This is a genomic window from Flavobacterium sp. GW821-FHT12A05, from assembly GCF_058807735.1.
Window position 1 is genome coordinate 286,931 of sequence record NZ_JBXAQY010000007.1, and the last position, 53,887, is coordinate 340,817.

Sequence of the window (53,887 nt, forward strand, 5' to 3'; positions counted from 1 at the left end):
TCACAATAAAAAAGTCTAAAATAAAATTTTAGACTTTTTTATACTTTCACGCACTGTGACTGAATACTGAGACTGCCACTGAAAACTGAAAACTGAACACTACTTCACCATAATCCCTTCAACAAATAAAATTGGCACTTCTTCAGTATCATTTTCATTAATAAGGTTAGATTTGAAAATAAACTTTTTGTCGTATAAAGTATTTCCAATAAAGAAAGTTACCATGAATTCGTTATTAAGTGCTAAAAGGCTCTTCTCGACCATTTCTATCTTCACTACAGAAACCGCAGGAACCTCAACAAAAGCGTGGCGCAAAACTGAAGTTTTTTTCATTTCGCCGTCAATTGTTCCAAATGCTTTTGAAACCACCATTACGCTGTCTAGGTTAAAATCGCTGTCGTTTACCAAGTAAGCGTACCATACTTTTTCCATAAAATCGTCGCTCCATTCCTGCACTGCTGCAAGAAATACGTTTTCTACTTCTGGAATTGTTATATCTTTTTTCATTTTTATTTAGTGAATAGTAAAAAGTAAATAGTGATTAGAAAGAAAACTCTTTACTAATCACTATTTACTATATAACTTTTTTTAAATATTTGCTTTGAACTGCTCTAAGAAACGAACATCATTCTCATAGAACATACGGATATCACCAATTTGGTATAAAAGCATGGCAATACGCTCTACTCCCATTCCAAAAGCAAAACCATTGTATTCGTCTGGATTGATATCGCAGTTTTTCAAAACGTTTGGATCTACCATTCCGCATCCTCCAATTTCTAACCAGCCTGTTCCTTTTGTGATACGATAATCCGTTTCGGTTTTTAAACCCCAATAGATATCAATTTCGGCACTTGGTTCTGTAAACGGAAAGTATGACGGGCGTAAACGAATCTTAGATTTCCCGAACATTTCTTTAGTGAAATAAAGCAAAGTCTGCTTCAAATCGGCAAAAGAAACATCTTTATCAATGTACAATCCTTCAACTTGGTGGAAAATACAGTGAGAACGAGATGAAATCGCTTCGTTACGGAAAACACGTCCCGGAGAAATAGTACGAATTGGCGGTTTGTGATTTTCCATATAACGCACCTGAACAGATGATGTATGCGTACGCAATAACACATCCGGGTTTGTCTGGATGAAAAATGTATCCTGCATATCACGTGCCGGATGATATTCAGGTAAGTTTAATGCCGTAAAGTTATGCCAGTCGTCTTCGATTTCCGGTCCTTCAGAAACGTTGAATCCGATGTTAGCAAAAATATCTATAATTTGATTTTTAACGATTGAAATTGGATGACGAGAACCAATAATTACTGGTTCTGCAGCACGTGTTAAATCGCCAAAAACTCCTTTTTTCTCTTCTTTGCTTTCAAGCTCTTCCTGAATAACTCTTACTTTCTCTTCAGCAACCGCTTTTAAAGTATTTATAACTTGTCCGAAATCCTTTTTTTGGTCGTTCGGAATATTTTTAAACTCAGTAAAAAGCTCTTTTAATAACCCTTTACTACCTAAATATTTAATGCGGAATTGTTCTAAAGATTCTTTGTTTTTATCATTAAAGGCTTTGGCTTCCTCTATGTGTTGTTTTATCTTGTCTATCATTTTCCTTCAATAATTGAATTACAAATTTAGTGTTTTTAGTTTAAAGTGTGCAGTCACAGCAGCAGTTTTAAGAATTTTGCAACTGTATTTACAGAATCGCAGGAATTTTTCAATTACTTAATAAGCGCAATTTTACGTTCAATTTCTCTGACTTTTGTAAGCCAATGATCTATGCCTTCCTGATTTTTAACAATTTCTTTTCTCTGTTTTGATACTATACTGCCCAGTTTTGCCCAGTTTTTATTCCAATCTTTATCTCTTTCGATATTGTTTGTTGGTTCAATTCTGGTTCGCCAAAAATCAAGATTTTTAAAATACCCTTCTTTCAGCTTCTCAAAATATTCAATTAATTTTTCTTTTGAATTTGGAATATAACCCGGCCCACTGCAACCGCAGGAATGAAATGTAATTCCAACAGAATACAGGCTTTCAATATGTTCCCATTTTTTGATATCGTCTTTCTTTGGCGATTCAAAATCGAGTCCCATATTGGCCATTAATTCGCCGCATTCCGGACATTTGGCTTCATAAGTTGATTCTTCTCCTTTTTTAATATCCCCTTTTAGTCTTCTCTTAAATGTCTTCCGACAATTAAAACAAGCATAATGAGGCTTATAGGATGTCATGGCGTATCTACACATTTTTTTAGTTTTCAGTTTTCAGTCGCAGTTCTCGGTCGCAGTATTCAGTCACAGATTTCAGTAACATCACTGTAAACTGCGACTGAAAACTGAAAACTAAAAAAACTACTCAATAAGTTTTCTTTCTAAAAAGTAATTCACAATTGCTTCTTTCATTAAAACCGACTGTTCTCCCGCTTTTAAAGGAGGTAATTGTTCTTTTACTTTGTAATGTGGCCAGCCTTCATCATCAAAAAATTCAAACTCATAAAATCCGTATGGTTCAAGCAATCTGCAAATTGCAATATGCATCAGGTTTAGTTTTTCGTCTTTTTTGAATTCGCGGTGCACTTTTCCGAGTTCCTGAACTCCAATTAGGTAAATTATAGCATCTAAATCTAAATCTTCGCCTTGCGAAAATTGATTTGACAGTATATCGACAAGCGCTTCCCAACGCTCTTTTAGTTGTGTATCTCTAGACATTTTTTATAATTATAAATTATGAATTGTGAATTATAAATTCAAAAAACGTAAAATTTAGCTTGCAAAGATACGGACTTCAAACCCAAAGACCTTAAAAAACGAAAACTTCCGTTTTTATAGTGCGTAAAATGGCACGCTGATGACGCGGATTTAACTGATTAACATGGATTTCATTATTTTAATCTTTTATGATAAATCACGAAAACTTTAAGCTATAAATCAAATAATTTTAATCTGCGTTAATCCGTTAAATCCCTATAATCTGTGGGCTATGAACCTAAAAAAAATCTATATTTGCCCCTTTATTTAAAATACAGAAACATGAGTTTTTTTGACATTATCGTTGCCGCACTTTTAATTTTTAGTTTATATAAAGGAATTAAAAATGGCCTTTTTGTAGAAGTTGCTTCTTTTATCTCTTTGTTATTGGGAATTTATCTTGCCATAAAATTTTCTTCGATAATGAAAGAAATGATTAGCAAACATGTTTCCTGGAATCCAAATACTATACAAATTACTGCTTTTATACTGACTTTTATTTTAGTCGTAATTGGGGTTTATTTCTTAGCTAAAATCCTTACCGGAATTGCCGATTTTGCTTTCTTAGGATGGGCAAATAAATTAGGCGGAGGTTTTTTTAGAGTTCTAAAAACAATTCTCATTCTAAGTATTTTTATCGCTTTGTTCGAGAAAATCAACTTCAATAATACTTTTGCCAAAAAAGAAACTTTAGACAAATCGATTTTTTATAATCCGGTGAAAAAAGTCGCTGCCTTTGTTTATCCGTCAATCGAGAAATGGTACGAGGAATTTAAAGAAACACAATCTCATAAATCTGAAGAAAAAGAGGAAACGGCAAAAGAATAAGTTCCAGAGGGACGAAATATTTATAGAAATTTATCGTGTCAATGCATAAGAGCCTCAGCGAGGCGAAATATTTCATTTTGCACAGATTCTTATGTCGCTCCGCTGGAGCTTTATATTGTAACTGTCATTCTTTTCTATAGATATTTCGCTTCTACGAAGCTTGTCCTTACAAACAAACCCGACAGGTTTTGAAAACCTGTCGGGTTTATTACATTATTGTCAGGCTGAGCGAAGTCGAAGCCTTTCACATCAAATAAGCCCTCGACTACGCTTATGACATTTGTTTTCAAAACAACTTTTAGAATTTCACCTCTAATTTTTCTCCTTTTTTTAGAACAATATCTTGTTTTTTATCGCCGAAAATCAAAGTTGTTTTTCCTCCATTCTTAGAAGAAATAATTACTTTTTGAGGCTTTTTATTATTCCACATCATTTCAATTTCAAACCCGCCGCTTGCACAAATACCGCTTACAGAACCTTCTTCCCATGCATCTGGTAAAGCAGGCAGTAATCTGATTTCTTTCTCGTCTGACTGTACCAGCATTTCGGCAACAGCTGCAGCTCCTCCAAAATTACCATCAATTTGAAATGGCGGATGTGCATCGAATAAATTCGGGTATGTTCCTCCTCCTCTTCTTGGTTTATCGGTTTTCTTTCCGTCCGGATCAACATAACGAAGTAATTCACGGAACATTTTATAAGCACGATTTCCATCCCAAAGTCTTGCCCAAAGATTAATTCTCCATCCTTTTGACCAGCCTGTGGTTTCATCGCCTTTTATTTCTAGTGTTTTCTTTGCCGCTTCGGCTAAATCCGGTGTTTTTAAAGGCGTAATTTGATCGCCTGGAAAAAGTCCGAATAACTGTGATTGATGACGGTGTTTAGGTTCTTCATCTTCCCAGTCAAAATACCATTCCTGCAGATTTCCTTTTTTCCCGATTTGATACGGATGTAATTTGGACAGCGCAGTTTCTAATTTTGCTCTGAAGCTGGCATCAATATTTAAAACTTCTGAAGCTTTTATTGTTTTATCAAAACATTCCCTAATCATCGCTAAATCGGCAGTTCCTCCATACATCGTTGCGCCAATAAATCCGTCTGGCGTTATGTACTTATTTTCGGGAGAAGTTGAAGGCGACGTAATTAAATTTCCGTTTTTATCGGTTACCAGCCATCCTAAAAAGAATTGCGAAGCGCCTTTCATTATCGGATATCCTTCTGTTTTTAAATAGTTTTTATCTTGGGTGAAAATATAATGTTCCCAAATATGCGTGCTCAGCCAAGCGCCGGATAATGGCCAGCAAGCCCAGCTTGGATCATCGTTTCCAAAATTTCCAACCGGATTGGTCATGGCCCAAATATCTGAATTGTGTGCCGAAGCCCAGCCTTCATTCACGCCATAAAAAGTTTTAGCCGTTACTTTTCCTGTTACCGAAAGGTTTTTAATAAAACTTAAAAGCGGTAAATGCATTTCTGAAAGATTGGTGTTTTCTGCCAGCCAGTAATTTTCCTCCAAATTAATATTCATGGTATAATTACTGCTCCAAGGCGGATTTAAATACGGGTTCCAAATTCCTTGCAAATTGGCCGGAACACCCAAAGTTCTCGAAGAACTTATAAGCAGATAACGTCCGTAATTGAAATAAAGAATTTCAAGGTTTTTATCTTCTTTACCTTCTGAATATCGCAGTAAACGTTCATCAGTTGGCAAATCTGGCGCTGTAGTTTTACCTAAATCTAAATTAACCCGATTGAAGAATTTTTGATAATCGGCAATATGAGATTCTTTTAGTTTATCAAATGGTTTTGCAAAAGCTTTATTTAGATTTTGTGCCGCAATTGCTACATCGTCTACACCTTCTGTTGCAGGATTTTTATCAAAACCGTTAAAACTTGTAGCGGCAGACACATAAATAACCGCTTCGGTTGCGTCTCTTAAACTTAAGATTTCTCTCGAACTTGTAATTTTTCCGTCCGTTTTTTTAATTTGAACTAAAGTAGTAAATCTTGTTCCTCTTTCTTTTATGTCAAGGTATTTTGGCAAAACCGTATATCCGGGATTTTCATGAATTGGCGCAGAACCTGTCATGATTAAGATATTATTTCGCACTTCGATATTAGATTTTAAAAGACTTTTTAAGTTAATATCAAAGTTTAAAGCGCCTTTATCATCTGCTGTCAATTTGATAATCATGATTTGATCCGGAGCCGAAACAAAATATTCGCGGGTATATTTTATTCCGGCTATTTCGTAACTTACTTTTGATATGGCGTTCGAAATATCCAGTTCCCGATGGTAATTGACGGCTTTTCCTTTTTGAGTATTGTTAATTTCTAATGTTCCCAACGGCGCATAAGATTCGGAATTTTTGCCTTCTACTTTTTTATTTAATTCTTCGGCCAGTTTGTAGTTTTCATTTTTTAAAGCTTCGCGAATGGCTGGAATATTTTTGTACGCTTCGGGATTCATATTGGCATTTACAGGTTCTCCGGACCAAAGCGTAATATCATTCAAATAAATTTTATCTGAATTTGCTCCTCCAAAAACGGTTGCGCCCATTTTTCCGTTTCCTAAAACTAAACTTTCCTCAAAAAAATCTGCGGGTTGTTTGTACCACAAAACATGTTTCGATTGTGCCGAAATGTTTATATAATAAAATGTGAGAAGTAAAATGAGAAATGTTTTTTTCATGATGTACCGATGAATTGTTCCGATGAAACATTTTTTAGTTCGTTTTAATGTTTTTCAAATGTAATTAAAGAAAAAACTTTTCACTAATCACTAACGACTAATTACTAAGGACTAATTACTATTTACTAACCTTATATTTTTCATTTGCCGTAATCATTTCCCAATTATCAGTTCTGAAAGGCGATGCAGGAAATTTTTCTTTATTAAAAAGATTGATTTCTGAATCGTCATCGGCCCAGCCGTAATGAACCGCAGCGGGATTTTGAACCTGATCGCTCGAAACTATTATTTTGTTGTCTTTAATTATCGCTTTCGCGGAATGAAAAACTTTGTCCACGCCTGCTATTTCGAAACCTTTTACTTCATCGTTATTCGGCGTTGATAATCCGCTGCCGATGCTGTCGAAAGTCAAAATGATTTCGTTTCCTTTTATTTCCTGCGATTTGTAAACTGGGCCGCTGTAAACCTGTTTTTTACCATAAATATTATTGAGTGCAATTGCTGCCAAACGCAATCCAACGTCTTGTTTATTTGTTGGGTGAATGTCTTTTGCATTCCCAATATCTGTGGTAACGGCCATTCCGGTATTAGGCACTTTTAAGGTTTCAGATTGTGCTTCACGAAGTTCTGCCCAACGGCTGCCCACTTTACTGTTGCCATTTTGCTCATTGAAAGTGGATAATTGAACGAAGTAAAAAGGAAAATCTCCCTGCTTAAATTTGGTTCGCCAATCCTGAATCAATAACGGAAATGATTTTTTATATTCTTTTGCTCTCCAAACATTAGCTTCTCCCTGATACCATAAAACGCCCTGTATGCCATAAGGAACCAGCGGATTTACCATGGCATTATACAATAATGACGGATAGCTGTTTGGCGATAATGATGTTTTTACCACAACAACTTTAAATTTCCAATTTCCATCCAGCGGTATGTTTTTATTTCCTAATGATAATTTTAAATCAGCTGCTTCGCCATAGATACCGCCGCCTCCGCTGTTGTCAACGATTCGAACGGCAATGACGTTTTTTCCTTCTTTTAAAATATTTGCTGGTATTTCGTAAACACGTTTCAGATCATATTGGGAGTTTTTGCCTACTTCTATTCCGTTAACGTAGGTAATATCTTCATCGTCGATTTTGGCAAGACTTAGCGTTGCTTTGTTTTTAATATCTTCTGCTGAAAGTGTAATTGTTTTTCGCATCCAAACTACACCGTCTAAATCTCCCAAAGGCTGGTTTTCCCATAAACTTGGAGTATAAAGTTCTCCCCAAGATGTATCGTTGAAAGTTAGTTCTTTGAATGTATTTTCGTTTTCTAAACTTACCGGAGTTCCCTGAATTCTTTCGACTCTTTCTTTCATTTGCCTGGCGTACAATTTTGAAATCGAATCGATATTAAGCGTTGGAACATCGGCGATCATGGCTTTAAAATCGGGACTGTTTTGAAAAGCTTCGCGGCTTGTCCAGGTTTCTACATTGGTGCCTCCCCAAGAAGTATTGATAATTCCGATTGGGATTTTTAATTCTGCATATATTTTTTTGGCAAAATAATATCCCACTGCTGTAAAATTACCAACGGTTTCTTTGCTGGAAACTTCCCATTTTCCGGCTTTTAAATCGTCTTTTGGTTTTCCGCTTAGATCTTGTGCAACTCCAAAATGACGAATCATAGGATAATTGGAATCTGCAATTTCTTCTTTGGCATTTTTGGTTTTAAAAACCTGAAATTCCATATTCGATTGTCCGCTGCAAATCCAGACTTCTCCAACCAAAACATTTTTGATGCTGATTTTATTTTTCCCGATGATGATTAACTCAAAAGGGCCGCCGGCTTTTTCTGCTTTTAAATTAAGCGTCCATTTTCCGTTTTTATCGGCTGTTATTTTTTGAATCTGCTGTTTAAAATGGATTTCTATTTTTTCATTCGCATCAGCAAAACCCCAAACTGGTATTGGTTTGTTTCTTTGCAGCACCATTCCATCAGAAAACAATAAAGGCATTTTGACATTAGCATTAGCAAACAAACTAAATATCAACAAAATAACCATTGAAAATTTTTTCATATCTCGCAATTTAAAATTGTTTAAACCATATAGGTGATATAAGATATTTTAAGTTTTTCAAATCATGAATTTACATTTACTTATATCACTTATATGTTTAAATAAGGTATTCTTATTGTAATCCTTCTTTTAAAGCTGTTAAAGCCTGAGTATCAAAAACGGTATTGTCGCTTCTTTTAAAAATTCCAAAACTATTATCTCCCGTGCTTCCTTCATCCCAATAAAAAGGCAATAACCCGTTTGCTCTTGCTGTTTTTACAACCGTTTTTAAATAATAGGCTCTCGAAGCCAAATGTAAAGTTAAAGCATCGCCAGTTAAACTTGTTCTGCGTATTGCCCCAAATTCTCCTAATAAAACCGGAATTCCTTTATCGACGAATTGGGTTTTCATTAATTTGAAGTTTTTCTCTAAATCTGCTTCTTCTCCCCAGTTAGCATTACGTTCTGTATCGGTAGCTGAATGATATCCTGAACCCCAGTAATAGAACATTTTACCCCAGGATTCATCTTTGGTTAAACCTGCAAAATTCCATGGTGTGTAATAATGAACCTCCACCATCATTCGGTTTGCAGCTGTATCGGTTGGCAAAACGGTCATCCATTTATTTGTTTTTTCAATATCGGTTGTTGGTCCCTGAACCACTAAAGTACGATATGCATTTTTTCCTCCTGTAGAGCGAACGGCATCAATAAAAGTTTGATGATACGATGTTAAAACAGCCATTTGTCCTGCTTCGTCAACATCGGGTTCATTGGCGCTGGCAAAAAGTAGATGTTCGTCGAATCCACGTAAATGTGTGGCAATTTGTTCCCAAAAAGCTTTTTGCTTGGCAATGGTTTCTGCTTTTTTGGCTTCGCTGATATTATTTTCCAGCCAGCCTCCGTCCCAGTGAATATTCACCAAAACATACATATCATTATCTACACAATACTGCACGACTTCTTTAACCCGGTTCAGCCACGCAGTTTGAATTTGTGCTGTTGAAGCATTCGCCAGATTCTGGTTCCATGAACAAGGAATACGAATTGCATTAAACCCATTTGCTTTTACGGCATCGATCAGGGCTTTTGTCACTTTTGGATTCCCCCATGCGGTTTCTCCGCCTGTAGCTTCCATCGTATTGCCAATATTCCAGCCTAATTTTATTTTTGCTGCTAATTGCACAGCGGTACTTGACATTCCTGTTTGATCGGCTGCGATTGGATTTGTATTGTAACTCGGATACAAACCTGTAACGGCAGATCCTGCAGCTTGTGAAACTGAAATCTGAACTGCTCCAGCCTCAGCAGAAATTACCGTTACTACAGCTGTTCTGACCTCTTTTGTCGTGTTTTCTAAAGCTGTAATTTTAACTAAAACAGATCCGGTAACTCCAGATGTCTGGCTCAATTGAATCCAGCTCGTATTTGCACTGCTTATTGTCCAGGCATTTGCCGTTGTACTCACTTTTATATTGACATCATTTCCTTTACTAGTAAAATCAATTTTGTTTGTATCAACCGTAAGCGTTTTTTCTGCTGTGGCTTTTTCTTCGTCTTTGTCTGAACTGCATGCCCAAATACTTAAAAAAGAAAAACACAGAAGAAAACTTAATAGGTAACCTTTGATTATCTTTTCCATTTTATTTAATTGTTAAGTCAAGTTTGAATTTTAAATCTCTTGAAGAATTTCCTATGTTTAAAGTATATTTTCCCGGTTCAACTGTCCATTTTTTGGCAGCAACATCATAATAAGCAAGCTCTTTTACCGGAATTTGAATGGTTACAGTTTCCGAACTTCCTGCTTTTACGAATACTTTTTTGAATCCTTTTAATTCCTGAGCTGCACGGGTTACTTTTGAATCTGATTTAGCAGCATACAACTGAACTACTTCTTTCCCGTCTACTTTTCCTGTGTTTTTTACTTCAACAGAAACTGAAATGGTTTCATTTTGAGCATAAGAAGTTTTATCTGTTTTTGCGTTTCCAAAAGCAAAAGTGGTATATGACAATCCATATCCAAAAGGATATAATGGTGCAACGTTTTTAGTATCAAACCAGCGGTATCCAATCAAAATTCCTTCGGCGTAATTTACTGTTTTACCGCCCGGGAAACTGTTTGTTGCATGTGCAGGCGAATCGTTAAGTTTTTTAGGCATTGTCCAAGGTAATTTTCCTGACGGATTTACTTTTCCTAATAATACATCGGCTAAAGCATTTCCTCCTTCAGAACCATTAAACCATGTCCAAACCAAAGCTGACGTTTTTTGGCTTACGGCATCAATATCAAAAGGTGCTCCGGCCACCATTACTACAATTGTTTTTGGATTTACGGCTAACACTTTCTGAATCAATTCTTCTTGTCCAAATGGTAATTTCAGGTTTCTACGATCTGATGCTTCGGTTTCGTAATCACGGTTTGAACCCGCAAAAATGATGGCAACATCTGATTTTTTAGCCGCTTCAACTGCTTCCTGAACTTTTGCAGGGTCTAACTGATCGATTGTAACAGGGCCGTTTGAAGTAATATTTCCTAAATTTCCTTTATTCTTTTCATCATATCTTTCTAAATATCCTTCGGCATAATTAATTTTTATGTTGGATGGCAATCTGTTTTTTAAACCTTCAAGCGGTGTAATTTCTCTTTTTGTTTTTACTCCGGCACCAAATCCGCCTAAAGCATTTTTCTTTGTTGCATTGTTCCCAATTACCGCGATTGATTTTACTCCGTCTAATTTTAAAGGCAGGGCATTGTTGTCATTTTTTAATAAAACCACTGCTTCTGAGGCGATTTTATAAGCATCCTGATAATGTGCTTCGGTAGAAATACTTCCTTTCACTCGGTCTTTTCCTCCCATTGCTTTTACCTGAAATAAGACACGCAGAATTCTTTTTACATGTTTATCGATTTCGGCTTCTGAAATTTCTTTGTTTTTAGCGGCCGCGATTAATTTATCGGCAAGGAAAAATTCGTTGAAAGGTTTTGGCGTTCCCATTTCAATATCCAATCCGTTTTGAAGTGTTTTTACTGTTGAATGCACCGCAGCCCAATCTGAAACTACAACGCCTTTAAATCCCCATTCGTCACGAAGGATTTTATTGAGCATATAATCGTTTTCGCATAAATATTCTCCTCTAAATTTATTGTAAGCGCCCATTATGGCATACGCATGACCTTCTTTCACTGCTGCTTCAAATGCCGGTAGATAAATTTCGCGAAGTGTACGCTCATCAATTTGCACGTCGACAAAATCACGATTGGTTTCCTGATTGTTTGCTGCGAAGTGTTTTACGCATGCCATAACATCATTGTCTTGTAAACCAACAATTAACGGCACAGCGATTTTTTTGTTTAAAAACGGATCTTCAGACATGTATTCATACGTTCTTCCTCCAAGCGGTGATCTTACCATATTAATTGCCGGAGAAAGCAGCATGTCTTTATCTCTGGCACGTAATTCCTGCCCAACACTGTTCCCGAAAGTATACGCCATTTCGGCATTCCAAGTTGCGGCCAAAGCGCCTCCAGCCGGATAATATGTTGCAAAATCATTGGTTAAACCAGCTGGAGCCCAGCTGTCTCGCGATATTTCTTCGCGAACTCCAAGCGGTCCGTCGGCCATTTTTAATTCCGGAATTCCAAGACGTTTTACGCCGCCACTGGTAAACATACTGTTTCCGTGCAGCATTCCAATTTTTTCCTCAAGAGTCATTTGAGAAACTAATTTATCTATTTCGGCATCGTGTTCTGATCCGATTTCTTTTCCCTGATATTCTTTCTGAACGGTTTCAGAACCTGAATTTTGTGCTTCATTTTTACACGAAACAAAAAACATAAGCGTCAGCGCTGCCGAGAAGTATATAAATTTGTTTTTCATTGATTGTGGTTTTTAGTTTTTGATAGTTATGTTTTTAGATTAATTTGAAAATCTAAAATAATTATATTTTTTTAAACCGAATTGCTGTGCCTCCTGCGCCCCCTAAACGTAACTTTAGTGATTCTGAAGCTTTTACTATTTTCTTTGAAATTGTAACGGCTTCCGGGTTGTGTTTTTGATCAGTTTTTTCAGCATCGGCATAAATCTGAGCTTCGTAATTTGCATTGGAATCTAAGAAAGAAAGTGAAATTTCAAGCTCTCTTGGGTTTTCATTTGTAATGCTTCCTAGAAACCAATCGGCACTGTTTCTGTCTTTACGGACTGTGGTAATGTATTGGCCAATTTCTCCGTTTAAAACTTTTGTATCTTCCCAATCTGTAGGCACATCTTTTAAGAATTGAAGGGCTGGTTTTCCTTCGTAATTTTCCGGAAGATCGGCAAGCATTTGAATTGGAGAATATGTCGTGATATAAATTGCTAATTGCTGTCCTACTGTTCCCTGAATTCTTTTTCCCGGATAACCTTGTTTTACCTCAACATCAAAAATTCCAGGCGTAAAATCCATTGGTCCCGAAAGTAATCTTGTAAACGGAATAATGCTTAAATGGTTCGGCGGATTTCCTTCGCTCCACGCATTATATTCTTGTCCGCGCGCTGCTTCTCTCGAAACCATGTTTGGAAAAGTTCTGCGTTCTCCGGTATCTTTTATCGATTCATGATACAAAACGGCTAAATCGTACTGCGCTGCTTTTTCTAAAATGTATCTGAAATAATTTACTCCAAACTGCCCAAAGTGCATTTCTTTCATGTTTAATTTAGAACCTACATGGCCAATTTTTACGGTATGAATTCCGAGTTTTTTGTACAAAGCAAAACCTTCATCAACTTGTTTTAAGTAATTAATAAGGTTCGAGCCTGTTTCATGATAGCCAATTAATTCGATATTTTTTTTCTTTCCGTATTCGACTACTTTTTCTAAGTCGAAATTGTCTGCGTTTTTGGTAAAACTAAACATGTGCATTCGGTTTTCATACCAGCCCGGTGTCCAGCCTTTGTTCCATCCTTCAATTAATAAATGATGAAAACCTTCTTTTGCCGTGAAATCAATATATTCTTCGGCGTGTTTTGTGGTCGCGCCTTGTTTGTCACTTTCCCAGAAAGTATATTTCCCGATGTGCATTCCCCACCAAATTCCTAAATATTTATATGGTTTAAAATAGCTCGCGGTGTTTTTTAATTTGTCTGGTTCGTTCAGGTTTAAAATTAGATAGGAGGTAATTAAATCTGTTGGTTTTTCACCTATTTGAATAGTTCTCCAAGAAGAAGTGAAGGTGTCTTTTACACGAACTTTTACACCGTCTGACCACGGCACCAAATCCGATTTTAATTGGGTTCCGGTTGTATTGACCAAAGTCATACTGGCAAAGTCAATTAGATTGGCTTCGTGAAAACTCAGCGCTAATCCGTTTTTGCTTTCGATTGTCAGCGGTGTTAAAACCGTATCAAGCGTGCTTACCTGAGCATCTTTAAACAAATATTCATCACGGTTTTCTCTGTTGGCCGGAATCCACCACGCTTTTCCATCTTCTTTTAAGTTGAAAGTCGTTTTTTCATCCATAATGAAAATACTGTCTTTTACATTTTGCTTGGGATAAACATATCGAAATGCAACTCCATCATCGAAAGCCCTGAATTGAATTTCAAGTTTGCGCTTGTTTCCGTTTTTTTGCTGTAATTCAACCGAAAGCTGATTGTAATGATTTCTGATGTTTTTCTTTTCTCCCCAAACTTGTTCCCAGGTTTCGTCAAAAGTGGAATTTTTGACATTTTTTATTTCGAAATTAGAACTGAAATCTTCATTTCCTTTTAATAGAAATCCTAAATCTGATGGAGAAATAATTTCGGTTTTTCCGTGGGAAACGGCATATTTCGGAGCATTTTTTACCAGCTCAAATTTGATTTTATTTTGTCCGTTTGGCGATGCGAGTTCGTAAGCGTTTTTTGCTTTCTGACTGTAGCCAATCGAAACTGAAAGTAATAAAGCGGGAAGAATTAGGTGTTTTTTCATGATATTTTTCTTAATTCATATTTTAATAAATCGGGTGTTGGCAAGGCTTTCACCCGATTTAGAAACTCAACAAAAACTTATTTTTATCCTGGTTGGGATTATTTTTTTGGTCACAGATTAAAATGATTTTTAAATTCTGTGTGTTTATTTTTTCACGCAGATCTCACAGATTTAAGCAGATTTTTAATTTTTAATTCTAAATTTTTAATCCTTTTAATCTGTGTAATCTGTGGTATTTTATCTTTATTTTACCCACTCTGTTTTAAAAGTGGTTTTTCCGTTTAACGGGTTTGCTGCTACTTCAAAATTGTTTCCATTTTTGGTTACTTTTATTTCTTGTACTGCATCGCCTTCTGGTAAAAATACTTTGGCTGTCGCCATTGTTGTTTTTTCGCTGGCATAAACTTTTAAAGTCAATTTGCTCCAATCCATATCTTTTGTAGACTGCGCTAAACCAATGTGCGGAATCGCCGTTCCATCTTTTACTAAAACTATAATTGGAATTTCGCCGGCTTTAATTTTATGCCAGCCGGATTGGTATACTTTTTTAGTTTGGTAATCGATCCAAGTTCCTTCCGGAAGATAAACGTCTCTTTCTTCAACTTCTTCAAAAAGCGGTGCGACCAACATACTTGAACCAAATAAATATTGATTATCTACTAACCAAGCTCCGGGATCATTTGGATATTCTACAAAAAGAGCGCGCATCATTGGCAAGCCTTTTTGTGAACTTTCTTTTGCCTGAGCGTAGATATAAGGCATCAATTCGTAACGCATATTATCGGCTTTTCTAAATCCTTCTAAGAAATCTTTGCTGTACAACCAAGGTTCGCGAGGCGGTTCTCCGTGGCTTCTTACGTGCGAAGTCAACATCCCGAATGGTGTCCATCTTCTGTAAATATTCTCAGGAGATTTGGTTGCAAATCCTCCAACGTCGTGGCTCCAGAAACTGAATCCGCTTAGTCCTAATGAAAGTCCGCCGCGTAACTCTGCCGACATTGCGCCGTTAGTAGTTTCAGAATCTCCGCCCCAATGTAATGGATAACGCTGTGATCCTGCCCAAGTACTTCTCGCCCAAATTAAAGTATACCCTTTTTCTTTTTGCGTAATTTCGGCGACAGCCTTATTATATCGCAACGGATATAAATTGTGCTCATAAAAACCCGTTCTTCCAGAATGATAAATTCCGTCTGGCGGAGCCGCTTCTCCAAAATCTACTTTGAAAACTGCAACGCCTTCATCGAATAATTTTTTCAATTTACCTTGGTACCAAGTTACCGTTTCCGGGTTTGAGAAATCTAAAACAGCATCTTCATACGGAAGATTTCCTTTACGGTCTCTTACTGCTAAGTTTTTATCCATAATTTCAGGAAACAAGGTATTCTTTGGTGTGAAATAAGGCAATTGCCAAAGACAAACCTGGAAACCGTCTTTCTTTAAATCAGACATCATTTTTGTGGCATCTGGGAAACGAGATTTTGCAAACTCGTAGTTGTTTCTCCAATCAACATCAAACCAGCCTGTATCAAAGTGAATTACATCGGTTGGGATTTTGTATTTACGCAAATCTCTGGCAACATCTCTTCCTTCTTTTTCTGAAAAATACGTGATTCGGCTCATCCAGAAACCAAAAGACCAAAGTGGCGGCATGGCAGCTTTTCCAGTCAAATTGGTGTATTGATCTAAAATATCTTTTGGTTCTCCGATGAAGAAAAACAAATCGGCTTCATCATCTCCAATATACATTTCGTTGGCACTTCCAAAATACTTTCCAAAGTCCACTGTAATTGGTGTTGAATGGTGCATGAAAACGCCATAACCACGGCTGCTCATGTAAAACGGAATCGGTTTGTACATGGTTTCATTTTGGATTCCGTTGGCGTCATCCGTCCATAAAACTACTTTTTGTCCGCGTTTATTGAATTGTGTGAATGATTCACCGCATCCAAATATTTTTTCGTCTGGTTCTAAACTGAAAGCCGCACCCATACTTCTTGAATAATCGCTGTTTCGGCGAACGTAAGAAAACGGAAGTGTCGGTGTGTATGTGTTTTTAAAATCGGTATCGTGAAGTGTGCTTGTCAGCAATTTTCCTTTTTCATCGTAGATTTTTACGTGCCAGGGTTTTGTCAAAATTTCAACTTTTCCGTGTCTGCTTGTATAACTGTGACCGCCTTCAATTTTAGCATATTTCCATAATTCAGGATGATTTGGGGGAACGCCATCAACCAGCATTAATGACGCTGCCTGTGGATGAAATTGCGGTCCCGAAGTGGTTTTGATTCTAACCGTTCGATCTGAAACAAACTGAATTTCGAATGGCAAAACAGGAGATTCTGCGTATTCTGTTGTGGGAAATTCGTTTGGTTTTTCGGCATCTGGTTTCATCATCATGTTGTTAAAAGCCTGACGTGTTTTGTAATTGTATCTCAAATATTTGATGGTTCCTTTTCCGGTTGCAGGATCAAAAGAAGCCAATTCGTCTGCGAAATAAAAAGTGTTCAGGTAGTTCTGAAAATCTTTACTGATATCTATTGGTGCATTCAGTACGTCTGCATTTTGAATTTGCGCATTAGCATTTGGAACTGCTAACAATCCAAACATAAGAGCAGAAAATAATGCGGTTAGTTTTGAGTTTTTCATTGATTAATAATCTAGATGTTAGTTATCCTAACAGGTTTTGGAAACCTGTTAGGTATTTTATTTTAATACTTTAATAAAAATATTTTAATACCTCAAAAATCTATTGATACCTAACAGGTTTTGGAAACCTGTTAGGATAGGCCTTAGACTTCTTATTCTGTTGTAATAACAATTGTCGATTGTTTTAATCCGTTTGCTTTTGCGGTTAATTCCAATCTTCCTGATTTATCTCCAGACTGAACTATTACTAGACATTTTCCAGCCAAAGCCGTGTGTTTATTTCCTTTGTACGATTCATGACTTACAGGATCTCCGCTGCAAACCCCAACGATTTTTCCATTTCCTTTTAAAGAGAAATTAATTTCGTTATTCGCATTTGGTGCAATCGTTCCTTTATCATCTAAAATATCAACTGTGATAAATGATAAATCGTTTTTGTCGGCTTTAATTGTACTTCTGTCCGCAGTTAATTTTAATTGAGAAGGATTTCCAGCTGTTTTAATTTCTTTTTCTAAAACTACTTTTCCGTTTTTACGAGAAACGGCTTTTAGTGTTCCGGCTTCAAAAGGAATTCGCCACATTACGTGCAAATCGTCTCCTTTTTTACTTCTTTTTCCAACTGATTTTCCGTTTACGAAGAGCTCCACCTCATCAGCTTTATTATAGTACGCCCAAACATCAACGGTTTGTCCGGATTTCCAGTTCCAATGCGGAAAAATGTGAAGAACCGTTTTGTCTGTCCATTCGCTTTGGTACATATAATAAACGTCTTTTGGGAAACCGGCTAAATCTACAATTCCGAAATACGAACTAATCGACGGCCATTCGTAAGGCGTTGGTTCTCCGATATAATCGAAACCTGTCCAGATGTACATTCCGGAAAGGAAATCGTGTTTTTTAATGACTTTCCAAGTCGCTTCGTGCGTTGATCCCCAAGGCGTTTGTACCTGATCGTAAGCTGAAACGGTATTGCCTGGATTTCCTTCGGTAAATTTAAGATCCCATCTTACCGGCCATTTTTTGATGGTGTCTGAAACGGCATCGTAATAGCCTCTTGTCTGTAAACCTGAAGTAGTTTCAGTTGCTATGAAAGGGGTATTGGGGAAGTTTTTTAGATGATGTTCATACGTTTGATGCGCATAATTGTATCCGATTAAATCTAAAATTCCTGATCCTGCAAGTGGATTAATTGATACGTCTTTTTTCTCAAATTGTAAAGTTACCGCATCAATATTCATATTTACTGGCGGATTCATTCCTGCAGTCAACGGACGTGTTTTATCATATTGACGCGTAATTGCGGCTAATTCTTTGGCAATTTCTACACCTTTTTCATTCCATTGTTCTGGGATTTCGTTTCCGATACTCCAAACAAAAATACTTGGATGATTTCGGTCACGAAGTAACTGATCGATTAGATCTTTCTTGTGCCATTTGTCCCAATCGTTTCCATAATCGTATTTGGTTTTGGTTTGTTTCCACATATCGAAAGCTTCGTCCATGACAATGAAACCCATTTTATCGCAAAGATCCAAAAGTTCCGGAGCGGGTGGATTGTGTGAAGTTCTGATTCCGTTTACGCCCATTTCTTTCATGATTTCCAATTGGCGTTCAATCGCGCGCGTATTAATTGCAGCACCCAACGGACCTAAATCGTGATGCAAACAAACTCCTTTTATTTTGACCTGTTTTCCATTCAAAATAAAACCTTTGTTCAAATCGAATTTAAAATCTCTGATTCCGAAATTGGTTTTGTATTCATCTACAATTTTATCGTCAAGCGAAATTTCGGTAACGGCTGTATACAGTTCTGGTTTTTCAACCGACCATAAAATCGGTGTTCCAACTTCTGTCGATTGTTTTAAGGTTTGATTGGCATTGGCACCAATTGTTATATTTTGAGTAACCGATGTTACTTTGGTATCTTCTTTAAAAATAGTGATGGTTATTGTTGCTTTCTTTTCTTCCGCATATTGATTTTTGATGGTAGTTTCAAAATTAACCGAAGCTTTTTCGACTGTAACTTTTGGAGTCGTAATATACGTTCCCCATTGGCCAACATGAAGTTTGTCTGTCGTTTCGATCCAGACATTTCTAAAAATTCCTGAACCCGAATACCAGCGTGAATTAGGTTGTTTTGAATTGTCAACCTTTACAATGATTTCGTTGTTTTTGTCTCCGTAATTTAAGTACGGTGAAATTTCATATTGAAAACCAATATATCCGTTTGGACGTTTTCCTAAATAATGTCCGTTTACCCAGACTTCGCTGTTTTTGTAAACGCCGTCGAAAGTAATTACAGTTATTTTTGTACTGTCTTCTGCAGCGACTTTGAATGTTTTTTTATACCAGCCTAAACCTCCATTTAAAGCTCCTCCTCCATATCCTGCTGGACTTTTTTCGTCAAATTTTCCTTCAATGCTCCAATCGTGAGGCACGTCAAGAGTTCTCCATTTTGTTGTAGCTCCAATGGTGTCTTTGTCGATTATGCTGTCGTTTAAATGAAAACTCCAATCTGAATTGAAAGAAACTTTGCGATTCTCAAATTTTTGATTGTTTGATGTTGTACATGCTGCCAATAAAAGAAAGCCTGCAAAGAGTAATCCTAGTTTTTTATATGAGGTAAACTGCAACATAGTGTTCTAAATTTTAAATAACCCGGAAGCAGTTTTAATCCTGCCTCCAAGTTATTAGTTAACCAAAATTTATTTCATTTTATGGAATTATATAGTGGAATACAAACCATTCGTCTTTACCGGCATCATAAGAAGTTCCAAACCAAATACCTTTTTGAAGGAAATCAGTATTGTAAGCTTTTACGACTTTAATAACATTGGTTGTTGGATTCATCCAGCTTGTCGAATTTTGGATAAGGGTATTACTTCCTAAATTAATTTCATTTTTTGCTTCGTCTATAGTAAATAATCCTGTGGTTACGACTCCATTTTGGCTTCGGGTGTAATTCAGTTTTCCTCCAAATTGATCGAAACGAATCCAAGAATTACCTGCAGCGTCTGCCCAGTCGTCATTCCATCCCCAATTGTATGAACTTGTTGCGTTGACAGTCCATCCTTTTCCTTTTCCTAACCAGTCAACCGGATTTCCTTTTCCGTCTAAACTCCAAACTCTTCCTGCACCAACGCCTCCGGTAATCATTTTTAATAATTCGCCTGAAGCAAAAGTTGGATTGAAGCCTTCGTCGTAAGTTGGTCCCGTAACAGGCGGCACATAACTATCTGCATATTCTTTTGAGACAAAATTCCAGATATACCACCATGGTCCTTCGCTATTGGTTCTCATGATCGCAATCCTTAACTGGTTTTCAGTAAGTTTTAAAATCTTGATATTGTTGTTCCAGTTACTTGCGTTTGCTATGTAATTGTCTGGTCTTAAAATCGTAGCTCCAATTGTGGTTAAAGTATGCGTATTGATATCTAAGAAATAAGTACCATTTTCTTTTACTGTTCCATCTTTTTCACGAACTGTCATAAATGGCCCGCCTTCAAGGCTGAAAGTCATGGTTCTTCCCCAGTGCATATCGGCATCTGAGCTTGAATTTGCATTTCCTTCCGGCTCCCAGTTTGGTGTAAAATTGCCCCATTCTACTGTAGTACTAGGGTCTGCATAAGACATAGCCCCCATTGCTAAACCGTATTTTCCATTATCGGCAATCCATACTTTTTGTTTTCCTACTCCTCCGGATAAAGCGGTCCAAAGCGGATCATTAACATAATTTAAATTATCCTGACTTACAGTAATAGTTACAGGGTCCAGCTGAACAATGCCGCCACTGGTAACTGCTGCGATTTTTATAGTGTAATTTCCTTTAAAGGCATATTTTACGGTTTGTACCGCCTTATCTGATTTTCCTGTAACGTAATCCCAATTTAATATTACTCCGGGAGTTGTATTTTTTAAGATGACGGTATTGCCGCCTGGATCTACTGCTAAATCCTGAGTAATTTCAAAATGTATATCTGATTTATCCATCGCACCGTCAAGAGAATAACTATCAGGCGAACAAGATGATACCAGCATGGCCAGCATCAAAAATGTTGTGATTACTAGTTTTATATTTTTCATTTCTTTCTTTTTTAGTTAAAATTACCAACCGGCATTTTGTTTTAAAACTCCATTAGATAAGGTGATCTGCGTGTTTGGAATTTGCTGTAATCCTTTTGTATTCTGGATGTTTACTGCAGAAATCGTTTTGGTCGTTTGGGCTCCTCCGTTAAGTAAAGTCGTCGTTTCGGCAATACTTGTAGATGCTTTTCCAATTCCCTGACGCAGTAAATCCCAATATCTCACACCCTCGAGCGCAAATTCTAAATGTCTTTCGGTCATGATATTATCATAATTTACCGGCAGAGAAGTAAAAGCTGTTTTATAGGCTCTTTTTCTAACTCTATCAAAATAATCCTGTGCGCTTCCGCTTCCTAATTCAGCAGCCATTAATAATACATCAGCATATCTTAACACCACATAATCCTGAAACTGGCTGATATCCCAAAACTGGCTTCCCATAGTTAGCGGCAGATCTTTTCCGTCTTTGTCTACCATTGGAGAATATTTTTTGTTGTAGTAACCGGTATATTCTCTTTGGTTGTTTAATTTATCAAATGGGATTTTTTCTTCTGTAATTCCTATAACGGTTGCAACGCGTCTTGTATCATTAGCCGCATACGCATTCCATAATTTAGAATTTACTGTAATTCCCCAGCCTCGCCCGTATGGGTAAGATGAAAACTCTCTCATACCAAACATGACCAGCCAATGATTACCATCGGTATTTCCGTTATAATCGCTTGTGTAGGTATATTTTATAGAGAAAACAATTTCTTTATTACTTTCTCCTGCGTATTTATCTACAGAAGCTGCAGGCCAAAGAGTCGAAAAGTCCTCTACTAATCCGTGTCCGCTTGAGGCTACCACATCTTCTAAATGTGCCAAAGCCTGTGCTTTTGTCACTACTCCGGCTAAATCAGTTTTTCCGTAATATCCTGTGTAATACAAGAAAACACGTCCCAGCAAAGATTTTGCTGCCCATTTTGTAATGCGTCCGCTTGTTGTTGCATTGTATGCTGTTGACGGCAGATTGTTTGAAGCAAAAACTAAATCTTGCGCTATTACTTTGTACACTTCTTCGGGCGCTGCCTGAGGAATATTTTCGGTAGAAGGTGCGGTCAATAAAGGTATGTTTCCCCATAAACGAACCATTTCAAAATACAAATAAGCTCTAATAAATCTTGTTTCAGATTCGTAAGTGTTTCTTAAAGCGGTATCTCCGTCCCACTCGATTTGATCCATTTTAGTAAGGAGCACATTACAGCGATAAAGTGCTTTGTAGTAGGCAATCCAGTTACCGTTTAGCATATCAACATCTGATGGTGAACGTTTGATATCAAACTCATCAATGGCTGCGTAATTGTATCCGTCAGAATTACCTGTTCCGCCAAAACAATCATCAGACATAACTTCGCTGATTACCGGAACGCCTAAACCAGCAGCTCCTGTTGCCACCTGCATTCCGTCATAGCAGCCTACTAATGCTGCATAAGCATCGTCTTTAGTTTTATAAAAATTCGTATCTGTCTGCTGTGTCAGCGGTTCTGTTTCTAAACTGCAAGAACCCAGAGAAAATAAACTCAAACAGAAAATATATAAATAAGTATTTTTCATTTTTTTATGTATTAAAGTTTAACATTTAGACCCAGCATGAATGTTCTTGGTCTTGGATAATACCCCACATCAACCCCTGATGAAAACTTTTGGTCGTCATTTGAAGATCCAAATCCTATTTCAGGATCCATTCCGTCGTATTTCGTAAAAGTGTAAAGGTTTAATACAGAGAAATACACTCTAAACTGACTTGCAAAAAATGGTTTTGACTGTTTCATTTTTGCTAAATCGAATCCTAATGTTACGGTATTGATTCTCAAGAAATCACCATCCTGAACATATAGATCTGAAAATTGTGCAAAGTTTCGATTGTCCTCAGTCACTCTAGGCATTGTGTTAGAAGAACCTTCGCCATGCCAGCGGCTTAATATTGCCGAAGTATAATTGCCATAAGCCCCAGCTTGGTTTCTGTACGATTGTACAATTTGATTTCCTGCAACACCATTTGCATTAAGCGAAAAATCGAAAGCTTTGTAACTCGCAGATAAAGCAAAACCATAAGTAAAATCAGGGTTTGGATTCCCAATACTGGTTTTATCTGTCGCATCTATTTTATCATCTCCATTTGTATTTACATAGATAATATCGCCGGGAGCTGCATTTGGCTGTAACACTACGCCACCTGGAGATTTGTAATTGTCAATTTGTGCTTGATTTTGAAAAACGCCTCCTGTTTTGTATCCCCAGAAATATCCTAACGGATATCCGTTCTGCGCTCTGTAAAATTCACCGGCATTGTCATAAAGTTCATTACTTAATCCATGAATAATACCGTCTGAAGTTGGTATTTGTCCTACTGTATTTTTATTGTAAGCTCCGTTTGCGCTTATGCTGTAATTAAAATCTCCAATTTTATTTTGATAATTTAAACTTAACTCTACTCCTTTATTAACTACGTCACCCCCATTCATATAAGGCGGATTGGCACCGGCAGTTGCTAAGATTGGAGCTAAAATCAACCAGTCTTTGTTTGTCTTTTTGTAAACATCAAAATTGACACTCAATGCATTATTTAAAAATCGGGCATCTAAACCAAGGTCAATTTGTTCTGAAATTTCCCATTTCAAATCAGGGTTTGCTATATTTTCAAGGTAACTTCCCGGTGTAAGAACGCCTTCTTTATCACCAAAAATATAATTGGTATTGTTTGATTTTACCAAGGCTAAATATTGAAACGACCTGATACTTTGGTTACCAACCTGACCCCAGCTTGCTCTAAGCTTAAGGAAGTTTATCGCACGTGAATCTTTTAGGAAATTTTCATTTGAAACAACCCATCCTCCGGAAACTGACGGGAAATATCCCCATTGATTTCCCGGAGCAAATTTTGAGGAACCATCGGCTCTAAGAGTGGCATTTAGTAAATAAGTTTCTTTGTAATTGTAGTTCAATCTTCCAAAGTAAGACATCAATTTATTCTCGAACTTACTTCCTTTCATGGTCATTCTCGCGCCATCTTTGTTTGTCGTGTTATCTATCCAGGCATGTTCCAAGTCGTTAAAAACAGAATCTGCATTGGCCGCTTCTATAGAAGTGATATCATAATTAATAAAAGAGGTTCCTGCCATGGCTTCAAAATGATGATTTTCGGCCACATCAAATTTATAAGTCAGCAAATTATCCCAGTTGATGCTTTTGCTTTTGTTCATGTTTTGATTTACTCTATCAAAAGCGCTGTTAGCATAAATCGATAATCTATAAACAGGTGAATAAGAATGTCCTTCGTTTACATTGTAATCCAATCCCAAAGTGGTTCTAAAAGTCAGATTTTTGAAAGGCTGAATTTGAAGGTAAACGTTTCCTAATAGTTTTTGGCTGTTGCTTTCATTCTGATTATTGTAGGTCATTAAAGCATACGGATTTGCAACTCCGGTTAACCAAGGCTCAGTGCTTGCAGAAGTATCAAAGTAATTTCCGTTTGCATCATACATTGGCAGTAATGGCGTAACCTGAAAAGCGCTTCTTAAAGAGTTGTTGTATTGATTTCCAACACCAATTCCGTTTTTATCGATATAAGCGAAGCTCAAATTCTCTCCTATCGTAAGGACGTCTTTGTATAATTTATGTTCTGAGTTGAATCTGAAATTATAGCGCTCGTAGTTCGACAAATCTTTGCCGCCTACTACACCTTCTTGTCCTAAATAAGATAATGAAGTAGAATAAACCGAAGTATCTGAACCGCCGGATGCACCAAAAGAGTAGTTTTTTGTTGCTGCATTTTCGGTAAACATTTTGTCCATCCAGTTTGTTCCAGAACCTAATCCTGCAATTTGAGCATTAGTAAAATATGGATTTTTACCCGAGTTTACTGCTGCTTCATTCAATATGGTTGCATATTCTCTGGCATCCAGCAAGTCTACTTTTCTGGCTACCGATTGTACGCCATAGTATTGGTCGAATGTTATTTGCCCGGTTGCACCGCGTTTTCCTTTTTTAGTTGTTACCAAAACCACTCCGTTTGATGCCTGCGAACCGTAAATTGCGGCAGAAGCAGCATCTTTTAAAACAGAAATAGATTCGATATCTGAGTTATTTAAATAAGAGATGTCTCCCGTTAGAATTCCGTCAACTACATAAAGCGGATTACTTCCTGCCGTAGAACCTACACCTCTAATAACCACATTTAAGCTTTCTCCCGGCTGTCCCGAAGTAGAGGTAATTTGAAGTCCGGCCGCTTGTCCCTGTAATGCCTGAAGCGCATTTGTAGTATTGGTTTTTACAAGACTTTCACCGCTTACCTGACTAACGGCATTGGTTACTAATGTTTTCTTTTGAGAGCCATATCCAATAACTACAACTTCTTTAAGTTCTGATGTTTCTTCCTGTAAAGTAACATTTATTGTTTTTTGAGTTCCTACAGTTATTTTTTGAGCTTTAAATCCAATAAAAGAAAACACAAGTACATCGCCTGTTTTTGCTTCTATTTTATAATTCCCATCAAAATCAGTGGCTGCACCAATTTTGGTTCCTTCTACTGCAACAGTCGCTCCGGGAATTCCCATTCCGTCAACGGCGGATGTTACATTTCCACTTACAGATCGGGATTGTGCCTGAGCAAAACCCGACTGTATCATAAATAAGCTAAACAACAGCGTCGTACAAAACGAGAACACGGTTGTTTGAATACAATCTTTGCTTTTCATAATAAATAAGAGTTGGTTAAATTAAGTTAGTTACGGTTATATTGATTAAAGTTTAAGCTCCATAGAGAATTGGTTTTCAGTCAAATCACACAATATTTATAAGCAGGTATGGTTGATTTTATAAAGCATAAAATGGTTCTTCTTAAAACTTATAGTCGTATTGAACTTATCTTATGGTGATTTTGACTACAAGTGTAAAACTTTTTTTCTATTTTAGCAAAATATTAAGGCTATTTTTTTTTGATTCTGATTTATAAGGATTCATTTTTATCAATCTGACAAGATTTTAATTTAAATCGAAATAAAAATTTTAGAAAAAACAATCAATTATAAAATTGACCATCAAGTATTTAAGAATTTATTCTTTTTAATTCTGCCTTCGAATAAATTTTAAACAACTGATTATCAATTTTTTGATTTGTTAAAAAAATATTACGTAATCATTAAAGACAGTTATGCATTTTATTTGCTTAATTTGTCAAAACTTATTTCGCAAATGGATAAAAAAGTAGATGCCGACTCTGTTGCAAAAAGCGAACAAAATGCAATGAATGCAATCACTATTGACTGTGTTGTATTTGGATTTGATGAGGGAAGTTTAGAAGTGCTTTTAGTACAGCACGCCGAAGGAATCAGTAAAGGAAAATGGGGACTTCCGGGAGGATGGATTTATAAAAAAGAGAGTACTGATGCTGCAGCCACCCGTTTATTAAACGAACTTACGGGTCTGGATAATATTTATCTGGAGCAGTTAAAAGCATTTGGAGATCCGGATCGTTTTCCGCTTCGACGTGTTATCACCATTGGGTATTATGCGCTCGTAAAAAGAGAAGCTTATAATATCAAGGCCGGTTTTACCGCTTCTGATGCTAAATGGTATAAAATAAATAACATTCCGGATTTGATTTACGATCACAACGAAATTTTGTCATACAGCATTCAAAACCTCCGCAACCGTGTCCGTCAGGCACCAATTGGATTTAATTTGCTGCCTGAAAAATTTACTTTATTACAGCTGATGCAGCTTTATGAGGAAATTTTGGGTGTTGAAATGGATAAATCAAATTTCCGCCGAAAAATTCTTCACATGAAATTACTCGTTGCTTTAGATGAAAAACAGCAGGATGTATCACACAGAGCTGCAAAACTCTACAAGTTCGATCCGGATATTTATAAAAAACTGACTGAAAAAGGTTTTAATTTTGAATTTTAATAACACGCTTATACAAGCAGAGAATGGCAGCATTACCTTCTAACGATATTTCTAAAACACCCGCAATTGACGGAATTTCAATTGACTGTGTCATTTTTGGCTTCAAGAAAGAAAGTCTTGAAGTACTTTTGGTACAGCATGCCGGAGGAGAAAGCGAAGGAAACTGGGGACTGCTTGGAGGCTGGATGAAAAGAGAAGAAAGCGCCGATGATGCCGCACACCGAATTCTTTATGAACTCACGAGTCTTAGCAATATTTACCTGGAGCAGTTAAAAGCATTTACAAACCCCAGTCGTGTTTTAGACCGTCGTATTGTAACTATAGGCTATTATACTCTTGTAAATCAAGAAGATTACAATGTAAAAGCGAGTATAACAGTAAGAGAAGCGAGATGGTGCAAGATTAAGGAAATCCCAAATTTGATATTTGATCATAACGAGATTTTAAACTTTAGTTTACTGCAGCTTCAAAACCGTGTACGTCAGGCGCCAATTGGTTTTAATTTGCTGCCGGAAAAATTTACTTTATTACAGCTGATGCATCTTTATGAAGAAATCCTCGGGATTGAATTGGACAAATCTAATTTCCGTCGAAAAATTCTTCACATGAAATTACTCGTTGCTTTAGATGAAAAACAACAAGACGTATCGCACAGAGCTGCAAAACTCTATAAGTTCGATCCTGATATTTACAAAAAACTGACTGAAAAGGGATTCAACTTTGAATTTTAAAAACAAGTTCAGTTTAAACAAGTATTCTTGAAGTTTTAAATAGTAAGCTAAAGACAAACTAAGAAATGCCAAAAGTGTTTAATCATTGAAAAACAGCTTTTTGTGCTCAAAACTCAAAATCCTACAACTAAATTCCAGAATCCAAAACTTTGCGCTATCTTTGCCCCTTAATAAGAGGCGTTAAAGCAATTGCTACAGCGCACTTTAGAGGCTGAAAAATACTTAAAACTCGTTAAGAGAACTGATATATTAAAATGAAGAAGATTCGTAACTTTTGCATTATTGCACACATTGACCACGGTAAAAGTACACTGGCGGACAGATTACTAGGCGCAACACAAACCGTTACAGCTCGTGAAGAAAAAGCACAATTGCTTGACAACATGGACCTGGAGCGTGAGCGTGGTATTACCATTAAAAGCCATGCTATTCAGATGGAATACACTTATAAAGGTGAAGAATACATTCTGAATTTAATTGATACTCCGGGCCACGTAGATTTTTCATACGAAGTTTCGAGATCTATTGCTGCCTGCGAAGGAGCTTTATTGATTGTTGATGCTGCGCAAAGTATTCAGGCACAAACGATTTCAAATTTATATTTAGCTCTTGAAAACGACTTAGAAATTATTCCGGTTTTAAACAAGGTAGATTTACCAAGTGCAAATCCAGAAGAAGTAAGCGACGATATTATCGATTTATTAGGCTGTAAATTAGAAGATATTATTCATGCCTCTGGTAAAACAGGTTTTGGTGTTGAGAATATTTTGGCTGCAATTATCGAAAAAATTCCTGCTCCAAAAGGAAATCCGGATGAGCCTTTGCAAGCTTTGATTTTTGACTCGGTTTATAATCCGTTCCGTGGAATTGAGGTAATCTTTAGAGTTGTAAACGGAGAAATCAAAAAAGGGCAAAAAATTAAATTCATGGCTACGGGTAATGAATATTTTGCTGATGAAATTGGAACTTTAAAATTAAATCAGGTTCCTAAAAATGTAATTTCCAGCGGAGATGTTGGTTACCTGATTTCTGGAATTAAAGAAGCAAAAGAAGTAAAAGTGGGTGATACTTTGACAGATGCCAAAACACCTACCACAAATATGATTACAGGTTTTGAGGATGTAAAACCAATGGTTTTTGCCGGAATTTATCCTGTAGACACTGAAGATTATGAAGATTTGCGTTCTTCTATGGAGAAGCTGCAATTGAATGATGCTTCGTTAGTTTTTACTCCTGAAAGTTCTGCCGCTTTAGGATTTGGTTTCCGTTGTGGTTTCTTAGGAATGCTTCACATGGAAATTATTCAGGAGCGTTTAGAGCGTGAATTCGACATGACAGTTATTACAACTGTACCTAACGTTTCGTATTTGGCTTACACCAAAAAAGATCCCGAAACTTCATTTGTTGTAAATAATCCTTCTGACTTACCTGAACCATCTCGTTTAGATAGAGTTGAAGAGCCTTTTATTAAAGCTACCATCATTACAAAAGCTGATTTCGTAGGAAACGTAATGAGCCTATGTATCGAGAAACGTGGTTTAATTACCAACCAAACGTATTTGACTACAGAACGTGTTGAATTGAATTTTGACATGCCACTAGCCGAAATTGTATTCGATTTTTACGATCGTCTAAAAACAGTTTCTAAAGGTTATGCTTCTTTTGATTACTCTCCTATTGGGATGCGTACTTCGAAATTAGTAAAACTGGATGTTCTTTTAAACGCACAGACTGTTGATGCTCTTTCTGCCTTAATTCACGAAGATAACGCGTATAATATTGGTAAAAAAATGACCGAAAAATTACGTGAATTAATCCCAAGACAACAATTCGACATTCCGATTCAGGCTGCAATTGGGGCAAAAATTATTGCTCGTGAAACGATTAAAGCACTTCGTAAAGACGTTACCGCAAAATGTTACGGTGGAGATATTTCGCGTAAGCGTAAACTTCTTGAAAAACAGAAAAAAGGTAAAAAACGTATGCGTCAGGTAGGAAACGTTGAGATTCCTCAAGAAGCATTTATGGCTGTTTTGAAATTGAACGACTAGACTTTCTTTTGAAGATAGAAAACAGAATAAAGAGAATAGAATATAGATTGAACCCGATGACGAAAGTTATCGGGTTTTTTACTACCTTCTATTTAGCTGATTTCAAAGCCTTTTAGATTCTTTAAAATAATATTAAATCCTTTTTTTTAATCAATAAAAAAACAATAGATTTACCTCAGAAATTACTTTCTTTTTAAAATACCCCCAAGTATTTCAACCATCAAAAAACATTTTATCTAAAGAATTACTTAAAACCTTCGCCTATGAAAGAAACTTTACTTAAACTTAAATTATTTACAGTCTTAGGAATTTTTATAATTTCACCTTTATTTTCTAAAGAAAAACTAAATTCTTCTCTTTTTCCATTGGAAAATAATTCTAAAAAAGACGGTTTTGTTTTTTATCAAGTCGTTGACAATGCCCCTCCAACGATTCCTACAATGGTAAAAGTAATTGAGAATACAGGTACTAGTTTAACATTGTCCTGGAAAGCGTCTACTGATAATATAGGTGTTACTTCTTATGATATTTATAGGAACAGTTTCTTTGTTGGAAATTCGAACTCAACTACTTTTACAAGTAAAGGATTAGCCTCAAATACGTGGTATACTTTTAAGATAAGAGCAAGAGATGCGGCCGGAAATGTTTCTGAAGAAGCTGGAATCGAGATAAAAACATTAGATATAACTCCGCCAACACGACCAACTAAATTGACTGCTTCTGAAATTACCCGTTCCAGCGTTTATTTATCCTGGTCCCCATCTACTGATAATGACCGTGTAGTAGGCTATCAAATTTTTCAAGGAGGAAATTTATTAGTAGGCACTTCGACAGGTACAAAATTCAGAGTGACAGGACTTACTTCTGACAATACTTACTCATTTTCTGTTAGAGCACGAGATGCTGACGGAAATTACTCCGAAAAAAGTATAGGATTAATAATCGAAACTTCAGATGGCACTCCTCCTACAGTTCCTTCGGGTCTTTCTGCCGAAAAAATTACCCCTACAAGTTTTAATTTATCTTGGACCCCATCCATAGATAACATAGCAGTCGCAGGATATGAAGTTTACCAAAATGGACGTTTATTAGGAACAACAAACTCGACAAACTATGCTATATCTAAATTAACTGCCAATACCTCTTACTCTTTTACAATAAAATCAAAAGACACTTCTGCAAACATATCGGCAGAAAGCAGCGTTTTTACAGTAACTACACCTCCTGACTACTGCGTTTCTAAAGGATTTAGCAGTACTTTAGGTATTACTATATCAAGAGTAAAAATAGGATCAATTGATAGTAAACAGAATCCCGACCAATTAATTACAGAACTAAAAAAAGGTGAAACTTATGCCATTACTATTGCCGGAAGAGAATATCTAAGCGGTCGAACGCAATTTGGCCAACGATATGCCGTCTGGATTGATTATAATGGAGATTTAGACTTTTATGATTCTGGAGAACGTGTTTGGAATCATGAGGTTACCACTAATTGTCCTGTTATTGGTACATTTACAGTTCCTGAAACTGCTATTAATGGCAATACCCGAATAAGAATAACAAGTCAAGGTGATGAAGTTGGAATCCCTTACCCCTGTGGAGATTATACTGGCACATACAATTATGGCAGAACCGAAGATTACACGGTAAATATCATAAACTCTACTAAAGATAATAATGCATCTGTTGCACCATCAAATCTTTCAGCATCTGGAACAGATTGGACAGCAACAAATTTATCATGGTCGGCTCCTGCAAATACTGCCAATATTATTGGTTATGAAATTTATCAGGAATCTACTTTAATCGGAAGTTCTGAAACTAATAGTTTTTCTGTAAAAGGTTTAAAACAAATAACAGGCTATGTATTTACTGTAAAAGCAAAAAAAAATGATGGAACATTATCTGCAGCAAGTACTCCATTATTAGTTACAACAATAAAAGCTCCAATACCTTATACCCCAACAGATTTAAAAGCTTTAAAAATCACTGCTACAAAAGCTGATCTTTCGTGGGCACACTCAAAAAATGAGTCAGGACTAGATATTACTTATTACATTTATGCTACATATTATCCTAACAATAATACTCTTATAGGTAAAACTAAAGATCTTTTCACTACTATGAAATTGATGAATTCTACAATCTATGACGAGGTCAAAATAAAAGCAATTGATGAAATGGGAAATGAATCAGGTATGAGTAAAAGTATTTCTATCAGACCTGCAAGCTTTAATCCTGCACCTTTACCTCCAACCGATCTTACTGCTAGCGAAATTACAACCTCATCTGTAGTATTAACATGGACTGCTTCAAAAAACGATCCCGCGATTAGCTCTTATTCGGTATATAGAAATTCAATACTAGTTGGAAGTTTAACAAATGGAGAAACCACCTTTAAAGTTACTGATTTAAAAGACAATACAGATTATACCTTTACAGTATCTGCTAATATGGAAGATGCTTACTCATCGGAAAGCAATAAGATATCTATTAAAACTGTTGCTTTACCAGGTTATTGCAAACCAGAAATATCCAAAACTAAGAGAGATCAAATTACTTCTTTCGATTTTGGATCATTAGTTCGAGATGCCCCTTCTAATGGATATACAGACGATACAGCGTACACTGCTTCTTTGACTCCTGGTCAGCAAAGCACTATTATTCTGTCTGTGACCAGAAATCGATATAACAGCCCTAAAAATATGTCAAATGGTTTAGCTATTTGGATTGATTTGAACGGCGATAAAGATTTTGATGATGCTGGAGAATTAGTTTGGAGCAATTCATACCAAAATCCATCCTCTTTAGATTTTACAGCGATTGCAACATTTACACTTCCTTCGACAGTAATGACTGGAAAAACAGGGCTAAGAATTGCAATGAAGGAAAATGGAATTCCAACTTCATGTGAGCAATTTACCTACGGAGAAATTAGAGATTTTACTGTTGACATCAAAAAACGTATTATTGAATTTGAAGCTCCAAGCATACCAAAAAATTTAAGTGTATCAAATATTACTAAATCCTCAGCTGTTTTGTCATGGGAAGAATCAACAGACAATATAGCTGTTACGGGTTATGATATTTACCAGGGAAATACTTTAATTGGAACTACAAACCTAACCAGCTATACTCTTACTGGCTTAAGTGAAGGAACGTCTTACTCCTATACCATAAAGGCTAAAGATTATGCTAAAAACATTTCAGCTTCAAGCGATCCGGTTTCAGTCACTACAACGACTCTTTCTGTAGAAAATCATGACCAAAAAAAGAATCAATATATTCTGTATCCAAATCCGGCAGCTCAAAGGTTATTTATACAGCAGCCAGATACTACCGCAACGATATACAAAATAAGTAATTTAAACGGTCAAGTTGTACTCCAGGGAAGTTTGAATGAAAATAGTATCGAAGTAAATTCTCTAAGTTCCGGAGTATATATAATTGAATTAGAAAAAGAAGGAAAGACAATAGTTAAAAAGTTTGTTAAGAATTAAAAATAGATAAAACCCGATAACATAAGTTATCGGGTTTTTTGTTTTTATAGAACTTTAATTCTCAATAAATACGTGGCTTCATCCCTAAAAACTTAAATTTTTACCCGCAATTAAACAAGTAAATACCTATAAAAAAGCGCAAATATTAACTCAATAGAATCAATATTAATGCATTCGACTAGTACAGCAAAGGTTTTAACATTAAAAACATAACTTTAATCTTACAACTTAAAAACTAAATATCATGAAAACTAGATTTTTTATTATTTTATCAATGCTGACTTTTTCATTTGCCAATGCACAACAACAAGAAGTTGATTCTGAAATGAACTCTGCAAAAGGTATTACTTTTCAAAACGGCGATATGTTTCTTGAAGGTTCTATTAAAATAAGCACCGGAGGTGAAAATGATTATTATGGGTTCAGCCCAAAATTTGGCTACTTATTGAATGATAAATTTGCGGTTGGAGCTAAAATAGATTACTCCAGTAATAAAGAAGAAGCAACTGGTATCAAAACTAATGTATTTGGAGTTGGAGCTTTTGCTCGCTATTATTTCTTAGAATTAGACAAAAAACGTTTTAAAACTTATGCTGAAGTTGGTTTGGGTTACGGACAAAACAAAACCGAAACACCGCTTGCCGGAAGTGATACTGATAACAGTTTAACCGCTGATATTAATGTGGGATTAAATTACTTTGTAACCAAAAATATCGCAGTAACTTTTGTCTTGGCAAACGTTTTGGCTTACAACAGTGTTTCTCCGGAAAATGGTCCGTCGTCTGATACTTTTCAATTAAACATTAATTTATTTGAAAACATCTTCGATCAGCCTCAATTTGGAGTTTTGTATAGATTTTAATTCGTTTCTACAATTATTTAAAAAAGCTGTTCCAGTTTGGAACAGCTTTTTTTATTCTCTTTACTTTTTACATTTGTATCTTTGAATCTTTACAGCTGTAAAAAAGCTTAGAAACTTAGTAACTCAGAACCTCAGAATCTTAAAGAAATGCTCGACGAAACTCCAAAACGATTTGACAGAATTGTAGCTATCCTGATTCAATTGCAATCTAAAAAAATTGTAAAAGCGCAGGAATTGGCGGATCGTTTTGACTGTAGTCTGCGTACGATTTACCGGGATATTCGAACTCTCGAAGCTTCGGGTGTTCCTATTTACAGTGAGGCCGGAGTGGGTTATGCTTTAATGGAAGGTTACAGATTACCGCCTGTTATGTTTACGCGCGAGGAAGTCAGCAGTTTTATTGCTGCCGAAAAACTAATGCAGAAATTTACCGATCCTTCTTTAGGAAGTCATTATGCCTCGGCGATGTACAAACTAAAATCCGTTTTAAGAAGCACAGATAAAGACTGGCTTTCGAATATTGAATCGAGAGTGGTCATGCAGATGCAGAGTACAGAACCTATGTTTAATGATAATTCGCCCAATACTCTGGCTGTTTTATTTGAAGGAATTGCCGAGAAAAAGCAAATTTTACTTTCGTATAAAACTTTTGATAAAGACGAAACCACACAAAGAAACATTGAGCCTGTAGGTGTTTTTCACGATCATAACAATTGGTATTTTTTAGGATATTGTCATTTACGAAAAGATTACCGCCAATTTCGAACAGACAGAATTCTGGGAATCAAAAAAAGCGAATCTGATTTTACAATCGAACACGATTCTCTAGATTCTTATTTAACCAAAACAGAGACAATTCCAACCACAAAAGTTCGGATTTTAATCGAAAAGAAAATCGCAAGATATTTGTCGACCGAAAGAAAATACCACGGTTATATTTCTGAAAAAGAAGTGGACGGCAAAATAGAAATGAATTTTATGTGCCGTGATATAGAAAGCGGTTTTGCCCGCTGGTTTTTAATGTTTGGAGATTATGCCGAAATCCTTGAACCCGAAAGATTAAAGACGCGCGTTTTAGAATTATTAGAAATTAACAGGCAAAGGCTTTTATAAAAAAAACTCCCGAGAGATTATCTTCGGGAGTTTTTTTTTTTATTTCTGTTTCATAACATTATAAAAATTATAATCGGTATTTGAAGCATCTGTAATTCCTATATTTCGCCCCATTGTTACAATCTGGCCTCTATGATAAGTACCGTGATTGATAACCTGGATTAAATATTCAGAAATAGGCAGTTCGCATTCAAACCACGGATTGATAATTTTAACTTCTTTAACCAAATCTTCTTCTGACAATGAATTGATAAGATGTTTCAATTTTGAAGATGAATTCAAAAGTCCGTTAAATATTTCTTCTTTCGATAATTCATTTTCTGTTTTCTTTTCAGACATTGCAGTCTCTGAAATCACAGAAAACCAATATTCTTCTGTTGACCAAATATGATCCAGCGTTTTTACAATAGTGGAGAAACTTGAAGGAACTTCGGTATAAAGCAATTCATCTGATTTCGGCGAAAGCCAATTCACAAACTGTTGATTTACCCATAAATTATAATCTGCATAATTTGACATTATCTTTTTTAAACTCATAGTCCTTAATTTTAGATTTACTTTATAAAGTTACAAGAAAATTCTTTAATTATCTCTCCCAGAAAAATGGCGGCTCGATATTTAATGCTCTTAAATATACATAAGCTTGTCCGCGGTGGTGTACTTCATTATCAATAAAATACAAGATGTTTTGAATAACCGGAAATTCATATTGCCCAAAAAGATTAAAGGTTTCGCTGAAATCTTCAACAGATAATTGTTCCCAGTATTTATTGATTTCTGCTGTCGCTTCGTCCCATTTTTCAAGATACTGCGCTTTAAAAATCAGTTTTTCTGCTCCTTCTGAGAATGGTGCTGTTTCTTTAGTCACAATTCCTTTTAAACCCGGAACCGCAATAGCTAAAAGTTCATCAACTAATTTTGCAAATGGACGCATACCGCCAATTGAAAATTCGAAGAAATCTTTCTCAGGAAAAATTTCAATTAAACGACGTGTAAGTGCGCGGTGACCTTGCCAGTGTTTCAATAAATCTTCTGAAGTAATTACTTGTGCTTCTAATGTTTTCATGATTTTTATGTTTTTAAATTTCTATACTTCAAAAGTAAAATGGCCCGGTGACAACAGTTTGTCAGCAGGAAAAAATATTTTTAAAAATATTTTTTCCTGCCGTAGAGACGCACTGCAGTGCGTCTACACAACGTAACCCCAATTTATTTAAATAAAGAAGACATAAATTGTGATTACTGGATCTTAGACGCACTGCAGTGCGTCTCTACAGAATAAATCTGTTAGAAAAAACTTAGAACCTTAGCATCTCACAATCTTAGCATCTTTAAAAGAAAAAACCTTTGTACCTCTGAACCTTTGTACCTTTGCAACTTTAAAAGAAAAAACCTTTGTACCTTTGCGCCTTACAAACTTTGGAACTCAAAAAAATGATTGAAGATAAAAATCCGCAGCGTACCAGTATAGCTCAATTAGGCGAGTTTGGCTTAATTGAACATTTGACCAGAAATTTTGATGTCACACAGGAATCTACTTTAAAAAGTATTGGCGATGATGCCGCAGTTCTTGATTTTAAGAACAAAAAAGTAGTGGTTTCTACTGATTTATTAATTGAAGGTGTTCATTTTGACCTGGCATATATGCCATTAAAGCATTTAGGTTACAAAGCGGTTGTCGTAAATGTATCTGACATTTGCGCAATGAATGCAAAACCAACTCAAATTACGGTTTCTGTTGCTGTTTCTAACCGTTTCCCACTCGAAGCCTTAGAAGAATTATTTGAAGGCATTACGCATGCCGCAAAAGAATATAAAGTAGATGTTATTGGCGGTGATACTACCTCATCTCAAAAAGGACTAATTATCAGCATTACGGCAATTGGTGAAGCAGATGAAGATGAAATTGTTTACAGAAATGGTGCTAAACAAACAGATCTACTGGTTGTAACCGGAGATATTGGCGCTGCTTATATGGGATTACAGGTTTTAGAACGCGAAAAACAAGTTTTTCAGGTAAACCCAAACAGCCAGCCAGATCTTGATCCTTATACTTATTTGGTCGAAAGACAATTGAAACCAGAGGCAAGAAAAGACGTTCGTACGCTTTTGCATGCTCTTGAAATTAAACCAACCTCGATGATTGATATTTCTGATGGATTATCTTCGGAGATTATTCATTTATGCAAACAATCGAAAGTGGGTTGTAATTTATACGAAGATAAACTTCCGTTAGATCCGCAGTTTATTTCGACTTGCGAAGAATTCAATATAGACAGTACAACCGTTGCTATTAATGGCGGCGAAGATTATGAACTTCTTTTTACTATCGATATTAATGATTTTGATAAAATAAAAGGGAATCCAAACTTTTCAATTATTGGCCACATGGCACAGGAAAGTGAAGGAATTCATTTAGTAACCCGCGCTAATACCAGAATTGCTTTAAAGGCACGCGGCTGGGATGCTTTGAGTGAATAAATTCAGTCTCAGTATTCAGTGGCAGTATTCAGTCTCAATTTTCCTAACAGATTTAAAAATCTGTTAGGATTTTTTATTTGTCTGAATCTAAAATCTACATTCTAAAATCAAAAATCTTTAAAACAGCCCTTTGCTTTTTGCTTCTTTAACCAGATCTTCGTCTAAGCCTGATCGTACTTTAAGCAGTTCTTTAAGATTTATTCTTCGTTTTTCAATTTCGGTTAAAGAAATAGGAATGTATTGCGGCATTTCGTAAACTTCAGTTCCTTTTGATAAATGAAACAAAATCTGCTTATCAAACTCATCGATTTCTATTGAATTATGCGGAGACTGATTGAGCATTTTAACTACCGACTGGCTGTAATACTTATGGTTTTTCATTACTTTATCAATAGCGACAAGCAATTCATCAAAAGTAAGATCATTTTTAATGATTAATCCGTTTGGATTTATGGTTCTGATAATCGTTTTAATTTTAAGCAGTTCCGTGTACATGGTCAATAAAACAATCTTGCAGTACGGCATTTTCTTCATGATAAGTTTCGCAAGATCTTCGCCTGAGAAAAGATCTTTTTCTTCATACGCAGGCATGCTGATATCCAGAAAAGCAATCTCGAACTGCGGCGTATTCTGATCTTCTAATAAATCATAAGCCGATCTGCAATCGTAGGCTTGTGCAATTTCAAACTCATATTCTTTGGGTTTGTAACGTGTTATTGCATTTTTGTATCCTTCAATAATAAAGGGATGATCGTCAACAATTAAGATGTTGGGCTTAATTAATTCCGAAATTGGGGCTTTGAAATTAAATGTCATTTTTTTGCAGGTTAATTTTTTGATCAATTGGAACTTTTATAACAAGAAGCGTTCCTTCTCCTTTGGCGGATTTGATAGTAACTGTGCCTTTACATTCTGCGGCTCTGTATTCAATATTATGCAAACCAATACCGTTTTTTGTACGCTTGACGTTAAATCCTACTCCATCATCCATAATCGATAGAACTAAATGATCGATTTCACTTTTAAACTCTACTCTTATTGTACTTGCTTTTGCATATTTATTACAATTTTGAAGTGCTTCCTGAATAATTCGATACAAGTTAATCTTGACTATATTATTTACAAGCTCCCATTTAATATGCGAATCAAAAGAGGTTTTTAATTTTGACGGATACGTATTTCTTTGATTATCAAATAGTTTGTTTAAAATTACGACAAAATTATTAATTAATTCCGATTTTTCCCTGTTTAGGTCATGCGATATTTCCCGGATATCTTCTTCAATGTGTTTAAGCTCAGCTAAATACTTCTTTCGTTTTGAAGCTGCTTCTGCCTCATCAATTTTATCTAAACTATCCAGACTTATTCTTACTCCAAACATACGGCCCAAAACACCATCATGCAATTCCTGGGCTACTTTTTTCTTTTCCTTGATTCGGGTTAATTCAATTTCATTTTGCTGCGAAATCATCAAATTATAAATGTCTTCGTTAGCAATTTGCTGCTGTTGTTTAAAAAGCAGTTCTCTGTTTTTTGCCTGCTGCGTTTTGTAAACATAAAAAAACAATCCTATCAAAGTACAAATACTAAAAACGTAAACTAAAGTTTTGTTTTTCTCCTGCAAATTAGAATTTTCGTCCTTTATTTCATTGGTTTCGTACTCAATACGGGAGAATTTTTCTCCCATTTTTCGCTCTGCTTTCAGCATCTTATCATTCATTTGAATGTATTCTCTAGAATATTTAGAGGCATGCCGCGGGTCGACTACAGCAATTTGCTTTAAAGCTTCCAGAATATTTCTTGGCTTGTTTAAATTTTTAGATAAAAGTAAAGCGCGTTTTGAATGCTGAATTGCTTTAAAAGTATCTTTTTTAAAAGCATAATATTCAGACAGGTGTATTTGATTTAATACAACTCCAGATTTAAGTCCTAAACTATCCCTAATCTTTAAAGCATCATAAAATTGTTCCGGAAGTCCATCAGATTCTTCTAATTTAAACTTCGAATAAGCCAAATTATCTAATACAATGGCATACAATGTTGTATTTTCTTCATATAGATTTTTCTCCTCGAGGCTTTTTTGAAAATAAAATTTGGCTTTTTTATAATTATTCATCCTTAAATTAACAAATCCGATGTTATTTAATGATGTTGCCTTTAATTGAAATTCTGACGGAATAGACTTGTTTGCAAGTGTATTAAATGCATATTGATGAAACTCGAGCGCTTTATCAAACTCTTCGCGTTCATTATATAAGATTCCTAATAAATTATAGCAGTCGTACAGCTGATCGTCTACGTTTTTTTCTTGCTTTAAAATCCTAAGTGCCTTAAAAACACTTATTTCACTTTCAAAATAATCTCCTTCATTGTACTGGAGATTTGCTTTATTTAAAAAAGTTTTGGCTAAATTATATTGGTCATTAATTTTTAAATAAACTTTTTCTGCCCTAAAATAATTCAGGAAAGCACTATCAGATATAGATTGGGTTCCGTAATAATCGCCCAGATAACTATAAGCTTTAGCCATGTGTACAGAATCTTTGGAATTTATTGATCTTTCTAAAATTAACTTTGCCGTTTTTTTATAAGACTGCCAATCATTCATGTTATAATAACGATTCGCAATTTTAAAAAGATTTACTTTATTCAGAGAGTCGTCTTTTTGGTTTATAATTATGCTGAATGCCTTTTCATTATATTGCTGTCTATACTTAAAAGGCAGATTAATGTCATTTGCTAATGATAAATAAGAAGGCAGGCTGTCCTCAGAGAAGTTTACATTTTTATCGCCCTCTATTTTTTTGGTGCAGCCCGAGAAAAGAAAGTAAAAAAAGAATAATATTACGTAGTTATTTTTCAAAAGCTTTAGGAATTTGATCAAAAATACTAAAACTTGGCGAAAAAAAAAGGCTGTCAAAAAATTGACAGCCTTTTCTTAAAATATTTATTTTTTATCTTAGTCTAATTTCACATTCATACGTAATGATTGACTATCAGCATTAAAGCTGTTTAAATGCTTAGCACTTGTTTCTGATTGAATTGCAGTTCCAGCAAAATCAGCTTTATGTCTTCCATCTCTGGTTCCGTTACCTCCTGTGTCAAAACTGATATCAATACCTTCTTGGGTAGATGAATTTGATGCTGCAGGATTTGCAAAAGAAGTTGCTGCAATTACTAAAGAAAATAGTCCGAAAGTTAAAGCTGTTTTTTTCATGTTTGAGGGATTTTAATTTGATTTGTATTTGGGGCTTAATGATTGTTTACTTGTGAATGAGGATGTAAAACTAAGCCTGAAATCAAAAAAAGTATATATGAAAAAATCAGTTTATGGTAGATCGTACCCAATTGATAGTCAATGGATACCAAATTAATGTAATCGCCTAATTATTAGACTTCTAAGTAATTTCCTGCAGAAAAATCAGAAATAATTAAATCAACATTTGATTTATAAGTTTTAGAAAAAGGAATCTTTTTCGATGAGTTTTTTATGTAACAAACTGAGTTTCCGTTATGAATTCTCGCAATGTAATTTCGATTGATAATATAACTGTTATGAATTCGAATAAACGGATACGATAAAACCTGCTCAAAATGCTTTAAAGTTTTAAAAGCGGTTATCATTTCTCCTGAATTTAAATAAATATCAGTCGAATTATTATCGGCCTGAAAATAGCTTATATCGTCGGCATTTATATAACGATAATCACCGTATGATTTAATACAGATTATAAGCGGTTTCTCGATAGTTTGACGCACGATTGTATCATTTGTTACAACAACTGGTTTTTCTTCTTTAAAATCGATAGTTTTCACGTCTTCAACTAATCGGTTTAATTTTAGAATCGTTTTTAATAAATCGACCGTAACCAGCGGTTTTAGTATATAATCGAATACACCGTATTGGATTGCATCGAGCGCCAAGTCTTTTTTTGAGGTAAGGACAATAATTCGAGGCAGTATATTTAAAAAACGATGAAGTTCGTTTATAAACAGAAGTGATAAATTACTTGGAGAATATTTAGGATCTATTTCCAAAAAAACAAGAGAAGGTCTGTATTCTAAAACCAAATGCAAACCATCCTGATAATTTGATGCCGATGCCACAAAAGTCAATTCCTGAAAACCTGCTGCAATTGTTTGGGTTTTCGAAATACTCTCTGCGTCATCATCAATAATTATATACGAATACTTTCTCAATTTTGGTTTTATTGACTTTTTACGAATATAAGAGACTTATGGTCTATTTAGATAATGATTTATCAGCAATTCGCATAAAAAATAGATGCTGCCCTTTTATTCGCAATTAAAATTACGCTTTTCATTCATTTAAACATTTCATTGTTAACATATTGCAATCAAATGTTAACACATAAGGATGAAATGCAAAAATCTCCGATGAATGACCTGATTTAAAAATTAAAAAAATCCCAAACTCCGGTTAAGGAATTTGGGATTTGTATGGTGTAATATATAAAATTTACATTTTCATCAACCAGTTTTTCATCGAAACTTCGTTTTCAATAATATCTCTTAATGCAGCTATCTTAACGCGATCTTGTTTCATTGTATCTCTATGACGAATGGTTACGGTTTCGTCTTCCAGAGTTTGATGATCTACTGTAATACAAAATGGTGTACCTAATGCATCTTGTCTTCTATAACGACGACCTACTGCATCTTTCTCATCATAAGAAACATTGAAATCCCATTTTAAATCTTCGATAATTTTTTTAGAGATTTCAGGCAATCCATCTTTTTTAACTAATGGTAAAACTGCCGCTTTTGTTGGCGCTAATACTGCCGGAAGTTTTAGAACTGTTCTTGTAGAACCATCTTCTAAAGTTTCTTCCTGCAATGATGTTGCAAAAACAGCCAGGAACATACGATCAAGACCTACAGATGTTTCAACTACATATGGCACATAGTTTTCATTTAGTTCCGGATCAAAATATTGCAGTTTTCTACCAGAATATTGTTCGTGTGCTTTTAAGTCAAAATCGGTACGAGAGTGAATACCTTCCAGTTCTTTGAAACCAAATGGGAAATTAAACTCAATATCTGCCGCAGCATTTGCGTAATGCGCTAATTTTTCGTGATCATGAAAACGGTAATTCTCTTTTCCTAATCCTAAAGATAAGTGCCAGTTTAAACGTGTTTGTTTCCAGTGTTCGTACCATTGCATTTCTTCTCCCGGACGCACGAAAAACTGCATTTCCATTTGTTCGAATTCACGCATACGGAAAATGAATTGTCTTGCTACAATTTCATTTCTAAAGGCTTTACCCGTTTGAGCAATTCCAAAAGGAACTTTCATACGACCTGATTTCTGAACATTTAAAAAGTTCACAAAAATACCCTGCGCTGTTTCCGGACGTAAATATAAATCCATTGCAGACTCTGCAGAAGCACCCAGTTTAGTACCAAACATTAAGTTGAACTGTTTTACATCTGTCCAGTTTCTAGAACCAGTTTCAGGATCAGCAATTTCAAGCTCTTCGATTAACGCTTTTACATCTTCTAAATCTCCATTCCCTAAAGAACGCCCTAAACGCTCTCTGATTTCTCTTTCTTTCGCTAAATATTCAACTACTCTGGCATTTGTAGTTACAAATTCCTCTTCGTTAAATGCATCGCCAAAACGAGCTTTTGCTTTTTCGATTTCTTTTTTAGCTTTTAGATTAATTTTTTCAGCAAAATCTTCAACTAAAACGTCAGCTCTATATCTTTTCTTAGAATCTTTATTATCAATTAACGGATCATTAAAAGCATCAACGTGGCCTGAAGCTTTCCAGGTTGTTGGATGCATTAATATTGCCGCATCAAGGCCGACAATATTCTCATTCATCTGAACCATTGATTTCCACCAATATTCACGGATATTCTTTTTTAATTCGACACCATTTTGTGCGTAATCATACACTGCACTCAATCCGTCGTAAACTTCGCTTGACGGAAAAATAAATCCGTACTCTTTTGCGTGCGAAACCACATTCTTAAATAAATCTTCTTGTTTTGCCATAGTAATGCAAAAATATAAAAAGTACTTATAAAAAAAAGAAAAATAAAAAAGATTGACTCTCAAATTTGGTTATTTTTGTAACTAAATTCTTTCTATTTGTGTTTAATTTCATAATTGATCTCTTTTTTCCTAAAGTCTGCTCCGGATGCCGCTCTGTTTTAATGACTAACGAAACGGTTTTATGCACAAACTGCCGACATGAAATGCCTCTGACGCAATACTATCTGGATTCAAATAACCAAGCTGTGAAAAAATTCTACGGCAAGTTTGAAGTCGAGCATGCATCGGCTTTTTTATATTTTAATAAAAAGGGAATTGTTCAGGAACTCATTCACAATTTAAAATACAAAGGCCACGAAGAAATTGGAACCGTTCTGGGCCGTTGGTATGCCGAAGATTTGAAAGAATTAAAACTGGAAAATCCTTTTGATGTTATTATTCCGGTGCCGCTTCATCCCAAAAAATTCAAAGAAAGAGGTTATAATCAGGTAACAACATTTGGAAAAGCTTTGTCCGAAAGTTTAAAAATTCCTTTTGATTCTTCTGTTTTGTACCGAAAGAAATATTCTAAAACACAATCTAAAAAGAATCTTTTAGGAAGATCCGAGAACATCGAAAGTATTTTTGATGCTCATATCTCAGAAGAAAATCAGAACAAACATTTTTTAATTGTAGACGATGTACTCACAACCGGCGCCACTCTCGAAGCTTGTTCCCGCGCTTTATTAAAAATTCCGGGAGCAAAAATCAGTATTGTTTGTATGGCGATGGCGAACTCTTAAATATGGGGGAAATTTCAATAAAAAAATTCCAAATTCCAACTAAGCTTAGACATTGGAATTTGGAATTTAAAATATTGGGATTTTATATTTTTTTAAATTATAAATATCTTCTTCACTGTTTTTTTATCGCCGTCTTCAATTGTAAGTAAATAAATCCCAGATGATGAACCTATTGGCAATGAAATTTCTTTACTAAAATTATCTACGTGCTCAAAAGTTTGCGAGTAAACAGATTTGCCCTGCATGTCGTGAATATAAATCTTAGCTCCGGCTTTAGACTGACTTTTAAATTCTACTGTAAAAGTCCCTCGACTTGGGTTAGGATATGGAACTGCATCTACACTTACAGGATTATCTACACCTAAGGTAAAGGTTTGATTACAGATGTTTATTGATGCCGAATTTATGGTTCCAAAGCTTCCCGCAACGGCATCACGAACTCTTAATGTCCAGTTTCCTTCCGGATTTTCGCCATTAAACATACTCAAAGCATCTATTGGAACAACAATCTGGCTTGTCGTTGTAGAACATTGTAAATTAGATCCGGAGTCATCAAATTGTAATGCTAAAGTTGAGTTGGTACTCGCACAGCCTTTGTTGAATAAACGAACTACAGTTCCCTTTGGGCTCACAATTTGAATTTCAAGATCAGAAAATCTGGCATGCGTAACATTAATAGCAACATTTACATCTGAAACTGTTCCTGTTGATGACGGAACTGCAACAGTACGGGTTGTAAATGAATTTCCGAACGGAATTGCAAAAGAGCTTCCGAAACTATAATCATTACAACTTGTTGTTGAGCTGTAGCCTATTGCAAATGTTTTACTATTTAAGGCATAATAAATATTAGCCGTTGGTTCTATTAAAATTCTGCAATATGTCGCGATATCAATAGTTTCAGGAATCAGCACCGTTTCTAAACCATCATTAGGTGTTGCTGCCGCCAAAACGATTGGAAAAGTCAAACCTCCATCTGTAGATAATTTAATATTTACAGTTGACGAACCTTGAAGTGTATTGGTATTGTTTACACTCCAGGTAATATTTTGATATGATCCTTGCTGCCAGCTTAGATTCTCTGTATTTTGAGACGTTACAGCAAATGGTCCCGCCGAAGGTGTTACGTTTACCACCATTCCATCGGTATTGGTTTGTGCTTTACCCAAAGCACCATTATCTCTTCCTGTTAAAGTAAAATTTAATGTTCTGGATATTGAGGAAACAGATTCCCAAGTAGTCGTCAATTTATTTTGAAGCACCGAAGAAAAACTCGGCATGTAACGAACCGGCGAAGTACTCGGAGCTATTGATCTAAATAATGGTCCATTTGGTTTTGTCGCATAGGCAATACTATTATCGCCAGAAGTCGATGTTGCATTATCGTTCTCTTCCCAGGTAAAAGTAAGCGTATCCCCTGTTGAAGCAGTACCTGATCCAGTTAAAATAAAGGGTGTGCTTACTGGAATCGTAAAATCAGAACCGGCATTAATCGCAGGTGGATTGTTTGTTATATCTATACTAACCGGACAGCTTTTTCCGGCAAGGTTATTTTGAATTTGAAGAATACTCGCGTATGCAAAATAATCATCAGAATTATCCTGAATATCGTAATTATCGGTTACACCGGCATATCCCATAATGGTAGAACCGCTTCCTGGCTCCACACTAACTCCGGCACCTTCTATATCATAAGAAAATGTGTGGTTTGCCCCTAATTGATGTCCTATTTCGTGAGCCACAAAATCTACATCGAATGTGTCGCCTTTTGGTATTGCATTCGACGGAGAAGTATAAGCACTTCCTTTTCCTATCACCTTAGACGGAGTAGGACTATCGCAGACACAACCTATACAACCAGCATTTCCACCGCCGCCAGAAGCACCAAATAAATGTCCGATATCATAGTTAGCTTCGCCTATTACACTTGTAAGCGTGCTTTGAACTTCTTTACTCCAAAAATCATTTCCATCTGTATCTGCAGCAGTTCCTCTGCTTGCACCAGAATATGGATCTGTCCCTGCATTGGTATAAATTACGGCATCGTTGTTGGCAATTAAAAGTAATTGTACCGCTAAGTCTTTATTTAAAATACCGTTAACTCTTGTCAAAGTTGCATTCATACCTGCCAATGCTCCTTCTTTTGTTCCTCCAAAATAAGCTGCATATTCTCCTGTACAAGATAATGCCAAACGCATTGTTTTGAAAACTTTGTTATTTGAAGTGGTTTTTGCCGTTTTTGATGTGCTTGTATTTTGCGAAACCACATCGGCTGTTTTACAAGTTAATTTAGATTTTGCTAATCTGCTTTTTGCAGAAAACAAAACGTATTCTGTTTTATTATCCGGATTTTCCTCAATAAATTCTGTAGCATTATCAGCACGGAAAACCATGGTTTGTAAACCGTTTGGCGAAAGACTAAAATGTATTTTTGCCGATTTATCGTCTAAACCATTTCCTTCGTATGCTCTAATTTCTGGATATTTTGCCTGAAGTTCCGGCTCAAAGTTTGAAGATTCCCAAACCTGAAACCTTTCTAAAACGCCTTCTGAATTGGGAATTGTAATTTGAGAACCCGAATTTTTTGCCTGTTTCGACGTTGCAGAAGAAAGTTTTGCTTTTAGAAAATCTGTGTTCAGTCGATAATACAATTTATCAGATTTATCAATACCTGCCTGTTTCTTTAAAGTGGAAACAGAACTTGATCGCTGCCACAAATCATCACTTTGGGCATGAAGTTGTACACAACAAAAGATAAACAATAAAAAAAGTAGTTGTTTTTTCATACTTACAGTGAGCTTTATAACATCAAAATTAATAGATTTAAATCAAATTCTTATATCAAAACGACAATTAACGTTTTTTAGTCGACGAATCAAATCTTTTTTTGGCAAAAGAAAGCGAATCTTCTTAAAAAATCAATTCCCCGAAGCACAAAATTTAAAATAGATAGTATAAATTTGCAGCATCTTAAATAATTTGTTTTGAAGCTCTTTCATTCTATAAACGATTTCCATTCGACCAAGAAAACAATTTTAACTCTTGGAACTTTTGATGGCGTGCATATTGGTCATAAAAAAATTCTGGAAAGAATTACTGAAAATACCGAAAACGGAAAATATGAAAGTTTAGTGCTTACTTTTTTTCCGCATCCAAGAATGGTATTGCAGGAAAAGTCAGAAATAAAACTTCTAAATACCATTTCTGAAAAAACAAAACTTTTAGAAGCTACCGGAATTGAGAATTTAGTTATCCATCCTTTTGATGAAAGTTTTTCAAGACTTACTGCCGAAGAGTTTGTGCATTCGATTTTAGTAGATCAATTTCATATTCAGAAAATCATTATTGGACACGATCATCGTTTTGGAAGAAACAGAACGGCCAATATCGACAATCTAATTGCTTTTGGTATTGAATATGGTTTTGAGGTGGAGCAAATATCAGCCGAAGAAATACAAGATGTTTCGGTTAGTTCTACCAAAATTAGAAAAGCTTTAACCGAAGGAAATATGGAATTAGCCAATGATTACTTAGGTTACGATTATTTTTTAACCGGTGAAGTGGTAAAAGGAAAACAGTTAGGAAGAACAATTGGTTTTCCTACCGCCAATATTCAAATTGAAGAAGAGTACAAACTGATTCCAAAAAATGGTGTTTATGTTGTGAAGGCTCTTATCGATAATCAGGAAGTTTTTGGAATGATGAACATTGGTTTCAACCCAACGGTAAGCGGCCAAAAACAAGCAATCGAAGTCAATCTTTTTGATTTTGATGCTGACATTTATGGCAAAAAAATTGAAGTTTCGCTGTTGCAATATCTTCGCGAAGAGCAAAAATTCGGCTCAATTGATTTATTAAAAGCGCAGTTAAATCAAGACAAACAAAATGCTTTGGCTTTTGTAAGCAAACTGCAGTAAAGCTTCAAAAACACTTTTGCCTCTTTTTAGATCATCGTAGTTATTTTTTTAGTAAATTTGATATAGAAATCTGTTTTTCAAACATTTACTATTAACTTCTTTAAAAATAACCACTATGAAATTACCTAAAGAAATAACAAACGGTTTTTTGATATTCCTCGGAATAGGCATTTATTTTTTATTGATGAATCTATTAGGTTTAGCAGATTTATTCTACCTGCGTACGCTTAATGTATTCTTTATATTTTATGGTGTAAACAGAACCATGCAGATGAATCTTCATGAAGGGGAAACAAATTTTGTGTCTAATGCGGTTTCGGCAATGGCAACTTCTGTAGTTGGTGTGGCTTTAAGCGTTTTTGGATTATTGGTTTACAGTTATGCTCGAGGCGGTGACGCTTATGTCGAAACCTTATCTAAAACTTTTATGTTTGGAGGAAATCCTTCTGTACCAACTTATTGCATCTGTTTACTTTTTGAAGGACTTGCTTCTTCGGTAATTGTAACTTTAATGATGATGCTTTATTGGAACAATAAATATGCTGCCGATTAATTTATTAGAAGAAAAATAAACATTTAAGCTCTCTAAAAATCATTAAAAACAACAATTGTTTGATTTTAGAGAGCTTCTTTTATGAAAATAATTGCCAAATATTCATTTACAAAACTGAATGTTGTTGGTTGGAAAATTTAATTACATTTGAAGCTTCAAAAAACAATGTATCCATGAGCATCATTACAAAACACAATTGGACAAAAGAAGAGATAATTGCAATCTACAATAAACCATTGATGGATTTGCTTTATGAAGCAGCCACTATTCATAGACAACAGCACGATCCAAACGTAGTTCAGGTATCTACTTTACTTTCTATAAAAACCGGCGGATGTCCAGAAGACTGCGGTTACTGTCCTCAGGCGGCCAGATATAATACTGGAGTTGAAGGAAATGATTTAATGACTGTAAGTCAGGTAAAAGCACAGGCTTTGAGAGCTAAATCTAATGGATCTTCTCGTGTTTGCATGGGAGCTGCCTGGAGAAATGTAAAAGATGGTGAAGAATTTGATCAGGTTCTGGAAATGGTTCGTACCATTAACAAACTTGATATGGAAGTTTGCTGTACTTTAGGAATGCTTACTGAAAATCAGGCACAGCGTTTGGCAGAAGCAGGTTTATATGCTTACAACCATAATTTAGATACTTCTGAAGAATATTATAAAGACGTGATTTCGACACGTGGTTTCGAAGATCGCCTAAAAACTATAGAAAACGTTCGTAAAACCAATGTTACGGTTTGCAGCGGTGGAATTATCGGGATGGGAGAAAGTATCGAAGACAGAGCCGGAATGCTTGTAGCGCTTTCGACTTTAAATCCGCAGCCAGAATCAGTTCCAATTAATGCTTTAGTAGCAGTTGAAGGAACGCCAATGGAAGAAGAAAAACCAGTTGAAATCTGGGAAATGATTCGTATGGTCGCAACAACCAGAATTGTAATGCCGGAAACTCAGGTTCGTTTGTCTGCCGGAAGAACAAATATGTCTCGCGAAGGTCAGGCTATGTGCTTTTTTGCGGGAGCAAATTCTATTTTTGCCGGAGATAAATTATTGACTACTCCAAATCCTGATGTTAATGAAGACATGAAAATGTTCGAGACTTTAGGAATGGTTGCTCAAAAACCTTTTATCAAAATAATGCAGCCTAAAACTGTTGAAGCTGCAGATTCTCAATTTGCATCATTAGGAGAAAAACCAAAATGGTCAAGACCGGGACATACAATTGAAAAAAATCTTGAGGCTTCGATCAAATCAAAAATTTAATTAAAAGAGTTAATAATTCTCGATAAATATTTTTAAATTGCTTATAACAAGAGTTATAAGCAATTTTTTTATTTATAAAAATGAAATTAAAAAAAATCGAGAGGGTTAAAAAAATCTCTAAAGCTGATTTTATTTCCCAATATGTAAAAAAACAAATTCCAGTTGTAGTTGAAGAATTAACCGAAGATTGGCCGGCTTACGAAAAATGGAAATTATCTTATATCAATAAGATTGCAGGTGATATTACTGTTCCGCTATATGATGACAGACCTGTAAATCATGAAGAAGGTTTTAATGAGGCTCATACAAAAATGAAAATGAGCGATTACATTAACTTATTAGAATCGAAACCTACTAACTATCGCATTTTTCTTTATAACTTAATGAAAGAAGTGCCATTACTAAAAAATGACTTTTTATGGCCGGATATTGGTTTGAAATTAGTCAAGCAACTGCCAATGCTCTTTTTTGGCGGAGAAAACGCAAGAGTATTTATGCATTATGATATTGATTATTCGAACATTCTGCATTTTCATTTTCATGGAGAAAAACAATGTATGCTTTTTGCACCAAATCAATCAAAATATATGTATAAGGTACCTCATGCTTTAATTTCGAGAGAAGACATTGATTTTGATAATCCGGATTATGATAAATTTCCTGCACTTAAAAATGCTGAAGGTTATATTACCAATCTTAAACACGGAGAAATGTTGTATATGCCCGAAGGTTATTGGCATTATATGAAATATTTGACTCCGGGATTTTCTATGAGTCTTCGTGCTTTTCCAAAGAACATTACCAATTTATCAAAAGCGGCGTATAATGTATTTATCATGCGCTATTTTGATATTATGATGCGAAAGTTTAAAGGTCAGAAATGGATTGATTACAAGAACGAAAAAGCGATTCAGAACACAAACGAGAATCTTCGAAAGAGTGCCTGAGGCAATTTTAAATAAAAAACCAGCTGTAGGATTTTAAACTACAGCTGGTTTTTTGTTTCTATTTTTTAATTAAAAACAATTTTCTTAGTTACGATATTTCCGTTTTCTAAACTTACTTTTAGAATCAAGACCTGATCACCAGATTGAAATTGTGAAATATGCAGCTCATTACTTTGCACTTTTTTATTGTTGTAAAGTAATTTCCCTGAGATATCAAAAATCGATACTTCTTTCATTGAATCCGCTCCTGAATTTAAATGTATACTTTTATCTTTCACTGCTGCATAAAAACTATTATTCTGATTTGTGAAATCATCAACTCCTAAAGTTCCGTTGGTATAACGCAACACAAATCTTTCGGTAAAAGTTCCTATAGCTGTGGTAAAATTATAATTACTAGTCTGCAGATTATGAATGGTCTGAGTTACTTTATCTTCAAGGTAAACAGCATGACTGCTTAAAAGACCATCAGTATGATCGATTGCTATTGTAAATTGGCCCGCAATTGCAGATCTATAACCCAATGGCACAACGTCAGATTCTTCAAAAGGCAGTGCTCTTCCTTGAATAGCTAAATTTTGGCCATCGTTTATACTGTAAAAATCCACATACGGATTCCCATTTAAAGATATTCCGTCATAATTATGATCCCATAAATTAGTTGCACCTTCGATATAGCCTACTAGTATTTGTTTGAACGCTCCTTCTGTATTAGTTAAATTCAGCCAGACTCTATGTCTTTCTAAATTTGCTTTATTACTCGCAGTTGTTTTAAAAAACTGGCTGTTATTTCCGGGAACCCGCATTGAATTTGTAAAAATAGCCGACGGATTTGCTCTTGAACATGCAAAAAATGCCTGACCAGCTGCTATATATCCTGATGGAGGGGTTTGATTTCCTGGGGTTGTTGCTCCCTGTGTGCCACCCGTCATATTGTAAATTGCATAATCAGCAGTATTATATTTGAATGTTCCTGTACCACCATTTGCTGGCGGCGTGTTATGAGTCCAGAAGTACAGAGTCCCGTAAATATTATCTGTATTGTCAGAAATAAACTGATCTGCATATAATGCTGACGGATAAGGATTCCCTATTAAATGCCATAAATCCGGCCCTACAAAATTCACGGTGACATTACCATTATTTGGAACTCCAACGAATGTAGCTATTTGAGTTCCTGGAGTAACAATGTCAAAATTCTGCGGCCCTCTAACGCTGTATCCCTGACCAGGAGCCATTGGCAGAATTCCGTTATAACTAATCACCCAGCCAGAATTTGGATTATAGCTAGTGTATTTATCAGCTAAAGTATTGGGAGATAAATCGTGCAAAGTATATACTGGCGTACGAACAACTGGTGACGACCAGTACGTATAATCATATCGGCGCGTTGAAGTATTTCGTTTGTATGTAATGTTTCCTGAATTTACTGCATTAGTGGTCTGCAGCAAACTTGAGTTATTTTCAAAAGTTAAAGCTCCTCCATTATTTGTAACAGCATTTGTAATTGTTAAGGTATGATTCGAATTTACGGTAACATTTACACCTGGATCTACAAGACAAGAACAACCGCTTAAGTTACCTGTGGTAGAATAATTCCCTGAAAACCGAATAGCATCTGTTATTACAGGTTCACTTCCTTTCGACCAGGCAGTTCCATTCCAGGTATTTGTCACCGGAGCAAAAATTTCAATTCCGGCAGTAGGTGCCGAAGGACAAGTTGAAATTTGTTCAACGGTAAAGGTATAGACTCCCGCTGCCAGATTAGTTACTGTAAAACTTGTTCCTGTACCTGTATAGGTTTGCTGTACTGTACCATTACTTTGGGTGATTGTCCAAGTTACTGATGGAATCAAACCGTTTAATGTTATACTTCCCGTAGGAGTGACACAAGTTGGCTGTACAACTGTTCCAGGAACTGGTGCTGTTGGTTTAGGATTAACCACTATACTTGCCGAACCTCCTGTAAATCCTGTACTTCGAATACAAGAGTTTGCATCAGTAACTGAAACTAAAGCATAAGTGGTCGTTGTAGTAACTGGAGTTGTAAATGTGTTAAAAGGAGTTCCGCTTGAAACGCCTGTCGCAGTTCGATTGGTTCCGCCGTTTTCTGTATAAATAACCGTAAAAGGCCCCACGCCAGAGGTAGCTGTAAAAGTTAACTGCCCAGAACCTGTTGCACAAAATGGACCGTTGGCGGTTAAATTTCCTTGTGGAAGCGGATTAACGGTTATTGTTGCCGAACCTCCTGTAAATCCTGTGCTTCGAATACAGGAATGTGAATCGGTAACTGAAACCAAAGTATAAGCTGTAGTTACAGTAACTGGATTAGTTGCAGCATTGAAAGGAGTTCCACTGGTAACATTTGTTGCTGTTTGATTCGCTCCGCCGTTTTCTTTATAAATAACTGTAAAAGGTCCAGTACCTGCAGATGCGGTAAATGTTAATTGTCCAGAACCTGTTGCACAAAACGGACCATTAGCGGTTAAACTTCCCTGTGGAAGTGCATTAACAGTAATTGTTGCCGAACCTCCTGTAAATCCAGTACTTCGAATACAGGAATTTGCATCAGTTACTGAAACTATAGCATAAGTGGTCGTCGAAGTAACCGGAGTTGTAAACGTCGCAAAAGCAGTTCCGCTTATAACGCCTGAAGCAGTACGATTTGTTCCTCCGTTTTCTGTATAAATAACCGTAAAAGGTCCGACTCCCGAAGTAGCGG

36 protein-coding genes are annotated in these 53,887 nt (G+C 35.7%); 13 read left to right on the forward strand and 23 right to left on the reverse strand.

Features of this window, described 5'->3' with window-relative positions; all coding sequences use genetic code 11:
* Positions 1-99: 99 nt before the first annotated feature.
* The 4 genes from AC1RRQ_RS17780 to AC1RRQ_RS17795 all read right to left on the reverse strand — a co-directional run bounded on the left by AC1RRQ_RS17780 (position 100) and on the right by AC1RRQ_RS17795 (position 2,711).
* Positions 100-507, reverse strand: coding sequence for a hypothetical protein (locus AC1RRQ_RS17780; RefSeq protein ID WP_099709883.1), 408 nt, complete (start codon positions 505-507; stop codon positions 100-102).
* A gap of 81 nt (positions 508-588) precedes the next feature.
* Entirely contained in the window at positions 589-1,608 is a 1,020-nt protein-coding gene (gene pheS / locus AC1RRQ_RS17785) for a phenylalanine--tRNA ligase subunit alpha (RefSeq protein ID WP_071635524.1), read from the reverse strand.
* A 113-nt stretch (positions 1,609-1,721) separates the two neighbouring features.
* Positions 1,722-2,249 (reverse strand): hypothetical protein, encoded by a 528-nt coding sequence (locus AC1RRQ_RS17790; protein ID WP_493024364.1) that lies wholly within the window; start codon positions 2,247-2,249, stop codon positions 1,722-1,724.
* A 105-nt stretch (positions 2,250-2,354) separates the two neighbouring features.
* Complete coding sequence (locus AC1RRQ_RS17795; RefSeq protein WP_071635526.1) at positions 2,355-2,711, reverse strand: hypothetical protein; 357 nt, start codon at positions 2,709-2,711, stop codon at positions 2,355-2,357.
* Between the two features lie 321 nt (positions 2,712-3,032).
* Here AC1RRQ_RS17795 and AC1RRQ_RS17800 point away from each other — a divergent pair, with 321 nt between their 5' ends.
* The gene (locus AC1RRQ_RS17800; protein ID WP_493024365.1) at positions 3,033-3,578 is read left to right on the forward strand and encodes a CvpA family protein; all 546 of its coding nucleotides are present in this window, start codon (positions 3,033-3,035) and stop codon (positions 3,576-3,578) included.
* 298 nt (positions 3,579-3,876) lie between these two features.
* Here the strand turns inward: AC1RRQ_RS17800 and AC1RRQ_RS17805 are convergent, their stop codons facing one another.
* The 10 genes from AC1RRQ_RS17805 to AC1RRQ_RS17850 form a co-directional block, all read right to left on the reverse strand.
* The gene (locus tag AC1RRQ_RS17805; RefSeq protein WP_493024366.1) at positions 3,877-6,270 is read right to left on the reverse strand and encodes a glycoside hydrolase family 95 protein; all 2,394 of its coding nucleotides are present in this window, start codon (positions 6,268-6,270) and stop codon (positions 3,877-3,879) included.
* Positions 6,271-6,388: 118 nt separating this feature from the next.
* A complete protein-coding gene (locus AC1RRQ_RS17810) occupies positions 6,389-8,335 on the reverse strand; it encodes a sialate O-acetylesterase (protein WP_493024367.1) in 1,947 nt (648 codons plus the stop codon).
* Between the two features lie 112 nt (positions 8,336-8,447).
* Positions 8,448-9,956 (reverse strand): cellulase family glycosylhydrolase, encoded by a 1,509-nt coding sequence (locus tag AC1RRQ_RS17815; protein WP_493024368.1) that lies wholly within the window; start codon positions 9,954-9,956, stop codon positions 8,448-8,450.
* A 1-nt stretch (position 9,957) separates the two neighbouring features.
* Entirely contained in the window at positions 9,958-12,192 is a 2,235-nt protein-coding gene (locus AC1RRQ_RS17820; protein WP_493024369.1) for a glycoside hydrolase family 3 C-terminal domain-containing protein, read from the reverse strand.
* Positions 12,193-12,253: 61 nt separating this feature from the next.
* A complete protein-coding gene (locus tag AC1RRQ_RS17825) occupies positions 12,254-14,260 on the reverse strand; it encodes a glycoside hydrolase family 97 protein (RefSeq protein ID WP_493024370.1) in 2,007 nt (668 codons plus the stop codon).
* A gap of 243 nt (positions 14,261-14,503) precedes the next feature.
* Positions 14,504-16,903, reverse strand: a complete 2,400-nt coding sequence (locus AC1RRQ_RS17830; RefSeq protein WP_493024371.1) for a glycoside hydrolase family 31 protein — start codon at positions 16,901-16,903, stop codon at positions 14,504-14,506.
* A gap of 152 nt (positions 16,904-17,055) precedes the next feature.
* A complete protein-coding gene (locus tag AC1RRQ_RS17835; RefSeq protein ID WP_493024372.1) occupies positions 17,056-19,539 on the reverse strand; it encodes a glycoside hydrolase family 2 TIM barrel-domain containing protein in 2,484 nt (827 codons plus the stop codon).
* Between the two features lie 79 nt (positions 19,540-19,618).
* On the reverse strand, positions 19,619-20,986 hold the full coding sequence (locus AC1RRQ_RS17840; protein WP_493024373.1) for a hypothetical protein: 1,368 nt from the start codon (positions 20,984-20,986) through the stop codon (positions 19,619-19,621).
* Between the two features lie 21 nt (positions 20,987-21,007).
* Positions 21,008-22,582 carry a RagB/SusD family nutrient uptake outer membrane protein gene (locus tag AC1RRQ_RS17845; protein ID WP_493024374.1) on the reverse strand — a complete coding sequence of 525 codons (1,575 nt, stop codon included), beginning with the start codon at positions 22,580-22,582 and terminating at the stop codon, positions 21,008-21,010.
* A gap of 11 nt (positions 22,583-22,593) precedes the next feature.
* Positions 22,594-25,725: a SusC/RagA family TonB-linked outer membrane protein gene (locus AC1RRQ_RS17850; RefSeq protein ID WP_493024375.1), complete on the reverse strand. Its 3,132-nt coding sequence runs from the start codon at positions 25,723-25,725 to the stop codon at positions 22,594-22,596.
* Positions 25,726-26,221: 496 nt separating this feature from the next.
* Between AC1RRQ_RS17850 and AC1RRQ_RS17855 the strand changes: the two genes are divergently transcribed.
* The 6 genes from AC1RRQ_RS17855 (at position 26,222) to AC1RRQ_RS17880 (ending at position 35,198) form a co-directional block, all read left to right on the forward strand.
* Entirely contained in the window at positions 26,222-26,938 is a 717-nt protein-coding gene (locus tag AC1RRQ_RS17855) for an NUDIX hydrolase (protein WP_493024376.1), read from the forward strand.
* Between the two features lie 23 nt (positions 26,939-26,961).
* A complete protein-coding gene (locus AC1RRQ_RS17860; RefSeq protein ID WP_493024377.1) occupies positions 26,962-27,669 on the forward strand; it encodes an NUDIX hydrolase in 708 nt (235 codons plus the stop codon).
* Between the two features lie 254 nt (positions 27,670-27,923).
* Positions 27,924-29,720, forward strand: coding sequence for a translation elongation factor 4 (lepA, locus tag AC1RRQ_RS17865; RefSeq protein ID WP_493024378.1), 1,797 nt, complete (start codon positions 27,924-27,926; stop codon positions 29,718-29,720).
* Between the two features lie 263 nt (positions 29,721-29,983).
* Entirely contained in the window at positions 29,984-33,223 is a 3,240-nt protein-coding gene (locus AC1RRQ_RS17870) for a fibronectin type III domain-containing protein (RefSeq protein ID WP_493024379.1), read from the forward strand.
* A 244-nt stretch (positions 33,224-33,467) separates the two neighbouring features.
* The gene (locus tag AC1RRQ_RS17875) at positions 33,468-34,085 is read left to right on the forward strand and encodes an outer membrane beta-barrel protein (protein ID WP_493024380.1); all 618 of its coding nucleotides are present in this window, start codon (positions 33,468-33,470) and stop codon (positions 34,083-34,085) included.
* Between the two features lie 147 nt (positions 34,086-34,232).
* Positions 34,233-35,198: a helix-turn-helix transcriptional regulator gene (locus tag AC1RRQ_RS17880; RefSeq protein ID WP_493024381.1), complete on the forward strand. Its 966-nt coding sequence runs from the start codon at positions 34,233-34,235 to the stop codon at positions 35,196-35,198.
* Between the two features lie 39 nt (positions 35,199-35,237).
* Here the strand turns inward: AC1RRQ_RS17880 and AC1RRQ_RS17885 are convergent, their stop codons facing one another.
* A complete protein-coding gene (locus tag AC1RRQ_RS17885; RefSeq protein WP_493024382.1) occupies positions 35,238-35,735 on the reverse strand; it encodes a DinB family protein in 498 nt (165 codons plus the stop codon).
* 49 nt (positions 35,736-35,784) lie between these two features.
* Positions 35,785-36,264 carry a DinB family protein gene (locus AC1RRQ_RS17890; RefSeq protein ID WP_493024383.1) on the reverse strand — a complete coding sequence of 160 codons (480 nt, stop codon included), beginning with the start codon at positions 36,262-36,264 and terminating at the stop codon, positions 35,785-35,787.
* A 368-nt stretch (positions 36,265-36,632) separates the two neighbouring features.
* Here AC1RRQ_RS17890 and thiL point away from each other — a divergent pair, with 368 nt between their 5' ends.
* On the forward strand, positions 36,633-37,679 hold the full coding sequence (gene thiL / locus AC1RRQ_RS17895; protein ID WP_493024384.1) for a thiamine-phosphate kinase: 1,047 nt from the start codon (positions 36,633-36,635) through the stop codon (positions 37,677-37,679).
* Positions 37,680-37,796: 117 nt separating this feature from the next.
* On the opposite strand, the gene AC1RRQ_RS17900 is transcribed toward thiL, so the two are convergent.
* From AC1RRQ_RS17900 to AC1RRQ_RS17920, 5 genes are all read right to left on the reverse strand, one after another.
* The gene (locus AC1RRQ_RS17900; protein WP_493024385.1) at positions 37,797-38,495 is read right to left on the reverse strand and encodes a response regulator; all 699 of its coding nucleotides are present in this window, start codon (positions 38,493-38,495) and stop codon (positions 37,797-37,799) included.
* Entirely contained in the window at positions 38,485-40,542 is a 2,058-nt protein-coding gene (locus AC1RRQ_RS17905; RefSeq protein ID WP_493024386.1) for a tetratricopeptide repeat-containing sensor histidine kinase, read from the reverse strand. Before AC1RRQ_RS17905 ends, AC1RRQ_RS17900 begins: the two co-directional genes overlap by 11 nt.
* Before the next feature lie 96 nt (positions 40,543-40,638).
* Positions 40,639-40,896, reverse strand: coding sequence for a hypothetical protein (locus tag AC1RRQ_RS17910; RefSeq protein WP_493024387.1), 258 nt, complete (start codon positions 40,894-40,896; stop codon positions 40,639-40,641).
* Between the two features lie 173 nt (positions 40,897-41,069).
* Positions 41,070-41,879 carry a LytR/AlgR family response regulator transcription factor gene (locus AC1RRQ_RS17915; protein ID WP_493024388.1) on the reverse strand — a complete coding sequence of 270 codons (810 nt, stop codon included), beginning with the start codon at positions 41,877-41,879 and terminating at the stop codon, positions 41,070-41,072.
* A gap of 280 nt (positions 41,880-42,159) precedes the next feature.
* On the reverse strand, positions 42,160-43,701 hold the full coding sequence (locus AC1RRQ_RS17920; protein WP_493024389.1) for a glycine--tRNA ligase: 1,542 nt from the start codon (positions 43,699-43,701) through the stop codon (positions 42,160-42,162).
* A 161-nt stretch (positions 43,702-43,862) separates the two neighbouring features.
* Between AC1RRQ_RS17920 and AC1RRQ_RS17925 the strand changes: the two genes are divergently transcribed.
* Positions 43,863-44,483, forward strand: a complete 621-nt coding sequence (locus AC1RRQ_RS17925) for a ComF family protein (protein ID WP_493024489.1) — start codon at positions 43,863-43,865, stop codon at positions 44,481-44,483.
* Between the two features lie 92 nt (positions 44,484-44,575).
* Here the strand turns inward: AC1RRQ_RS17925 and AC1RRQ_RS17930 are convergent, their stop codons facing one another.
* On the reverse strand, positions 44,576-47,269 hold the full coding sequence (locus AC1RRQ_RS17930; protein WP_493024390.1) for a zinc-dependent metalloprotease: 2,694 nt from the start codon (positions 47,267-47,269) through the stop codon (positions 44,576-44,578).
* Between the two features lie 198 nt (positions 47,270-47,467).
* Between AC1RRQ_RS17930 and AC1RRQ_RS17935 the strand changes: the two genes are divergently transcribed.
* The 4 genes from AC1RRQ_RS17935 to AC1RRQ_RS17950 all read left to right on the forward strand — a co-directional run bounded on the left by AC1RRQ_RS17935 (position 47,468) and on the right by AC1RRQ_RS17950 (position 51,165).
* On the forward strand, positions 47,468-48,400 hold the full coding sequence (locus AC1RRQ_RS17935; RefSeq protein ID WP_493024391.1) for a bifunctional riboflavin kinase/FAD synthetase: 933 nt from the start codon (positions 47,468-47,470) through the stop codon (positions 48,398-48,400).
* A 115-nt stretch (positions 48,401-48,515) separates the two neighbouring features.
* Complete coding sequence (locus tag AC1RRQ_RS17940; RefSeq protein ID WP_012022888.1) at positions 48,516-48,953, forward strand: hypothetical protein; 438 nt, start codon at positions 48,516-48,518, stop codon at positions 48,951-48,953.
* A gap of 173 nt (positions 48,954-49,126) precedes the next feature.
* A complete protein-coding gene (bioB, locus tag AC1RRQ_RS17945) occupies positions 49,127-50,218 on the forward strand; it encodes a biotin synthase BioB (RefSeq protein WP_493024392.1) in 1,092 nt (363 codons plus the stop codon).
* A gap of 80 nt (positions 50,219-50,298) precedes the next feature.
* Positions 50,299-51,165 carry a cupin-like domain-containing protein gene (locus AC1RRQ_RS17950; RefSeq protein WP_493024393.1) on the forward strand — a complete coding sequence of 289 codons (867 nt, stop codon included), beginning with the start codon at positions 50,299-50,301 and terminating at the stop codon, positions 51,163-51,165.
* A gap of 65 nt (positions 51,166-51,230) precedes the next feature.
* Here the strand turns inward: AC1RRQ_RS17950 and AC1RRQ_RS17955 are convergent.
* Positions 51,231-53,887: DUF8693 domain-containing protein (locus tag AC1RRQ_RS17955; RefSeq protein ID WP_493024394.1), on the reverse strand; the 2,657-nt coding region annotated here is incomplete at its 5' end.

Bases quoted from the DNA above. Each gene is read 5' to 3' on its own strand.
- AC1RRQ_RS17825 (WP_493024370.1), bottom strand. From the start codon at position 14,260: ATGAAAAAACACCTAATTCTTCCCGCTTTATTACTTTCAGTTTCGATT.
- AC1RRQ_RS17880 (WP_493024381.1), top strand. From the start codon at position 34,233: ATGCTCGACGAAACTCCAAAACGATTTGACAGAATTGTAGCTATCCTG.
- AC1RRQ_RS17940 (WP_012022888.1), top strand. From the start codon at position 48,516: ATGAAATTACCTAAAGAAATAACAAACGGTTTTTTGATATTCCTCGGA.
- AC1RRQ_RS17875 (WP_493024380.1), top strand. From the start codon at position 33,468: ATGAAAACTAGATTTTTTATTATTTTATCAATGCTGACTTTTTCATTT.
- AC1RRQ_RS17950 (WP_493024393.1), top strand. From the start codon at position 50,299: ATGAAATTAAAAAAAATCGAGAGGGTTAAAAAAATCTCTAAAGCTGAT.
- pheS (WP_071635524.1), bottom strand. From the start codon at position 1,608: ATGATAGACAAGATAAAACAACACATAGAGGAAGCCAAAGCCTTTAAT.
- AC1RRQ_RS17900 (WP_493024385.1), bottom strand. From the start codon at position 38,495: ATGACATTTAATTTCAAAGCCCCAATTTCGGAATTAATTAAGCCCAAC.
- AC1RRQ_RS17840 (WP_493024373.1), bottom strand. From the start codon at position 20,986: ATGAAAAATATAAAACTAGTAATCACAACATTTTTGATGCTGGCCATG.
- AC1RRQ_RS17845 (WP_493024374.1), bottom strand. From the start codon at position 22,582: ATGAAAAATACTTATTTATATATTTTCTGTTTGAGTTTATTTTCTCTG.
- lepA (WP_493024378.1), top strand. From the start codon at position 27,924: ATGAAGAAGATTCGTAACTTTTGCATTATTGCACACATTGACCACGGT.
- AC1RRQ_RS17805 (WP_493024366.1), bottom strand. From the start codon at position 6,270: ATGAAAAAAACATTTCTCATTTTACTTCTCACATTTTATTATATAAAC.
- AC1RRQ_RS17850 (WP_493024375.1), bottom strand. From the start codon at position 25,725: ATGAAAAGCAAAGATTGTATTCAAACAACCGTGTTCTCGTTTTGTACG.
- thiL (WP_493024384.1), top strand. From the start codon at position 36,633: ATGATTGAAGATAAAAATCCGCAGCGTACCAGTATAGCTCAATTAGGC.
- AC1RRQ_RS17925 (WP_493024489.1), top strand. From the start codon at position 43,863: ATGACTAACGAAACGGTTTTATGCACAAACTGCCGACATGAAATGCCT.
- AC1RRQ_RS17780 (WP_099709883.1), bottom strand. From the start codon at position 507: ATGAAAAAAGATATAACAATTCCAGAAGTAGAAAACGTATTTCTTGCA.
- AC1RRQ_RS17910 (WP_493024387.1), bottom strand. From the start codon at position 40,896: ATGAAAAAAACAGCTTTAACTTTCGGACTATTTTCTTTAGTAATTGCA.
- AC1RRQ_RS17795 (WP_071635526.1), bottom strand. From the start codon at position 2,711: ATGTCTAGAGATACACAACTAAAAGAGCGTTGGGAAGCGCTTGTCGAT.
- AC1RRQ_RS17830 (WP_493024371.1), bottom strand. From the start codon at position 16,903: ATGAAAAACTCAAAACTAACCGCATTATTTTCTGCTCTTATGTTTGGA.
- AC1RRQ_RS17885 (WP_493024382.1), bottom strand. From the start codon at position 35,735: ATGAGTTTAAAAAAGATAATGTCAAATTATGCAGATTATAATTTATGG.
- AC1RRQ_RS17800 (WP_493024365.1), top strand. From the start codon at position 3,033: ATGAGTTTTTTTGACATTATCGTTGCCGCACTTTTAATTTTTAGTTTA.
- AC1RRQ_RS17930 (WP_493024390.1), bottom strand. From the start codon at position 47,269: ATGAAAAAACAACTACTTTTTTTATTGTTTATCTTTTGTTGTGTACAA.
- AC1RRQ_RS17790 (WP_493024364.1), bottom strand. From the start codon at position 2,249: ATGTGTAGATACGCCATGACATCCTATAAGCCTCATTATGCTTGTTTT.
- AC1RRQ_RS17860 (WP_493024377.1), top strand. From the start codon at position 26,962: ATGGCAGCATTACCTTCTAACGATATTTCTAAAACACCCGCAATTGAC.
- AC1RRQ_RS17815 (WP_493024368.1), bottom strand. From the start codon at position 9,956: ATGGAAAAGATAATCAAAGGTTACCTATTAAGTTTTCTTCTGTGTTTT.
- AC1RRQ_RS17890 (WP_493024383.1), bottom strand. From the start codon at position 36,264: ATGAAAACATTAGAAGCACAAGTAATTACTTCAGAAGATTTATTGAAA.
- bioB (WP_493024392.1), top strand. From the start codon at position 49,127: ATGAGCATCATTACAAAACACAATTGGACAAAAGAAGAGATAATTGCA.
- AC1RRQ_RS17820 (WP_493024369.1), bottom strand. From the start codon at position 12,192: ATGAAAAACAAATTTATATACTTCTCGGCAGCGCTGACGCTTATGTTT.
- AC1RRQ_RS17870 (WP_493024379.1), top strand. From the start codon at position 29,984: ATGAAAGAAACTTTACTTAAACTTAAATTATTTACAGTCTTAGGAATT.
- AC1RRQ_RS17920 (WP_493024389.1), bottom strand. From the start codon at position 43,701: ATGGCAAAACAAGAAGATTTATTTAAGAATGTGGTTTCGCACGCAAAA.
- AC1RRQ_RS17855 (WP_493024376.1), top strand. From the start codon at position 26,222: ATGGATAAAAAAGTAGATGCCGACTCTGTTGCAAAAAGCGAACAAAAT.
- AC1RRQ_RS17810 (WP_493024367.1), bottom strand. From the start codon at position 8,335: ATGAAAAAATTTTCAATGGTTATTTTGTTGATATTTAGTTTGTTTGCT.
- AC1RRQ_RS17835 (WP_493024372.1), bottom strand. From the start codon at position 19,539: ATGTTGCAGTTTACCTCATATAAAAAACTAGGATTACTCTTTGCAGGC.